The 55,869-nt window shown below is 60.8% G+C and carries 56 protein-coding genes and 1 riboswitch (1 of these 57 only partly in view); of the genes, 33 read left to right on the top strand and 23 right to left on the bottom strand.

Annotated features, from left to right (window positions below):
• From DQ393_RS13605 to DQ393_RS13590, 5 genes are all read left to right on the top strand, one after another.
• On the top strand, positions 1–130 hold the 3' portion of the coding sequence (locus DQ393_RS13605; protein ID WP_112342302.1) for an NADP-dependent oxidoreductase. The gene continues 773 nt to the left of window position 1, outside the view; 130 of the gene's 903 nt are visible here — the last part of the coding sequence; its start codon lies beyond the left edge, outside the window; its stop codon occupies positions 128–130.
• Between the two features lie 418 nt (positions 131–548).
• Positions 549–1,109: an FMN reductase gene (gene msuE / locus DQ393_RS13600; protein WP_112342301.1), complete on the top strand. Its 561-nt coding sequence runs from the start codon at positions 549–551 to the stop codon at positions 1,107–1,109.
• A gap of 51 nt (positions 1,110–1,160) precedes the next feature.
• The gene (locus tag DQ393_RS33410; RefSeq protein ID WP_162736953.1) at positions 1,161–1,337 is read left to right on the top strand and encodes a hypothetical protein; all 177 of its coding nucleotides are present in this window, start codon (positions 1,161–1,163) and stop codon (positions 1,335–1,337) included.
• A 65-nt stretch (positions 1,338–1,402) separates the two neighbouring features.
• Entirely contained in the window at positions 1,403–1,987 is a 585-nt protein-coding gene (locus tag DQ393_RS13595; protein WP_112342300.1) for an RBBP9/YdeN family alpha/beta hydrolase, read from the top strand.
• Positions 1,988–2,101: 114 nt separating this feature from the next.
• Positions 2,102–2,761, top strand: coding sequence for a peroxiredoxin (locus DQ393_RS13590; protein WP_112342299.1), 660 nt, complete (start codon positions 2,102–2,104; stop codon positions 2,759–2,761).
• A gap of 63 nt (positions 2,762–2,824) precedes the next feature.
• Here DQ393_RS13590 and DQ393_RS13585 read toward each other — a convergent pair whose 3' ends face one another.
• Positions 2,825–3,727 carry a LysR family transcriptional regulator gene (locus tag DQ393_RS13585; protein ID WP_112342298.1) on the bottom strand — a complete coding sequence of 301 codons (903 nt, stop codon included), beginning with the start codon at positions 3,725–3,727 and terminating at the stop codon, positions 2,825–2,827.
• Positions 3,728–3,821: 94 nt separating this feature from the next.
• Between DQ393_RS13585 and DQ393_RS13580 the strand changes: the two genes are divergently transcribed.
• The gene (locus DQ393_RS13580) at positions 3,822–4,856 is read left to right on the top strand and encodes an aldo/keto reductase (protein ID WP_112342297.1); all 1,035 of its coding nucleotides are present in this window, start codon (positions 3,822–3,824) and stop codon (positions 4,854–4,856) included.
• Between the two features lie 73 nt (positions 4,857–4,929).
• Here the strand turns inward: DQ393_RS13580 and DQ393_RS13575 are convergent, their stop codons facing one another.
• Positions 4,930–5,961: an aldo/keto reductase gene (locus DQ393_RS13575; protein WP_112342493.1), complete on the bottom strand. Its 1,032-nt coding sequence runs from the start codon at positions 5,959–5,961 to the stop codon at positions 4,930–4,932.
• Positions 5,962–6,221: 260 nt separating this feature from the next.
• Between DQ393_RS13575 and recX the strand changes: the two genes are divergently transcribed.
• Together recX and DQ393_RS13565 are read left to right on the top strand one after the other, a co-directional pair.
• On the top strand, positions 6,222–6,758 hold the full coding sequence (recX, locus tag DQ393_RS13570) for a recombination regulator RecX (RefSeq protein ID WP_112342296.1): 537 nt from the start codon (positions 6,222–6,224) through the stop codon (positions 6,756–6,758).
• Positions 6,759–6,857: 99 nt separating this feature from the next.
• On the top strand, positions 6,858–7,436 hold the full coding sequence (locus DQ393_RS13565) for a DUF922 domain-containing Zn-dependent protease (protein ID WP_112342295.1): 579 nt from the start codon (positions 6,858–6,860) through the stop codon (positions 7,434–7,436).
• A gap of 51 nt (positions 7,437–7,487) precedes the next feature.
• Here DQ393_RS13565 and DQ393_RS13560 read toward each other — a convergent pair whose 3' ends face one another.
• Together DQ393_RS13560 and araD are read right to left on the bottom strand one after the other, a co-directional pair.
• Positions 7,488–8,213, bottom strand: a complete 726-nt coding sequence (locus DQ393_RS13560) for a ribonuclease activity regulator RraA (protein ID WP_112342294.1) — start codon at positions 8,211–8,213, stop codon at positions 7,488–7,490.
• Positions 8,214–8,231: 18 nt separating this feature from the next.
• The gene (araD, locus tag DQ393_RS13555) at positions 8,232–9,968 is read right to left on the bottom strand and encodes an L-arabinonate dehydratase (RefSeq protein WP_112342293.1); all 1,737 of its coding nucleotides are present in this window, start codon (positions 9,966–9,968) and stop codon (positions 8,232–8,234) included.
• Between the two features lie 220 nt (positions 9,969–10,188).
• On the opposite strand from araD, the gene DQ393_RS13550 reads away from it, so the two are divergent.
• The 5 genes from DQ393_RS13550 (at position 10,189) to nadC (ending at position 15,332) form a co-directional block, all read left to right on the top strand.
• A complete protein-coding gene (locus tag DQ393_RS13550) occupies positions 10,189–10,881 on the top strand; it encodes a GntR family transcriptional regulator (protein ID WP_112342292.1) in 693 nt (230 codons plus the stop codon).
• Between the two features lie 110 nt (positions 10,882–10,991).
• Positions 10,992–11,894, top strand: coding sequence for an NUDIX hydrolase (locus DQ393_RS13545; protein ID WP_112342291.1), 903 nt, complete (start codon positions 10,992–10,994; stop codon positions 11,892–11,894).
• A 69-nt stretch (positions 11,895–11,963) separates the two neighbouring features.
• Positions 11,964–12,935 carry a quinolinate synthase NadA gene (gene nadA, locus DQ393_RS13540; RefSeq protein ID WP_112342290.1) on the top strand — a complete coding sequence of 324 codons (972 nt, stop codon included), beginning with the start codon at positions 11,964–11,966 and terminating at the stop codon, positions 12,933–12,935.
• A complete protein-coding gene (locus tag DQ393_RS13535) occupies positions 12,932–14,473 on the top strand; it encodes an L-aspartate oxidase (RefSeq protein WP_112342289.1) in 1,542 nt (513 codons plus the stop codon). Before nadA ends, DQ393_RS13535 begins: the two co-directional genes overlap by 4 nt.
• Before the next feature lies 1 nt (position 14,474).
• A complete protein-coding gene (gene nadC, locus DQ393_RS13530; RefSeq protein WP_112342288.1) occupies positions 14,475–15,332 on the top strand; it encodes a carboxylating nicotinate-nucleotide diphosphorylase in 858 nt (285 codons plus the stop codon).
• A 73-nt stretch (positions 15,333–15,405) separates the two neighbouring features.
• Here the strand turns inward: nadC and DQ393_RS13525 are convergent, their stop codons facing one another.
• The 4 genes from DQ393_RS13525 to DQ393_RS13510 form a co-directional block, all read right to left on the bottom strand.
• Positions 15,406–15,819 (bottom strand): type II toxin-antitoxin system VapC family toxin, encoded by a 414-nt coding sequence (locus tag DQ393_RS13525; protein WP_112342287.1) that lies wholly within the window; start codon positions 15,817–15,819, stop codon positions 15,406–15,408.
• Positions 15,816–16,088 (bottom strand): type II toxin-antitoxin system VapB family antitoxin, encoded by a 273-nt coding sequence (locus tag DQ393_RS13520; RefSeq protein WP_112342286.1) that lies wholly within the window; start codon positions 16,086–16,088, stop codon positions 15,816–15,818. Before DQ393_RS13520 ends, DQ393_RS13525 begins: the two co-directional genes overlap by 4 nt.
• A 146-nt stretch (positions 16,089–16,234) precedes the next feature.
• On the bottom strand, positions 16,235–17,011 hold the full coding sequence (locus DQ393_RS13515) for an SDR family oxidoreductase (protein WP_112342285.1): 777 nt from the start codon (positions 17,009–17,011) through the stop codon (positions 16,235–16,237).
• A gap of 101 nt (positions 17,012–17,112) precedes the next feature.
• Positions 17,113–17,973 carry a MurR/RpiR family transcriptional regulator gene (locus tag DQ393_RS13510; RefSeq protein WP_112342284.1) on the bottom strand — a complete coding sequence of 287 codons (861 nt, stop codon included), beginning with the start codon at positions 17,971–17,973 and terminating at the stop codon, positions 17,113–17,115.
• A 227-nt stretch (positions 17,974–18,200) separates the two neighbouring features.
• Between DQ393_RS13510 and murA the strand changes: the two genes are divergently transcribed.
• The 13 genes from murA (at position 18,201) to DQ393_RS13445 (ending at position 33,368) form a co-directional block, all read left to right on the top strand.
• Positions 18,201–19,457, top strand: a complete 1,257-nt coding sequence (gene murA, locus DQ393_RS13505) for a UDP-N-acetylglucosamine 1-carboxyvinyltransferase (protein ID WP_112342283.1) — start codon at positions 18,201–18,203, stop codon at positions 19,455–19,457.
• Positions 19,454–20,353, top strand: a complete 900-nt coding sequence (locus DQ393_RS13500) for an N-acetylglucosamine kinase (RefSeq protein WP_112342282.1) — start codon at positions 19,454–19,456, stop codon at positions 20,351–20,353. Before murA ends, DQ393_RS13500 begins: the two co-directional genes overlap by 4 nt.
• 96 nt (positions 20,354–20,449) lie before the next feature.
• On the top strand, positions 20,450–20,701 hold the full coding sequence (locus DQ393_RS13495) for a type II toxin-antitoxin system Phd/YefM family antitoxin (RefSeq protein WP_112342281.1): 252 nt from the start codon (positions 20,450–20,452) through the stop codon (positions 20,699–20,701).
• On the top strand, positions 20,698–21,147 hold the full coding sequence (locus DQ393_RS13490; protein ID WP_112342280.1) for a type II toxin-antitoxin system VapC family toxin: 450 nt from the start codon (positions 20,698–20,700) through the stop codon (positions 21,145–21,147). Before DQ393_RS13495 ends, DQ393_RS13490 begins: the two co-directional genes overlap by 4 nt.
• A 395-nt stretch (positions 21,148–21,542) precedes the next feature.
• On the top strand, positions 21,543–22,466 hold the full coding sequence (gene murQ, locus DQ393_RS13485; protein WP_112342279.1) for an N-acetylmuramic acid 6-phosphate etherase: 924 nt from the start codon (positions 21,543–21,545) through the stop codon (positions 22,464–22,466).
• A gap of 129 nt (positions 22,467–22,595) precedes the next feature.
• Positions 22,596–24,068: an ABC transporter substrate-binding protein gene (locus tag DQ393_RS13480; RefSeq protein ID WP_112342492.1), complete on the top strand. Its 1,473-nt coding sequence runs from the start codon at positions 22,596–22,598 to the stop codon at positions 24,066–24,068.
• Positions 24,069–24,197: 129 nt separating this feature from the next.
• The gene (locus DQ393_RS13475) at positions 24,198–25,157 is read left to right on the top strand and encodes an ABC transporter permease (RefSeq protein WP_069614565.1); all 960 of its coding nucleotides are present in this window, start codon (positions 24,198–24,200) and stop codon (positions 25,155–25,157) included.
• Positions 25,157–25,996 (top strand): ABC transporter permease, encoded by an 840-nt coding sequence (locus tag DQ393_RS13470; protein ID WP_112342278.1) that lies wholly within the window; start codon positions 25,157–25,159, stop codon positions 25,994–25,996. The genes DQ393_RS13475 and DQ393_RS13470 overlap by 1 nt, the downstream gene beginning before the upstream one ends.
• The gene (locus DQ393_RS13465) at positions 25,993–27,732 is read left to right on the top strand and encodes an ABC transporter ATP-binding protein (protein WP_112342277.1); all 1,740 of its coding nucleotides are present in this window, start codon (positions 25,993–25,995) and stop codon (positions 27,730–27,732) included. Before DQ393_RS13470 ends, DQ393_RS13465 begins: the two co-directional genes overlap by 4 nt.
• Positions 27,733–27,752: 20 nt before the next feature.
• Positions 27,753–28,772, top strand: coding sequence for a serine hydrolase domain-containing protein (locus DQ393_RS13460; RefSeq protein WP_112342276.1), 1,020 nt, complete (start codon positions 27,753–27,755; stop codon positions 28,770–28,772).
• 10 nt (positions 28,773–28,782) lie between these two features.
• Complete coding sequence (locus tag DQ393_RS13455) at positions 28,783–29,898, top strand: anhydro-N-acetylmuramic acid kinase (RefSeq protein ID WP_112342275.1); 1,116 nt, start codon at positions 28,783–28,785, stop codon at positions 29,896–29,898.
• A gap of 107 nt (positions 29,899–30,005) precedes the next feature.
• Positions 30,006–30,956 carry a lytic transglycosylase domain-containing protein gene (locus DQ393_RS13450; protein WP_112342274.1) on the top strand — a complete coding sequence of 317 codons (951 nt, stop codon included), beginning with the start codon at positions 30,006–30,008 and terminating at the stop codon, positions 30,954–30,956.
• Positions 30,957–31,097: 141 nt separating this feature from the next.
• On the top strand, positions 31,098–33,368 hold the full coding sequence (locus DQ393_RS13445; RefSeq protein ID WP_112342273.1) for an FdhF/YdeP family oxidoreductase: 2,271 nt from the start codon (positions 31,098–31,100) through the stop codon (positions 33,366–33,368).
• Positions 33,369–33,445: 77 nt separating this feature from the next.
• Here DQ393_RS13445 and DQ393_RS13440 read toward each other — a convergent pair whose 3' ends face one another.
• The 7 genes from DQ393_RS13440 to putA all read right to left on the bottom strand — a co-directional run bounded on the left by DQ393_RS13440 (position 33,446) and on the right by putA (position 44,568).
• Positions 33,446–34,519 (bottom strand): ABC transporter ATP-binding protein, encoded by a 1,074-nt coding sequence (locus tag DQ393_RS13440; protein WP_112342272.1) that lies wholly within the window; start codon positions 34,517–34,519, stop codon positions 33,446–33,448.
• A gap of 1 nt (position 34,520) precedes the next feature.
• Entirely contained in the window at positions 34,521–36,452 is a 1,932-nt protein-coding gene (locus DQ393_RS13435; RefSeq protein ID WP_112342271.1) for a glycoside hydrolase family 127 protein, read from the bottom strand.
• Between the two features lie 24 nt (positions 36,453–36,476).
• Positions 36,477–37,352, bottom strand: a complete 876-nt coding sequence (locus DQ393_RS13430; protein ID WP_210260455.1) for a carbohydrate ABC transporter permease — start codon at positions 37,350–37,352, stop codon at positions 36,477–36,479.
• Positions 37,349–38,266 carry a carbohydrate ABC transporter permease gene (locus DQ393_RS13425; RefSeq protein WP_112342270.1) on the bottom strand — a complete coding sequence of 306 codons (918 nt, stop codon included), beginning with the start codon at positions 38,264–38,266 and terminating at the stop codon, positions 37,349–37,351. Before DQ393_RS13425 ends, DQ393_RS13430 begins: the two co-directional genes overlap by 4 nt.
• A 67-nt stretch (positions 38,267–38,333) precedes the next feature.
• Positions 38,334–39,572, bottom strand: a complete 1,239-nt coding sequence (locus DQ393_RS13420; RefSeq protein ID WP_112342269.1) for an ABC transporter substrate-binding protein — start codon at positions 39,570–39,572, stop codon at positions 38,334–38,336.
• 45 nt (positions 39,573–39,617) lie between these two features.
• On the bottom strand, positions 39,618–40,574 hold the full coding sequence (locus DQ393_RS13415; protein WP_245430348.1) for a LacI family DNA-binding transcriptional regulator: 957 nt from the start codon (positions 40,572–40,574) through the stop codon (positions 39,618–39,620).
• Between the two features lie 289 nt (positions 40,575–40,863).
• Entirely contained in the window at positions 40,864–44,568 is a 3,705-nt protein-coding gene (gene putA, locus DQ393_RS13410; protein WP_112342490.1) for a trifunctional transcriptional regulator/proline dehydrogenase/L-glutamate gamma-semialdehyde dehydrogenase, read from the bottom strand.
• Between the two features lie 182 nt (positions 44,569–44,750).
• Here putA and DQ393_RS13405 point away from each other — a divergent pair, with 182 nt between their 5' ends.
• Complete coding sequence (locus DQ393_RS13405; protein ID WP_112342267.1) at positions 44,751–45,212, top strand: Lrp/AsnC family transcriptional regulator; 462 nt, start codon at positions 44,751–44,753, stop codon at positions 45,210–45,212.
• A gap of 158 nt (positions 45,213–45,370) precedes the next feature.
• The gene (locus DQ393_RS13400) at positions 45,371–45,637 is read left to right on the top strand and encodes a hypothetical protein (protein ID WP_112342266.1); all 267 of its coding nucleotides are present in this window, start codon (positions 45,371–45,373) and stop codon (positions 45,635–45,637) included.
• A 40-nt stretch (positions 45,638–45,677) separates the two neighbouring features.
• Here the strand turns inward: DQ393_RS13400 and DQ393_RS13395 are convergent, their stop codons facing one another.
• The gene (locus DQ393_RS13395) at positions 45,678–45,863 is read right to left on the bottom strand and encodes a 4-oxalocrotonate tautomerase (protein WP_112342265.1); all 186 of its coding nucleotides are present in this window, start codon (positions 45,861–45,863) and stop codon (positions 45,678–45,680) included.
• Positions 45,864–45,992: 129 nt separating this feature from the next.
• Between DQ393_RS13395 and DQ393_RS13390 the strand changes: the two genes are divergently transcribed.
• The 3 genes from DQ393_RS13390 to vapC all read left to right on the top strand — a co-directional run bounded on the left by DQ393_RS13390 (position 45,993) and on the right by vapC (position 47,628).
• A complete protein-coding gene (locus DQ393_RS13390; protein ID WP_112342264.1) occupies positions 45,993–46,877 on the top strand; it encodes a LysR family transcriptional regulator in 885 nt (294 codons plus the stop codon).
• A gap of 119 nt (positions 46,878–46,996) precedes the next feature.
• Complete coding sequence (gene vapB / locus DQ393_RS13385; protein WP_112342263.1) at positions 46,997–47,230, top strand: type II toxin-antitoxin system VapB family antitoxin; 234 nt, start codon at positions 46,997–46,999, stop codon at positions 47,228–47,230.
• A complete protein-coding gene (gene vapC, locus DQ393_RS13380; RefSeq protein WP_112342262.1) occupies positions 47,230–47,628 on the top strand; it encodes a type II toxin-antitoxin system tRNA(fMet)-specific endonuclease VapC in 399 nt (132 codons plus the stop codon). Before vapB ends, vapC begins: the two co-directional genes overlap by 1 nt.
• Before the next feature lie 75 nt (positions 47,629–47,703).
• Here vapC and DQ393_RS13375 read toward each other — a convergent pair whose 3' ends face one another.
• Positions 47,704–48,588: a LysR substrate-binding domain-containing protein gene (locus DQ393_RS13375; protein ID WP_112342261.1), complete on the bottom strand. Its 885-nt coding sequence runs from the start codon at positions 48,586–48,588 to the stop codon at positions 47,704–47,706.
• 126 nt (positions 48,589–48,714) lie between these two features.
• On the opposite strand from DQ393_RS13375, the gene DQ393_RS13370 reads away from it, so the two are divergent.
• Positions 48,715–49,575, top strand: coding sequence for an urea carboxylase-associated family protein (locus DQ393_RS13370; protein ID WP_112342260.1), 861 nt, complete (start codon positions 48,715–48,717; stop codon positions 49,573–49,575).
• 114 nt (positions 49,576–49,689) lie between these two features.
• Here DQ393_RS13370 and DQ393_RS13365 read toward each other — a convergent pair whose 3' ends face one another.
• The 6 genes from DQ393_RS13365 to thiC form a co-directional block, all read right to left on the bottom strand.
• Positions 49,690–50,037, bottom strand: a complete 348-nt coding sequence (locus DQ393_RS13365) for a hypothetical protein (RefSeq protein WP_112342259.1) — start codon at positions 50,035–50,037, stop codon at positions 49,690–49,692.
• Between the two features lie 156 nt (positions 50,038–50,193).
• The gene (locus DQ393_RS13360) at positions 50,194–50,805 is read right to left on the bottom strand and encodes a thiamine phosphate synthase (protein ID WP_112342258.1); all 612 of its coding nucleotides are present in this window, start codon (positions 50,803–50,805) and stop codon (positions 50,194–50,196) included.
• Positions 50,802–51,575, bottom strand: coding sequence for a thiazole synthase (locus DQ393_RS13355; protein WP_112342257.1), 774 nt, complete (start codon positions 51,573–51,575; stop codon positions 50,802–50,804). Before DQ393_RS13355 ends, DQ393_RS13360 begins: the two co-directional genes overlap by 4 nt.
• Before the next feature lie 2 nt (positions 51,576–51,577).
• On the bottom strand, positions 51,578–51,775 hold the full coding sequence (gene thiS, locus DQ393_RS13350) for a sulfur carrier protein ThiS (RefSeq protein ID WP_112342256.1): 198 nt from the start codon (positions 51,773–51,775) through the stop codon (positions 51,578–51,580).
• Complete coding sequence (thiO, locus tag DQ393_RS13345) at positions 51,766–52,746, bottom strand: glycine oxidase ThiO (RefSeq protein WP_112342255.1); 981 nt, start codon at positions 52,744–52,746, stop codon at positions 51,766–51,768. The genes thiS and thiO overlap by 10 nt, the downstream gene beginning before the upstream one ends.
• A 1-nt stretch (position 52,747) precedes the next feature.
• Positions 52,748–54,574 (bottom strand): phosphomethylpyrimidine synthase ThiC, encoded by a 1,827-nt coding sequence (thiC, locus tag DQ393_RS13340; RefSeq protein ID WP_112342489.1) that lies wholly within the window; start codon positions 54,572–54,574, stop codon positions 52,748–52,750.
• A gap of 92 nt (positions 54,575–54,666) precedes the next feature.
• Positions 54,667–54,799: riboswitch (TPP riboswitch) on the bottom strand.
• An 845-nt stretch (positions 54,800–55,644) separates the two neighbouring features.
• Here thiC and DQ393_RS13335 point away from each other — a divergent pair.
• Positions 55,645–55,869: porin (locus DQ393_RS13335; RefSeq protein WP_181592346.1), on the top strand; the 225-nt coding region annotated here is incomplete at its 3' end.

Below are 55,869 nucleotides of genomic sequence, written 5' to 3'. Positions count from 1 at the left end.
GGTTCTCGACGCTGCAGCGCGAGGATTGCTGCTGATACCGATTTCGCAGGTTTTTGCCCTGGAGGAATTGGGCTTGGCCCAAGATGCGGTCGCCAGGGGAGCACAGGGTAAAGTCGTGCTCAAGCATTGAGCATTACAGCATCGGTGGTAGCGCAATCTTCGCCATTGCAGCCGCCAGCAGGCGCTGAAACGACGTTTTCAGTCCCGCTTGCTGGTTCGATAGCCTTTGCCAAAAAGCCGATCAATTGATGACAGCGTCAGTACTGGGAGCACGTGTCGCGATCCGTGGCACGTGTTTCATCATATGCACTTCGCTTGGCAAAGATGGCGCCCGCCGCTGCTCGATGAGTAGGTGCTGAGGCCCCGCGAGCCGGGTTGACCAGCCGGCAGCCTAAGCAGTGACGCCGGAGGGCATGAGGCGGGAAGAGATTTTCCGTTTCCAGTGGCCCAGGAGATCACCGTTCCTTTTAATCTACCATTTTTGTGGACAATATTCGCATTATCGAAAACGCATGTGATTTCCGAAAGGGATGAGCGAAAGGATGAGAATGAGTGCGCCCAAACTCGTCGGCTTTGCCGGCAGCTTCAACAGGCCGTCGAAGACCTACGCGCTGGTGCAGACCGTTGCCGACCTGGCAAGCGAGCAATATGGCTTCACCAACAGGGTTTACGATCTGCACGATGTCGGCGCCTCGCTCGGACTGGCGAAATGGCGCAAAGATCTGGACGATCAGGCGAGAAGCGTCATCGATGAGATCGTGTCGGCCGATGCTCTCGTCATCGGTTCGCCGACCTTCAAGGGATCCTATCCCGGACTGTTCAAGCATCTGATCGACCTCATCGATCCGCATGAGCTGCGGGCCAAGCCGATCATCATCACGGCGACCGGCGGTGGAGACCGGCATGCGCTGATGGTCGAACATCAGCTGCGGCCGCTCTTCGGCTTCTTCATGGCCCATACCTTGCCGACGGCGGTCTATGCATCGGATCGCGATTTCGCCGACTACAAGGTGTCGTCAGAGCCGCTGGCCAACCGCATCAACGAGGTTGTCGGCGAGCTCGGGGCCTTTTTCCCGCATCCGGTGACGAGGCTTGCCGCTGCGGAATGATGGGCGGTGACGCCCGAACGTCTTGGATTTGTCACCGGAATGGAGGCTTACATGAGATGGAATGTCATCAGCCGCCTGAAGACGATTTTTGCCGGTCCCGCGCTGCAGAGGGTGGATGTTCGCACGCGGTCCGTTGATTGGGTTGAATCTGTGGAGCGGGAACGAGAACTCTCCGCCCGTGACTACGAGATCTATTACTGGTGCTCCACGCCGGCGCCCTGGTATTGAAAGGAGGTGCCTTTGATGTCGTGTCGCGAATTGAGTTTCCTATCGTTATTCGTCGCGAGGCTTCCATGACCAGAGTACTGATCGTGCCGGGTCTCTTTGGCTCGGGTGAGGGGCATTGGCAGCGTCACTGGCTGCAGGATCATCAGGATGTCCAACTAGTCGAGCAGGACGATTGGGATTTTCCCCATCTCGGCAGCTGGATGGAAAGGCTGGAGGAAGCGCTGGAAGAGGCCGGCGATGCCTATATCGTGGCGCACAGCCTGGGCTGCGTATTGACGGCAAGATTGGCCGGCCGTCCGGCCGCGCGAAGGGTCAAGGGAGCGCTGCTCGTCGCACCCTGCGACATTCCGGTGACGGAAGCCCTGCATGCCGGGCATCTTTCCTTCGGCACGATGCCGACGGAAGCCTTGCCTTTTCCCAGCATCACGATCGGAAGCCTGAACGATATCTATATGAGGCTCGACCGGCTGACCTTGTTCGGGCGGCTCTGGAATTCCGATGTCCGCAATATCGGCCTTGCGGGGCACATCAATATTGCCAGCGGCTTCGGGCGCTGGCCAAGCGGTTATGGCTTCCTGGAAATACTGAAGAGCCGCAGCAGACATCGCCAGCCGCAGGGGTTTTCGAGGGCTGTCGCCGTTTCCATTTAAAAGAAGGCTTTTCATATCGAACGTTCGACGCCATTGTGCTGCGGATGTTCTGATCGTACCCCACATCGGCGCATTCAAGGCGAGCAACGGGGGCAGAACTTTGGAGGTAAGACAATGAGTTTGCGCATCAACGATATCGCCCCGGATTTTACGGCCGAGACGACACAGGGCGAGATTAAGTTCCATGACTGGATCGGTAATGGCTGGGCCGTGCTCTTTTCGCATCCGAAGAACTTCACGCCGGTCTGCACGACAGAGCTCGGCGCGATGGCCGGCTTGGAAGGCGAATTCCGCAAGCGCGGCGTCAAGATCATTGGCATCTCTGTCGATCCCGTCGAAAGTCACGGTCGCTGGAAGAACGACATCAAGACGGCGACCGGTTTCGATGTCGACTATCCGCTGATCGGCGACAAGGACCTCAACGTCGCCAAGCTCTATGACATGCTGCCGGCCGGTGCGGGCGAGAGTTCGGAAGGCCGCACGCCGGCCGACAACGCCACCGTGCGCTCCGTCTTCGTCATCGGGCCCGACAAGAAGATCAAGCTGATCCTCACCTATCCGATGACGACGGGCCGCAATTTCGGAGAAATCCTGCGTGCGATCGACTCGATCCAGCTGACATCGAAGCATCAGGTTGCCACACCGGCAAACTGGCAGCAGGGCGAAGACGTCATCATCACGGCAGCCGTCTCCAACGAAGACGCTATTGCCCGTTTCGGCTCGTTCGACACGGTGTTGCCCTATCTGCGCAAGACCCGCCAGCCATCAGCCTGATGGGGATCAGCGGTTGAAATTTGCAAAAAAGGTGATGCGGCTCCAAAAGCCGCATCACTCTTTTCAAAGGCTGACGTTTTCACGCAGAAACTCCAGCAGCGCGCGCACGCGGGCCGGCAGCGGGCCGCCCTGGCCGATATAGACGGCATGGAACTCCTCGATATCGCCGGGGTTTAGCTCTTCAAGGACCGGCAGCAGGCGACCAGCCGCGATATCCGATCCGACGGTGAAGGCGGCAAGCCGTGCCAGACCGGCACCACCGAGCGCAAGGTGGCGCATGGCCTCTCCGTCGCTCACCTGCAGACTGCGAGGGGGCGGTACCGTCGCGATCTCGCCGTCTACCAGCAACGGCCAGCCTTCGATTGCGCGGGAATAGGCAAAACCGATGCGGCAATGTTTCTCCAGTTCTCTTAAGGAGCGGGGCGTGCCGTGCCGCTGCAGATAAGCTGGCGAGGCGACGATGACCTTACGCGCTGCTCCAAGCTTGCGGGCCGTCAGACTGGAGCTCTTCAGCGGTCCGGCGCGGATTGCGACATCGGCCCGCTCTTCCATCAGGTCGACGATCCGGTCTGTGTGAAAAATCTCCAATGAGATATTCGGGTGCAGCGCCATGAAGGCGGGCACAAGCGGGGCCAGCACATGATTGCCGAAGGAGCCGCTGGTGTTGATGCGGATATGGCCGGCAGCCTGCTCTCCCGCCGAGGCGTGGCGTTCGGCCTCGGCGATATCGGCGAGGATGGCAACGCTCCGTTCGAAGAATGCGCAGCCCTCGGGGGTTAGCTGCAGCCGCCGTGTCGAGCGGTTGATGAGACGGGCGCCGAGACGCCTTTCCAGCCTCGTGATGAGTTTGCTGACCGCCGAGGGCGTCATGCGGCAGGCCATGGCGGCGGCAGTGAAGCCACCAAGCTCCACGGCGCGCACGAAGACTTCCATTTCGCCGGAACGATTGATTTCTTGGCGGCTCATGATGAATTAAAATCACAAATCAATTTCTGATCGGCAATCTATATCATGCCTTTTTAGCAGTCTATCTATCTGAAGAACCAACAGGAGATAGACGATGGACTACAGAAATCTCGGCGCCTCCGGCCTGCGCGTCCCCGTGCTCAGTTTCGGCGCCGGCACGTTTGCCGGTAGCGGGCTCCTCTTCAGCGCCTGGGGTTCGACGGATGCGACGGAAGCGCGCCGTCTGGTCGACATCTGCCTGGAGGCGGGCGTCAATCTCTTCGATACGGCGGATGTCTATTCGGCAGGCGCATCGGAGGAGGTGCTCGGCCAAGCGATCCGGGGCAGGCGGGATGCCGTGCTGATCTCGACGAAGACAGCACTGCCGATGGGCGACGGGCCGGCCGACTGGGGGAGTTCGCGTTCGCGATTGATCACATCGGTCGACGCCGCCTTGCGGCGTCTCGGGACCGATTACATCGACCTTTTACAATTGCATGCTTTCGATGCCTCGACGCCCATTGAGGAAACGCTTTCCACACTCGATGGCTTGGTGAAGGCGGGAAAGATCCGCTACATCGGCGCTTCCAACTTCGCCGGCTGGGAGCTGATGAAATCGCTCGCGATCTCCGAGAAGTACGGCTACGCACGCCATGTCGCCCATCAGGTCTATTATTCGCTCGCTGGCCGCGATTACGAATGGGAATTGATGCCGCTGGGTCATGATCAGAACGTCGGCGCCCTGGTCTGGAGTCCGCTGGCATGGGGCAGGCTCACTGGCAAGATCCGCCGCGGCCAGCCATTGCCCGAAAAGAGCCGCTTGCATGAGACGGCGTCATTCGGCCCGCCCGTCGATGACGAGAAGCTGTTCGATATTGTCGATGTGCTGGATGAGATTGCTGTCGAGACCGGAAAGAGCGTGCCGCAGATCGCGATCAACTGGCTGCTGTCCCGGCCGACGGTTGCAAGCGTCATCATCGGCGCGCGCAATGAGGAGCAGTTGCGCCAGAATCTCGGCGCGGTCGGCTGGACGCTTTCGAAAGAGCAGATCGAGAAGTTGGACAAGGTGAGCGAGCTGACGGCTCCCTATCCCTATTTTCCGTATCGGCGTCAGGAAGGCTTTGCGAGACTCAATCCGCCGCTGGTCTGACGCGGCAGGTATTCCTGTGGACCATGGCAACGAAGGCGGCGGAGCAAATTGGCTGTCCCGCCGCCAACAGCATTTAGCGGCCGCCCTCCATCTTGCGATGGCGCTGGTTCCTGCCGCTCTCGCCATAAGGATAGGCGGCGGGCTGAGGAGCGCTGATCTCGTTCAGCCTGTCCATTTCCGCCTCCGTGAGCTTCAGTTCGGCCGCACCCAGATTGTCGGCAAGCTGCTCACGCGTGCGGGCGCCGAGGATAACGGAGGTGACCGCGGGCCGGGCTGCTGTCCAGGCAAGCGCCACCTGCGCCATGGTAACGCCACGCGCCTTGGCGATCTCCTCCACGGCGGCGATGATCGCCCAGGTGCGCTCCTGTGCGTTGCGTGGAGCAAAGGATTCGCTGCCGCGGTTGGGGTTCTCGCCAAGCCGCGTGGCGCCGGTCGGCATTTCGTCGCGCTTGTATTTGCCTGTTAGCCATCCGCCGCCAAGTGGCGACCAGGGAAGCAGGCCCAAGCCGGCATCAAGGCAGGCATCGACGATCTCGAGTTCGATGTCGCGAACGAGCAGATTATATTGCGGCTGCAGCGTCACCGGCCGCGTGTAGCCCTGTGCCTTGGCGATCTCGACGGCCTTGGCGATATGCCAGCCGACGTAATTGGAGAAGCCGTAATAGCCGATCTTGCCGGCGCGCACGGCATCGTCGAGAAACCGCAACGTCTCCTCGATCGGCGTCAGGGCATCCCAGGCATGCATCTGATAAAGATCGATATGTTCGATGCCGAGACGGCGCAGGGAATCGTCCAGCGCCTGGCCGAGATGACGACGCGACAGACCGAGATCGTTCGGACCGTTGCCCATTGGGAAACGGCCCTTGGTTGCGATGATGGCCTGGCGGGCCTCGGCGGGGCGAGCTTTCAGCCAGCGGCCGATGATCTCCTCAGACTTGCCGGCGCTGTAGACATCGGCGGTGTCGATGAAATTGCCGCCCCATGCGAAATAATCGTCAAGAAGTTTATGCGATGCGGCCTCGTCTGCTTCCGCGCCGAAAGTCATGGTGCCAAGGCAATAGGCCGTGACAACGGCCCCGCTTGGGCCGAGCTTGCGATAATCCATTTCTGCCTCCTCTGAACGGAGCGCTGGTGCCCGATCGGCAAAGCGGTCGGGAAAGCCGCAGGCTCCGTGATCCATAGCAATGTGATGCTTGAGACGGCCTCCACCGTCGATGGGGGTTCGACGCTCGGCGTTTCAATGCCGTGGCCGCAGAGACACCATAGCCAATCATCCCATGATTACCAAGTGCATTCATTGCCTGGTTGGCCTTGCTCGCGTAAAATTCTCCGTGATGATTCCTCTCTTCTCGAATGTCCCCCTTCATGGATGAAGCGCCGACAAGCCGCATGCTCTCCTGGGCACGCAACTCCACCATCTATCGCCTCGAACGCCGGATGATGACTGAAAAGCAGCTGTTCGATGCGATCGCTAAAAAGGCGCGGCAGAAGTTCGAGGATATCAACGATACACAGGTCAGGGCGCTTGCCGATTTTGCCGTCAAATTCGCTTATGAGCTGAAGGTGCTCGATGACGTCGCCTATGCCGAGATCAGCACGCGTTCGGCAGTTCGATCAGGCAAGTCGAGGAAAGCCATCGCCTTCAAGCTCGCATCCAAGGGAATTGCCGGTGAAACGGTCGTTGCGGCCGTGGAGGAGGTCGATGATCTCCATTCCGCCGTCATCTTTGCCCGGAAGCGTGGCTTCGGCCCCTTCCGGCGCGGTGACCTCGACGAGAAGCGCAAGGCAAAGGAATTATCCGCCTTCGCCCGCAACGGTTTCAGCTTTGCGATTGGCAAACGGGTTTTCGATATGGAGCGTGAAGATGCCGAAGACCTGTTGCAATCGACCTCGGCCGTTTGACACGGGCCGCATTGTCATGGTTGATCGCGCCAGCTAATTTGCCGCGCTTGCGTGCGGCGATGCATGGGGATCTTGGTGAAATCAGATATTGCGTTGGGTATGGTGGCGATGGGCATCGCTTTTTATCCTTTTGCAGCACAGGCGGATTGGCAGCCGATCGAGACCGTCAAGACCTACGCGATTGCCGGAAGATCGGGGCGTGAACTCTACGATTCGATCGGCGAGCGCGGTCCCTTGCTCGGACCCAAGGTGAGGGCGATTGCCCATACCGATTTCAAGCTGACCTGGACCCGGAAATACGAACCGCAGCCGGATGGCGCCTGCATGATCACGGTCAACATACCGAAGCTGATCATCACTTACACATTGCCGAAACCTTCGGCGCAATTGCCCGCTTCGACCCGCAAAAGCTGGCAAAAATTCATCGCCGGGGTCGAAGCGCATGAGCGTGTGCATGGCGGCTTCATCAAGGACATGGTCAAGGAGATCGAAGCCGTGAGCGTCGGCTTCTCCGTGCCGGATGACCCGAAATGCAGCAAGATCCGCGTCGAGCTCACAAAACGGCTCGGGGAGATTTCCAGCAAAGAGCGGCAGAAAAACAGCGACTTCGACAAGGTCGAATTCAGCGACGGCGGCAATCTCCAGCAGCTGGTCTTGAAGCTGGTCAAGGAAGAGTAATTGAGGGACCGCAGCCGGGCAAATCCGCCGGCTGCGTGACCTAATGTGGTTTTATCGGCCCTTCCTCTTTCGCCATTCGGCGAATTTCTGTCTCGGGGCGTCGCTGGTCGCAGGATAAAGACCGATGATGGTCGCGCCGTTCATGACTTCCTCGGTGACGAAATCCTCATAGGCCGTCATTTCCACGGTCTCAGTGGCGATTTCATCGGCAAGGTGCGCCGGAATGACGATGACGCCCTCATTGTCGCCGACGAGAACGTCGCCTGGGAAAACCGCCACATCGCCGCAGCCGATCGGGCCATTGATTTCGATGGCCTGATGCAGCGTCAGGTTCGTCGGCGCGGACGGGCGGTGATGATAGGAGGGAATGTCGAGGGCGGCGATTTCCGGGCTGTCGCGCAAGCCGCCATCGGTGACGACGCCGGCCACGCCACGTACCTGTAGGCGCGAGATGAGAATGGAGCCGGCCGAGGCGGCGCGTGCATCCTTGCGGCTATCCATGACCAGTACGAAGCCGGGCGGGCATTGTTCGACGGCGGCCCGTTGCGGATGCTCGGGGTTGCGGAAGACTTCGAGCGTGTTCAGGTCCTCTCGCGCCGGAATATAGCGCAGCGTGAAGGCCTGGCCGACCATGTTCGCCTTCTTCGGTGAGAGCGGCCGCACATCCTGAATGAATTGGTTGCGCAGGCCACGCCGGAAAAGTGCGGTGGCGATCGTCGGTGTTGCGACGCCCATCAGCTTGTCGCGCGTCTCATTGCTCAGCACAAAATTGCTCATGCGATAAATCCCTCGTGATCAATAGATGTCGGGTTCGCCCGGCGTCGGGCCGAAGCTGCGTTCCAGGAAGTCGAAATCGCAGCCGGTATCGGCCTGCGCCACATGGCGCGAGAACATCCAGCCATAGCCGCGGCCGAATTTTTCCGCCGGCTTGACCCAGGCATCGCGCCGCCGCTTCAGCTCGTCCTCGTCGACAAGCATGTCGATGCGCCGCGCCTCGAGATCAAGACGAACGATATCGCCGTTGCGCAGCAGCGCCAGCGGGCCGCCGACATAAGATTCCGGCGAGACGTGCAGGATGCAGGCGCCATAGCTCGTGCCGCTCATGCGGGCATCGGAGAGGCGGAGCATGTCCCTGTAGCCCTTCTTCAGCAGTGCTTTCGGGATCGGCAGCATTCCCCATTCCGGCATGCCGGGGCCGCCTTGCGGGCCGGCGCCGCGCAGTACCATGACGTGGTCGGGTGTGATGTCGAGATTCTCGTTGTCGACGGCCGCCTTCATCTCCGGATAGCTGTCGAAGACCAGTGCCGGTCCCTGATGCTTGTGGAAGCGTGGGTCGCAGGCGGCCGGTTTGATGACGGCGCCGGTCGGCGCAAGATTGCCCTTCAGCACCGCAAGCGACCCCTCATGATAGACCGGATTGTCGAGCGAGCGGATGACGTCGTCATTGTAGCATTTCGCCCCCTCCAGCGTCTCGCCGAGGGTGACGCCGGAGACGGTCAGCGCCGAGAGATCGAGCTTGGAAGAGAGCTTCGCCATCAGCGCGCGCAGGCCGCCGGCATAGTAGAAATCCTCCATCAGATAGGTCTTGCCGGTCGGTCTGATATTGGCGAGCACCGGCGTCGTGCGCCCTGCCTTGTCGAGATCGTCGAGCGAGAGATTGATGCCGGCGCGCCTGGCCATCGCGATCAGATGCACGACGGCATTGGTGGAACAGCCCGTCGCCATCGCCACCGCAACCGCATTGTTGACGGCGGCCTGCGTGACGATCTTCGAGGGGACCAGATCTTCCCAAACCATCTCGACGATACGCCGGCCGACAGCTGATGACATGCGGATGTGATTGGCATCCGGCGCGGGGATCGAGCTTGCACCAGGCAGGTTGAGGCCCAGCGCCTCGGCGATCGCCGTCATCGTGCTTGCCGTGCCCATGGTCATGCAGTGACCATAGGAGCGGGCGATGCCGGCCTCGACATCGACCCATTCCTTCTCCGAAATGGTGCCGGCGCGGCGCTCATCCCAGAATTTCCAGGCATCGGACCCCGAGCCCAGATATTCGCCGCGATAGTTGCCGCGCAGCATCGGGCCGGCCGGGAGGTAGATCATCGGCAGCCCCATGGAAAGCGCGCCCATGACGAGGCCGGGCGTGGTCTTGTCGCAGCCGCCCATCAGCACGGCGCCGTCGACAGGGTGCGAGCGCAAGAGTTCTTCTGCTTCCATCGCCAGCATGTTGCGATAGAGCATGGTCGTCGGCTTCACATAGCTTTCCGACAGCGAAAGGGCGGGCAGTTCCAGAGGGAAGCCTCCGGCCTGCAGAATGCCGCGTTTGACGTCCTCGACGCGATGTTTGAAATGCGCATGGCAGGGATTGGCGTCGGACCATGTGTTCAGGATGGCGATGACGGGCTTATCGGTCCATTCTTCGGGCGCATAGCCCATCTGCATCGTGCGTGAGCGGTGTCCCGAGCTTCTGAGATCATCAGGCGCAAACCATCTGGCACTGCGCAAGTCCTGGGGCTTCTTCCTGCTGTTCATCGTATTTGCGCCTTGTCTTTAACGAGGGCCGAAGAGTGGGGCGATGTCAGCGTCGCATCAATTCCGATTGCTGGCTGCGACATCTGCACGCTCAATCCTGTTGATTGCGCCAACTGCCAGAAATGAGCTTGGCGTCGGCTCACTAAAGCACTAATGTATCAGTGCATCAACCCATGAATTGTGCTTAATGAATAGACGCTCTTGACCAGAAAGGCCGCCGGTGAAGCTCAATCCGAAGGAATTTGCCCTTGATCGCTCCCGCCAAGTCGCGCCTCAGATTCTGGAGATCCTGCGATCACGCATTCTTTCGATGAGCCTGCCGCCAACGACAGTCTTGTCGCGCATCTCGCTGCAAAGCGAATTCAATGTCAGCCAGACCCCCGTGCGCGATGCCCTGATCCGGCTTGAGGAGGAGGGGCTGGTGGAGGTCTATCCGCAATATGCGACTGTCGTTGCGAGGATCGATATTCGCAACGCGACCGAGGCGCATTTCCTGCGATTGTCGATCGAACTCGAGGCGGTCCGCAGGCTGGCTGCGGATTCGCCTGCGGAAACCGCAGCAATCCTCGAAGGCATCCTGGCGCGCCAGAAGCATATGGCGTCACAGGAAACCTATGATCTCTTCGACATGCTCGACAAGGATTTCCATCGCGTTCTCTATGAGCGGGCCGGCATTCTCGGTCTCTGGTCTACGGTCCGGCGCCAAAGCGTGCATCTCGACCGGCTGCGCATGCTCAACCTGCCAATGCCAGGCAAGCTCGAGCAGATCATTGTCGATCATCAAGCCGTGGTCGATACTGTCCGCTCGGCCGATGCGGAAGCCGCCGTCGCTGCTCTGCGCCGGCATTTGTCAGGCACCTTGTCGATCGTCGATCTCATTTGCGAGCAATATCCGGATTATGTGAGCCGTTAGCCTGTCGGCTTTTCGGACCGATGTGAGGTGTGGAGCGTACCAGAACCCGCATTGGCTTGTGTCTTACTTCATGCGACAAGGTTTACAGGCAAACAAATCATGGAGTTCGCTTGACCATCGGGCTTGCGCATGCCGAGTTGATCGCAGTTTTGACGGCCGTTACGGGCGGCGATCCAAGGGTGATGACGGTTCGGTCGGGCGATGCCTTGCCATCCGGCCCGTTTGAACTCGGACATCGCACGCTGCAGAGCGGATTGCGCGAATGGATTCAGGAACAGACGGCCCACCCTGTCGGCTATCTGGAGCAGCTCTACACGTTTGCTGATCGCGATCGAAACAACGAAATTCTCGGCGGGCGCACGATTTCCATCAGCTATCTGGGGCTCGTGCGCGAGCAGGCGGCCCCCGGGGGCGGAACGCCGGGCTGGCATGGCTGGTATGAATATCTCCCTTGGGAGGATCATCGGGGCGGGCGACCGGCGATGCTGGACGATATCGCCGCTCGGCTCACATCCTGGATCGAGGAGGACGCGATGCGCAGGGGCCAGCGCCGCCGGCGGGCCGACTTCGATTTCGGGCTGAATGGTGCGGCATGGAACGAGGATCTCGTTCTGCAGCGCTATGAACTGCTCTACGAAGCAGGGCTCGTTGCCGAGGCGGGCTGCGATCTCAAGCATAATTTCGGCCGGTCGATGTTTGCCGATCATCGCCGCATCCTTGCGACCGGCATGGCCCGGCTGCGGGCCAAGATCAAGTACCGTCCCGTCGTCTTCGAGCTCATGCCCGAGAATTTTACGCTGCTGCAATTGCAGAAGACGGTCGAGGCGCTCGCCGGCCTGACGCTGCACAAGCAGAATTTCCGCCGGCTTATCGAGCAGCAGGAGCTGGTCGAGGAAACCGGCGGCACTGAAAGCGAAACCGGCGGCCGTCCCGCCAAGCTCTTCCGCTTCCGCCGCGCCGTGCTTGAAGAGCGTGAATTCGCCGGAACGAAATTACCCCTCTCCCGCAATTGACATATGCTCACACTGAGAATATCTATTTGCTCATAATATACTCAAAATGAGTATAATAAGGAGCCGGTCATGAATCTTCCCGTATCCGCATCCCCACTCTACGATCGTGTCAGCCGCGTCATCCCGAAAGCCGAATGGCTGTCATTCCAGGACGACGTCGAGGCGATCCTTGGTTTGAAGCGGCGGCACAATGCCGTCATTCTCGCCCACAACTATCAGACACCGGAAATCTTCCATGGTGTTGCCGATATCGTCGGCGACAGTCTCGCGCTTGCGCGGAAGGCCGTGGAGGTCGATGCCGACATCATCGTCCTGGCCGGCGTGCACTTCATGGCAGAGACTGCCAAGCTACTGAACCCGGAAAAGACCGTTTTGATCCCTGATCTGGAGGCCGGTTGCTCCCTCGCGGAATCGATCACGCCGGAGGATATCGCCTTGCTGCGTCAGGCTCATCCCGGCGTTCCCGTCGTCACCTACGTCAATACGTCGGCAGCCGTGAAGGCGGCTTCCGATATCTGCTGTACTTCGGGCAATGCCCGGCAGGTGGTGGAATCGCTCGGCGTGCCGAAGGTGCTGATGCTGCCGGATGAATATCTTGCGCGCAACGTCGCGCGCGAAACCAATGTCGAGCTCATCGCCTGGCATGGGCATTGCGAGGTTCACGAACTCTTCACAGCGGACGATATACGCCAGCTCCGTGAGAATTATCCCGGCGTAACCGTGCTGGCTCATCCGGAATGCCCGCCCGATGTCGTCGAGGCGGCGGACTTCGCCGGCTCGACTGCCGTCATGTCCGACTATGTCGGCAAGAAACGTCCGTCGCGCGTCGTCTTGCTCACCGAATGTTCGATGAGCGACAATGTCGCTGTGCATCATCCGGACGTCGAGTTCATCCGGCCCTGCAATCTCTGCCCGCATATGAAGCGCATCACCCTCGGCAACATCCGCAAGGCCCTGGAAGAAGGGCGGCATGAGGTGACGGTCGACCCGGCAATTGCCGCCGACGCCCGTCGGGCGGTAGAAAGGATGCTGGCGATATGAGCGAGATCCTCGAAGAACTTGGCGGCCGCGTCGTCATCGTCGGCAGCGGCCTTGCCGGATTGATGACGGCGCTGACGCTGGCGCCCGAGCCGGCCGTTATCGTCACCCGTGCCCTGATCGGAGCGGAAACGTCGAGCGCCTGGGCACAGGGCGGCATCGCCGCCAGTATCGGCAAGGGCGATAGTGCAGCCCTGCATCTCGCCGATACGCTTGTCGCCGGCGACGGGCTTTGCGACGCGAAAGTGGCGGCAAGGATCGTCGCCGAAGCGCCTGCGGCCATTGCGGCGCTGGAGCGTTTGGGCGTCGAGTTCGACCGCAACGATGCCGGCGAATTGTCCCTCGGCCTCGAAGCTGCCCATTCGCTTCGACGTATCGTGCATTCCAGGGGCGATGGTTCGGGGGCTGCCATCGTCCGCGCGCTCGCCGAGGCGGTCGCCCGCGCGCCATCCATCACGGTGCTCGAGGGCTGTCAGGCGCAACGCCTGTTGCTGGATGGGGATCGCGTCGCCGGCCTTCTGTGCCTGACCGGCAAGGGCAATATCGTCTTGCCGTCCTCCCGTATCGTCCTTGCTACCGGCGGCATCGGCGGTCTCTTCGATGCCACGACCAATCCGGTTGGCAATTTCGGGCAGGGGATTGCGCTTGCGGCACGGGCCGGGGCACGGCTTGCCGATATGGAGTTCGTGCAATTTCATCCGACGGCGCTCGACAGCCGCCGTCGCCCCCTGGCGCTTGTCAGCGAGGCGGTTCGCGGCGAGGGCGCGCTGCTCGTCAATGAAAGCGGCGAGCGCTTCATGGCCGGTGTCGAAGGTGCCGAGCTTGCACCGCGCGATGTGGTTGCCCGTGCCATCAGCGCGGAAATCGCCCGCGGCGGTCGGGTCTTCCTCGATGCGCGAGGCGCGCTCGGCAATCGTTTCGCCGCGCGCTTTCCAGTCATCGAGGCCCTTTGCCACGAGGCGGGCGTTGATCCGTCGAGCGATCTCATCCCGGTGCGTCCGGCCGTTCACTATCACATGGGCGGCGTTGCGACCGACGAGAGCGGCCGCAGTTCGGTTCCCGGCCTATGGGTTGTCGGCGAGGCGGCTTCCACCGGCTTGCACGGCGCCAACCGCCTTGCCAGCAACTCCCTGCTCGAGGCCGCGGTCATGGGCATGCGGGCGGCGCGCGATATCGCTGGCACGGATGCAAGCCTCGCAAGATTGCCGAAGCAACATCCCGAGACATTCGCGCCAGACCCGACGACCGTCCGGCCGATTGTGTCGCGGCATCTCGGCGTGTTGCGCAATGCCGGTGCCATCCATGGCGCGATCGCGGCCCTTCTGCCGCTTTGTGAGAACGAAAGCACGGCAACTAACCCTGCGCTGGTGGCCTTGCTGATCGCCGTCTTCGCAAGTCTCCGGATGGAATCACGCGGCGCCCATGCGCGCACGGATTTTCCGCTGAAACTGCAATACGCGCAGCGCCGCATGATGTATCTCACCGACGCCCTCGATATCGCCCGGTCCGTCGTTCCCTATTCGATGGCAAGGAGTGCCTGACATGACGCTTGCTCCCCTCCCGCGCGTGATCGTTGAGCCGCTTGTGCGCAATGCGCTTGTCGAAGATCTCGGCCTTGCCGGCGACGTAACGTCCACCGCCGTCATTCCGGCGGAACATCGGTCCCGCGTTGCTATGGTAACCCGCGAGCCGGGCGTGGTCGCGGGCCTCGATGCCTCCGAGCTGGCCTTCCAGCTGGTCGATCCCGCCATCGCCATGACCCGTCATGTGCCCGACGGTACGAAGGTTGATGTCGGTGAGGTCATCGCGACGATCGAAGGACCATCCCGCGGCCTGCTGACAGCGGAACGCACCGCGCTCAATTTCCTCGGCCATCTCTCCGGTATTGCCTCCGTGACCGGCAGCATCGTCGAGGCGATCGCCGGCACGAAGGCATCGATCGTCTGCACGCGCAAGACGACGCCGGGCCTCAGGGCCCTGGAAAAATACGCCGTGCGCGCCGGCGGCGGCATGAACCATCGCTTCGCGCTCTATGACGCCGTGTTGATCAAGGATAATCATGTCGCCATTGCCGGGGGTATCGCCGAAGCCATCCGCCGCGCCAAGGCGGGCGTCGGTCATATGGTCAAGATCGAAGTCGAAGTGGATACGCTCGCGCAGCTTCGCGAAGCGATGCAGGAGGGTGTCGACGCCGTGCTGCTCGACAACATGACACCGGATCAACTGCGCGAGGCAGTTGATATTGTCGGCGGCCGGGCCATCACGGAAGCCTCCGGCCGCATTACGCCGGCAACGGCTTCCGCAATCGCCGCTACCGGCGTCGATCTCATCTCCGTCGGCTGGCTGACGCATAGTGCGCCGACGCTCGATATCGGGCTGGACTGGAAGGCTGCGGCCTGAGGCAGAGCGAGCTTCTACATTTTGGGCTGTCGGCAACGCAAGGTTGCTGGCAGCCCAGCTTCCAGTTGGTCATTTATTTCGTCAATGCGGATTGCACGTCGGTCAACGCAAAATCATCTCCGACATAGAGCAAAGGGGCTGAATGTCGTTTGGCAAGGGCATAGGCGAAGCAATCGCCGAAATTCAGGCCGCCTCGCGTGCCGAAACCCTTACCGTATTTCACACGGGCCTTCATCGCGGCTCGCGCGAGATTTTCGTCTATCGAGGCAATCCCGATGCGGAATTCGGTCAAAAACTCGTCTAGATCGGCAATCGCCTCATACCGGTCTCCTTCTTTGATCCTGCCCGCCATGACCGTGCCGGCTTCGACGTAATTCACAGCCGATATGAGACGCTGAGCGTCCGTCTGGAGGGCCATCACGCAGTCTGAAGCTTCCGCCTCCTCGAACATGATCGCTATGATGGCAGACGCATCAACGATCATCATCGGGGGAAATCGAGTTCTTCAGCTGTGTCGCCGACCGCTTCATCCCATTCCTGTTTCGTGACGGGTCGCCGATCGTAGCGGCCGGCGCGCCGGCGGACGAAAGCTTTCATACGGGCAGCATAGTCGCCCTGTGTCTCCTGCTCGGCACGCAGCCGTTCAAGCCGCTCGCGCATGGCCTGGGTAATGGCGTCGGTCATGGTTTCGCCGGTCAGGCGGGATAATTCCCGCGCCAGCCGATCCGCCTCTTCAGTCTTGATGCTCAACGCCATGATCGCTGCCTTTCTAGATGAACGATCTAGATAGCACGTGTATATCGCTTCTTCAATGCAAAAGGGTCTCGATCAAGTTGATCCCGGTGAACACGTAAGCCAAATTTACTCCTTGATTCTGATGCGACCAAGTCGCTGCTCAGCTTTCACACCACGACCGGCACCTGCGCGCCGTCCATGCTGATCACGACGCCGGTGACATAGCCGGCCTTGGCCGAACTCAGGAAAGCAACGACATTGGCGATGTCGCCTGGATCGGCCATGCGGCCGATCGGGATGCGCTTAAGGGCATCCGCTAGCGCTTCCTTCTCGGTCAAGCCGGAAGCCTTCACGGCCGCCTTCAGGCCCTCGGCGACACGGTCCGTCTCGGTGAGGCCAGGATTGAGGCCGACGACACGCACACCTTTGCCGGCATAGGCGTTGGCAAGGCCGACGCTTGCGAGCATCAGGGCGGCATTGGCCGATCCACCGGCCAGGTGGACGGGCGAGGCGATCTTGCCGCCATTACCGATGATATTGATGACGGCACCTGAGCCGCGCGCGCCCATGCGTTTGATGACGGGATCGATCACGTTGATGTAGGAAAAATACTTCGCATCCATCGCAGCCCGCCAGATGGCAGGCGTCAGCTCATCCGCCGGCGTGCGTGCCGCGGCACCTGCGCTGTTGACGAGGATATCGATCGGGCCGACATCGGACTCGACCTTGTTCACCACGGCAAGTGCCTGCTCGTCGGAGACCAGGTCGGCGGCGTAGCCGCGTGTGCCGGGAAGCCTGGAGAGGGCGGCATCGATATTGGACTGCGAGCGCGAGCAGATCGCAACCCGTGCGCCTTCCTGCAGGAAGAGCTCGGCGCAGGCAAAACCGATGCCCTTCGAGCCGCCCGTGATCAGAACGATTTTATCCTTGAGGCCAAGGTCCATGGAATGTCTCCGGTATGATTTGCTTGGATCGCCAAGCTACGTCCCGAAATCACCATCGTACAGGGTTGCGGTCGTCACAGCTTGGTTACCGGAGCGCGATCTTACGAAAGACGCTTGGCCTTCAGCACGGAAACGGCCGTCTCGCTGTTATGGACATAGTCGTTGGCGTCAGGCTGACGCTGCACCAGGAGAATGAACAGCAGGTCGGTCAGCATCAACTGTGCGTCGCGGGCGGTGATCGCCGACGACCGCACGCGATCCTCGTCGCCGACGGTATGGAGGCAGATATCGGCGACGCGGGCAAGCGGGTTGTCCTGCAACCCGGTGACGGCAATGACGGTCGCCTGGCGCTGGCTTGCCAGCTCTGCAATCCGCAGCGTCTCGATGCTGGCGCCGGAATAGGACAGCGCAAAGAGCAGGTCGTCAGGCCCAAGCGTCGATGCGTTGGCCATCTGCACATGGCTGTCGCTATCATGCAGCACGTTACGGCCGAGCTTCATCAGCTTGTAGGAAAAATCGCGCGCCACCAGCGACGAGGCGCCGACGCCGGCCAGATGGATGCGCCGGGCATCATGCAGCGCTTCGAGCGCCTTTTCGATATCGGCTTCGTTGTTGACGGAAATGGTCTGCTGCATGGCCTGCATCTTGCTGCCGAGCAGCTTCTGCAGGATTGTGAGATAGCCGTCGCCCACCTCGATCGTGCCATGGATCATGCCGGCCGGCGCCTGCCATTCCTGCGCTTTCGCCTCGCTGACGGCAAGCTTCATTTCCTGATAACCGGCATAGCCGAGCTTCTGGCTGAATTTCACGACACTCGACTGGCTGCGGCCGGTTTCCGCCGCGAGAGCGGCGGAGGAGAGGCGCAGCATCTGATCGGGATTGTCGATGATGAACTGTCCGATCTGACGATCGGCGGGGGCCATGCTTTCCAGCTGCGCGCTGATTTTCTTTAAGATCGACATTTGTCCCTTCAAGCCATCAAGGCCGCTTTACCCACTGACACGAGCGCATCGAAAATAGCATCCGGTTCAAGCTCGGCAATCTCGCTTCGTGCGATCGGACATTATCACAGCAGGTTGGAATAAAAAATTCCAAATCCGGTTGACACTCTGGAATGGCCGATTAGTCTTTGGAGGAGACGCGTGAAGGACTCGTGGCGTCCTCACCTTTTCCTCGACGGATTTTCATCATGGACAGACTTCGCATCTCCGGCGGCAAAAGGTTGCAGGGCGCGGTGACCATCGCCGGCGCCAAGAACGCCGCCTTGCCGCAGATCGCCGCAGCGCTCTTGAGCCCACATCCGCTGGAGCTCACGAACCTGCCCGCCGTCAGCGACGTCGAGAACATGCTCGGCGTTATTGCGCTGCACGGCGCCAAGATCGCACGCGGGCCGCATGGCACGACGGTCGATGCGAGCGAGATCGTCTCGAAGGAGACCTCCTATGATACGGTCCGGCGCATGCGGGCGACTGTGCTGGTGCTGGCGCCGCTGCTTGCCCGCTTCGGCCATGCGCGTGTTTCGCTTCCGGGCGGCTGTGCCATTGGCGCCCGGCCCGTCGATATGCATATCAAGGCCCTGGCGACTTTGGGCGCCGATATCGCGATCGAAAGCGGCCTGATCGTCGCCTCGGCGCCGAGCGGGCTGAAGGGCGCACGGATCGTGCTGAGCTCGCCATCCGTCGGCGCGACGGAGACGGCCATGATGGCCGCCTGCGCGGCCAAGGGCGAAACCGAGATCCTGAATGCCGCCCGTGAGCCGGAGGTGGCTGATCTCGCGGCTTGTCTTTGCGCCATGGGTGCACGGATCGAAGGAGCGGGAACCCATCGCATCTTCATCGATGGTGACACCGATTGGCGGTTCGCCAAGCATCACGGTATCCCTGACCGCATCGAAGCCGGCACCTATGCCATAGCAGCCGCGATCACCGGCGGTCAGCTCGAACTTATCCATGCACGGCTGGAAAATCTGGCTTCGGTCGTCCAGGCGCTTGAGGCTATGGGAGTGAGTGTCTGGCCGAGCGATCGGGGTCTCGTTGTCTCGCGAGACGGTCCGCTCAAGGGAGCCGATATCACCACCGAACCCTATCCCGGCTTCCCGACGGATCTGCAGGCACAGTTCATGGCTCTGGCCTGCTGTGCGGAAGGCGCGTCGCTGATCCGCGAAACGGTATTCGAAAACCGCTTCATGCATGTACCGGAGCTGACGCGGCTGGGCGCCAACATCACCCTGCAGGGCACGACGGCACTGGTGCGCGGCGGTGCGCCGCTCAAGGGCGCGCAGGTGATGGCGACGGACCTCAGGGCATCCGTGTCGCTGGTTCTCGCCGCCCTCGTGTCCAAGGGCGAAACCATCGTCAACCGTGTCTATCATCTCGACCGCGGTTACGAGCAGCTCGATCGCAAGCTGCGCCTCTGCGGCGCCGATATCGAACGGCTGACATCATGACGGCCGCATCGGAAAACGCTCCCTATTTCCTCGGCATTGACGGCGGTGGCACCGGCTGCCGGGCTCGCATCGAGGATGCTGAAGGCACGGTCTTGGGGCAGGGATTGTCCGGGCCGGCAACGACCCGGTTCGGGATCACTGAAGCATGGGCATCGATTTCGCGTGCCTTCGATGCCGCTATCGAGGAGGCGGGGCTGAATGCCTCCGATCTTGGGCGCGTCCATGTCGGTGTCGGTTTGGCCGGGATCGGCCGCAAGGGCGCCCTTGCCGCACTGAAGGCGATCGAACATCCCTTTGCCAGTATCCATTTTATCAGCGACGGCGAGGGCGCCTGCCTCGGCGCGCATTCCGGTCGCGATGGTGCCATTGTCATTGCTGGGACGGGCTCGATCGGCCTCGGCCTTGTCGAAGGACGGCAATTGCGGGTCGGCGGCTATGGTTTTCCCATTTCGGATGAAGGCAGCGGCGCCTATCTCGGGCTGAAGGCCGTGCAGCTTGTATTGCGTGCCCATGACGGCCGTGAACAGAAGACCGCATTGCTGGCCGAAATCATGCAACGCTTTCAGAACGATCCGATGGAGGCGGTCGCTTGGATGGACCGGGCATCGGCGACGGATTATGCCGCTCTTGCGCCCATGGTCCTTAGGCATGCCGATCAGGGCGATGCTGCCGCGCGGCGGATCGTGCAAAGCGCGGCCGGCCATATCGATACTCTGGTTCGCACCCTGTTCGAAAAAGGTGCGCCGCGCGTCTGCCTGCTCGGCGGTCTCGCAAGCCCGCTCGAGCCCTGGCTCTCGCCCGATGTACGCCGTCGATTGAAACCCAGCGATGGTGACGCGGTATCCGGTGCGATCATTTTGGCAAGACAGGCAATTTGCGGCTCTCGAACCGAATGACCTGGGATGCAATAGACGTCTTTCTCTTTCCCCTTGATTCCAACGACGGTAGGCCCTATTTTGACTATATATGGTCATTTTAGATTGAGGGCCGTGATGTCAACAATTAGCGTAGCAGAGGCAAAGGCAGGCTTTGCCAATCTGGTCGATGAGGCCGCCAACGGTGATTTTGTCACCATTACGCGCCACGGGAAGCCCGCTGCCGTACTTGTGTCGGTCGAAGCGGCAGAGGCCGCGAAGAAGGCTCTGAAGAAGCCAAGGCCGAATTTCGGGGATTTCCTGCTCACCTTCCCCGGTGGTGTCGATCTGGATCGAAACTCCTCAAAAATGAGGGACGTTGATCTGTGACGGAGTACCTGCTCGATACGAATATTATCAGCAGGTTTGCGCCGGATAAGGTGCCGCCCTCCGATGCCATCCGGATCTGGTTCCACAATCAGGGCGAAGCCGATGCGCTCTTTCTGTCGGCCATGTCCGTGTCGGAGATCGAAAAGGGAATACGCTCCCTTCATCGTCGTGGCGGAACTGAGCGAGCCAAGCGTCTCTCTGACTGGCTCGATTTCATCACGGACAGTTTCAGCGATCGTATCCTACCCATGGATACGGTGGTTGCGCGGATCGCCGGTGCTCTGGAAGACGACGCCCTGAGCAAGGGCCACAATCCTGGCCTCGGCGACATTATCATTGCAGCGACGGCGCGGGCTTATGACCTGACCGTCATCACAGAGAACTTGCGGCATTTTCAGCCGCTCGACGTATCGGCTGATCTTCCGGCGGTTTTCAGATCGGAATGATCGCTATCTTCACAATGAATGGCAACCAGCGCGATGATGGCGACGTCTACGATCAAGCTGACTGATCTGGAGCCGAAGCGTTAGCTGGCGCCGGTCGGTAAATCACACTTACCGCTGTGTGCTGTCGCCGCATAATCGCAGTGGTGATTTGCGCGGCAGAATTGGAATATTTTATTCCTTTATAGATTGACGAAAGGAATAATCAGACATAGTGTTAACCAAGGTAAACAGGGAGTGGGCAGGAAGCGAAGCCGAAAAGGCCGTCCGAGCCCTGGCTGATTTTGATCGGCCGTCTGACTGAAAGCCGATCCTTGCTGTGGCGTGTTCGATATTGAAGTGATCGAACTTGCCACTGCGAGTTATTGATATCGAAGCGTTATTTCGCGAGCAGGCCCATGACAGAAAAGACGTTGATATCCGAACTGGAACAATTGGTTTCCGAAGGGCGCAATCCGAATACGATGCATATCGATCTGTTGCCGACCTTCGATATCCTGCGTGAAATCAACTATGAAGATCAGACGGTGCCCCTCGCCGTCGAGAAGGTGATCCCGGCGATTGCCGCCGCCGTCAATCAGATCGTCGCCGCCTTCCAGAAGGGCGGACGGCTGATCTATATGGGGGCCGGCACCAGCGGCCGTCTCGGCGTTCTCGATGCCTCCGAATGCCCGCCCACCTTCAGCGTGCCGCCGGATATGGTCATCGGCCTGATCGCTGGCGGCCCGGATGCGCTGCGGCGCTCGATCGAGGGTGCGGAGGATGATCCGGCCCAAGGGCGCCAGGCATTGGAAGAGATCAAGCTGAGCAAGGATGATGTCGTCGTCGGCATCGCCGTCAGTGGCCGCACGCCCTATGTGATCGGTGGCCTGAACTACGCCAAGAGTATCGGTGCCTTTACCGTCGCGCTCTCCTGCAATCCCAATTCCATCATCGCCGGCATTGCCGATCTGGCGATCTCGCCCGTTGTCGGCCCGGAAATCCTGACCGGTTCGACCCGGCTGAAATCCGGCACGGCGCAGAAACTCATTCTCAACATGCTGACGACAGCAAGCATGATCCGCATCGGCAAGAGCTATCAGAACCTGATGGTCGACGTCAGCGCCAGCAACAAGAAGCTGGTGGCGCGCGCCTCGCGCATCGTCATGCAAGCGACCGGTTGCACCCAGCAGGAGGCCCGCCGGGTGCTTGATCTCACCGGCAATGACGTCAAGCTAGCCATTCTCATGGAAATTACCGGGATGGGCATTGAAGAAGCCCGCACGGCATTGCAAAACGCTGATGGATTCCTGCGCAAGGCCATCAACGCCAGGACTGCTTGAGACAACCATCGCGGCATGCCGCGACGGCAATCAATGGGCCAAAATCGGTCGGGGACATTTAAAAAATTTGGAGGACTGAAAGTGGAAGGGAATTTTGGAAAGAAGCTGATTTCGGGCGTGGCGCTGGCCATGGGGATCGGTCTGGCGACGGTTGCGATGCCTGTGGAGGCAGCGACGTTGCGCATGGCATGGTCGCAGGACGCAACCGGCCTTGATCCGCATAAGCAGACCGCCTTCTCCTCCATCCGCTTGCTGGAACTGATCTATGAGCCGCTCGTTCGCCTCGATGGCAATCTGCAGATCGTGCCCGGTGTCGCCGAGAGCTGGCAGTTCTCGCCCGACGGCAAGCAGTTGACCTTCAAGCTAAACGCAAAAGCCAAATTCCAGAACGGCGCAGCTGTCACGTCGGCTGACGTCAAGGCCTCCTTCCAGCGCATTCTCGATCAGGCGACCGGCGCTGTCGCCCGCGCGAACTTCCTGTCGATCGCGAGCATCGATACGCCCGATGCCAATACCGTCGTTTTCAACCTGTCACAGCCCGACGTTCCGCTTCTGACTGCCATGACGAGCCTCAATGCTGCCGTCGTGCCGGCAAGCGAAATCACAGCCGGCACCATCGGCACGAAGGCGATTGGCTCCGGCCCCTTCAAGCTCGACAGTTGGGTTCCGAACTCCAAGGAAGTCCTGAGCGCCAACAAGGATTGGGCGGGCGGCGCGACCGGCGTCGATGGCATCAACATCAGCGTGCTGCCGGATGAAACCGCGATCCTTGCCTCGCTGCGCACCGGCCAGATCGATTTCGCGCTGCTGAACGATCCGCTCGTGGCAACGCTGGTGCCGAAGGAGCCGAAGCTCCAGCTCACCCGCACGCCGGTGCTCTCCTACAACGTTCTGCAGCTCAATCCGTCGCGTAAACCCATGGATCAACTGGCCGTGCGCCAGGCGATCTCCTGCGCCATCGACCGCAAGGACGTGATGGATACGGCAGCACTCGGCGAGGGCAAGGTGACCGGCCCGCTGACGATGCCGCTCTATGCCACCGATCCCAGCAAACTCTTCTGCTACACACGCGATGTTGCCAAGGCGAAGAAGCTGATGGCCGATGCCGGCTTTGCTAATGGCTTCTCGGCGACCGTGATTGCCGCAACCGGCGAGCCGCCGACCGCCACGGCCGAGGCACAGGTCATTCAGTCGCAGCTCGCCGAAATCGGCATCAAGCTCGACATCAAGGTGATGGAACTCAACGTCTATGTCGACACCTGGCTGAAGGGCAATTTCGACATGGCCGTGGCGCTCAATGGCGGCAGTGCCGACCCCTATTCGATGTATAACCGTTACTGGACCAAGACCGGCAACCTGCAGAAGGTCGCCAACTATATTGACGATACGCTCGACAGCCTGATGCAGAAGGGCCGCGCCGAAACCGATCCGGCCAAGCGCAAGGAGATCTTCGCCGAGTTCGAAAAGCATCTTGCCGAAGTCTCGCCCTGGATCTGGCTCTACACGGCCTACGGCTACACCGCCGAGCAGAAGAACGTCGAGGGCTTCGTGCCGACGCCGACCGGCTCGTTGTTCGGCCTGAGCAAAGTCACGATCAAGTAACGACGCTCGGGAGCTAGAGCATTTCCTTTTCAAATGACGTTATGGAAGTGCTCTATCTCTTTGTTTTTACGCAATTTCGGCCGTAAGTTCACGTCTTGGCTTAGCTGAAATTGTTCTAGAGGAATTATAATGTCGTATCTGACGCGCCGGCTGATGACATTCCCGCTGATCATGCTGGGCGTGTCCATCTTCGTCTTCGTCGCCATCCGGCTGGTGCCGGGCGATGCGATTACGGCAATGCTCGGAACCAATGCGGGCCTGCTGACGCCGGAGCAGCGAGAGGCTCTAGCCGCCTATTTCGGCATCGACCAGTCCTGGCCGATCCAGTACTGGCACTGGCTGCTCGGTGTATTTCAGGGCAATCTCGGCATATCGGTTACCTATGGCAAGCCGGTGCTCGACATCATCCTGGAACGCTTTCCGCTGACGCTCGAGCTTGCCTTGCTTTCCATGGTGATTGCGCTTGCCATCGGCCTGCCGGCGGGAGTCTTTGCCGCTACGCGGAACGAGAAACTGTCCGACCTTGCCGTGCGCATCGTCGCCATGATCGGGCAGTCCACGCCGAATTTCGTTCTCGGACTGCTGCTGATCTATGCCTTGTCGGCGGGATTTGGCGTGTTGCCGACCATGGGCGCCTTCACGCCCCTTTGGGAGAACCCTCTTGAAAATCTCGGCCAGATGATCCTGCCGGCGCTGACACTCGGTTTTGCCTTTGCCGCATCGGTGACGCGTGTCGTGCGCTCCGCCATGCTCGATGTCCTGAGCGATGACTATGTCCGCACCGCCCGCAGCCGTGGCGTGCCGGCGCGCGGCGTCATCTGGCGGCATGCTTTGCCGAATGCATTGATCCCGGTAGTGACCCTGAGCGGCGTCGAATTTGGCTATCTGCTTGGCGGTGCTGTCCTGGTCGAGCAGATCTACGCCCTGCCGGGGCTCGGCCGCATGGTGCTCGATGCTATCCTGCAGCGCGATTACGCGCTGGTGCAGGGCAGCGTGCTGTTCATTGCCTTCAATTTCATGATCGTCAATCTGCTCGTCGATCTCGCCTATGTCGCACTCGATCCGCGCGTTCGGCTGGGGGAAGGCTGATGCGGATCGTCAGAGCCATCTTCGGACATGTGAGCGGCCGGATCGGCGGCGTCATCGTCCTTATCTATATCCTGCTTGCCATTCTCGGCACGCTCGGTGTGACCCCGCGTGATCCGCTGATGCAGAACCGCATCGACCGCTTGCATGCGCCGAGCCTCACCTATTGGATGGGCACGGACCTCTTCGGCCGCGATGTCGCGAGCCGCCTGATGCACGGCATCGGCGAATCCTTCACCGTCGCCTTCTTCTCCGTTGCCGTCGCAACCCTGATCGGCACCCTGCTTGGCCTGACGGCGGCATGGTCGGGCAAACGCTGGGATGGCGTTATCATGCGCGCGATGGATGTGCTTTTAGCCTTTCCGGCGATCCTGCTGGCGCTGCTGATCATCGCCATTGTCGGCCCTGGTACCTGGACCAGCGTCGCCGCGATCGCGATCGTCTATACGCCGATCTTCACCCGCGTCGTGCGCGGCCCGACCCTTTCTCTGAAGGCACGCGATTTTGTCGATGCCGCCCGTACCTTCGGCAGCAGCAGGTCCTATATTCTGACGCGGCATCTCCTACTCAATCTCGTCGCACCCTTGACGGTGCAGGTGACACTGGCGCTCGCCTGGTCGCTGCTGACGGAGGCGGGTCTCAGCTTCCTCGGCCTGGGAACGCAGCCGCCGGCCTCGTCGCTAGGTCTGATGCTGAGCGACAGTCGCAATCTTATGGAAACGGCGCCTTGGCTGCTGATCTTCCCCGGCGTGACCATCATGATTTCCATTCTCGGCTTCAACCTGCTCGGCGATGCCCTGCGCGATATCCTTGATCCGAAGATGCGGAGGGCGACGGTATGACACCGCTTCTTTCCGTCTCCGATCTCAGCGTCGGCTTCGGGCGCAATGCCGAGGCCAATCCCATTGTCCGCGGTGTCAGCTTCGATCTCGAAGCGGGCGAGACGCTCGCGATCGTCGGCGAGAGCGGCTCGGGCAAGTCGGTAACGGCACTGTCAATCAATCGCCTCGTCGATTTCGGCGGTGGCCGCATTATCGGCGGCTCGATCCGGCTCAAGCGTGGCGACAACAGCATCCTCGATCTCACCAAGGCGGGCGAAGCGGAACTGACGAAGATCCGTGGTGCCGAGATCGGCATGATCTTCCAGGAGCCGATGACCTCTCTCAATCCGGTTCTGACCATCGGCACGCAGATCGAGGAATCCTTCCGGCTGCATCGCGGCCTGACCGGCAAGCAGGCGAAAGCAGCAGCCAGGGACGCCTTGGATCGCGTGCGCATTCCGGACGCGGCGCGGCGGTTGACCTATTGCCCGAACCAGCTTTCCGGCGGCATGCTCCAGCGCGTGATGATCGCAACGGCCCTTGCCTGCAATCCGCGTCTATTGATTGCCGATGAGCCGACGACGGCGCTCGATGTCACCGTGCAGGCGCAGATCATGGCGCTCCTTGCCGAGTTGAAGCGCGAGACCGGCATGTCGATGATCTTCATCACGCACGATGTCGGCCTCGTCGCCGGCATTGCCGACAAGGTGATGGTGATGCAGGCAGGCCAGGCGGTTGAGCAGGGCGAGCTTAATCAGATCCTCGATCATCCAAGCCATCCCTATACCCAGCATCTATTGCATTCCGTTCCGCATTTTGCCTCGGGACAGGCTGCACGCACCGATTTTCAACGGGACGAGGTGTCGTCCCAGCCGGCATTGAAGGTCGATGGCTTGACCGTCCGTTTTCCGGTCAAGGGCGGCCTCCTTCGGCGGTCGAGCGGCGCCGTTCATGCCGTCGAAGGCGTCGGTTTCGACCTGATGCCGGGCGAGACGCTGGCAATCGTCGGCGAGAGCGGATCGGGTAAATCCACCACGGCCCGCGCGATCCTCGGATTGGTGAAATCGACCCGCGGCACCTTTACGACGAATAGCGGCAAGGCGGCGGATCGCACCAGCGCGGTGCAGATGGTCTTCCAGAACCCATACGCTTCGCTCAATCCGAGACTGCGCATCGATAGCATCCTTGCCGAACCCGTGATCGCCGCGGGCGGCCGCATCTCAGTCGAGACGCGAGACCGCATGGTCATGCTTTTGAAGCGCGTGGGGTTGCCAGAAAACGCTCTCGAACGCTATCCGCACGAATTTTCCGGCGGCCAGCGGCAAAGGCTGTGCATCGCTCGTGCCCTGATGCTGAATCCCTCAGTGCTGGTGCTTGATGAGGCGGTTTCCGCGCTTGACGTCTCGGTCCAGGCCCAGGTTTTAAGCTTGTTGATCGAGCTGCAGCGCGAATATGGTCTTGCCTATCTCTTCATCTCGCATGACATGGCTGTTGTGGAACGCATCGCCCATCGCATCGCGGTGATCTATGCCGGGCAGATCGTCGAGATTGGCGATGCCGCCTCGGTCTTGTCGGAACCCAAGCATTCCTATACCAGGCGGTTGATCGCGGCGGTTCCGACGGTTGCTCGGCGCAAGGAAAACTTCACGCTCGACACCCGCCAGATTCCGTCGCTGGTGCGCCCCTTGGGCTTCGAGCCGGCCGTTCCCGAGTGGCGTCGCTTTGCGCCGGATCACATCGCGTTGGCAGAAGCCTGAGCGGGCCGAAGAGAGGCGAGATGGCAGCAGGGGGGACCATGCAGTTTCAGGAGCGTTTCGATCGGGCCTTCGCGCCGATCGAGCAATCGGTTGCGGCGGCGCGCATCCCCGGCGGTGTGCTTGGCATGATCGATCTCGACGGTATCAGGCAGGTCCGCGCCGTCGGTTCGGCACAGAAGATACCTGACCTCAGGCCGATGCTGGTCGACACCTGGTTCGACCTTGCATCGCTCACCAAGGTCATTTTCACCACGCCGCGCATCCTGGCCCTGGCCGAGGCTGGCACGATCGATCTCGACGCGCCGCTTACAGAACTTCTGCCCGATCTGCGCCAGTATAGTGCCGAAGCCTGGGAGCGGAAGGTGACATTCCGCCAATGCCTCGGACACCAGACACCTTTTCCGGCAGTCGAGCCGATCTACACCTATGGCCGGGATCCAGAGCTTCTGCGCGCCTTCATCCTGCAGCGCGAATGGCGCGCCGGGCCGCCCGTCTATTCCGATATCAATTTCATTTTGCTTGGCCTTGCGCTGGAGCGGCTGGATGGGAAGACGATCCGCGCCATGGATGCAGGCCCGGGATTTGCTTTTTCCGCGCCGCCAGAATCATCGGCGGCTACGGAGGACTGCACCTGGCGCCATCGCGTTCTTTCGGGCGAGGTCCATGACGACAACTGCTCCGCGCTGCAGGGTGCCGGTCATGCCGGCCTGTTCGGAACGGCGGACGCGATCCTCGATTTTGCCAGGGGGTTGCTTGACGGTAGCGGCGCACCGGCCGGCTCGATCGCCCTGATGCGGACACCGCTATCGGCAACGCGGACCCATGGCTGGGAACGGCCGCATGACGGTTGGCATGGCGGGGCTCTCTGCTCGCCCGGCACGATCGGCCATACGGGATTTACCGGCGTGGCCCTCTGGGTCGATTTCGACCAAGGCCGAGCCTGGACCCTCCTTACCAATCGCATCCATCCGACGCGCCACTTCGACAGCGGCATTCTGGCACTCCGTCAGACCGTCAGCGATCTCGTCAACGCAGCATAGGAGCCTCGCTATGGAACCAATCTGGGCAGTCGGTCTGATGACCGGAACCGTCCTTGACGGCAATATCGATGTCGCCATGCTGAAGACCGATGGCGAGCGCATCGAGGAGTTCGGCCCCTATGTTCTGGCTCCTTATCCCAGCTGGATTCGGGAACTGCTGGAAGAGACGTTGCGGCAGGCGCGCGCATGGAATTTCGAGGGACCTGAACCGGCGATCTTCAAGGCGGCCGAGGAAGCCTTGACGCGAGCGCAGTCGGAGGCGGTGAGGGAGCTCGTCGAAAGCAACGGTATGGCGATGGCAGACATCGGCGTCGTCGGCTTTCATGGCCAGACCGTGCTGCATCGCGCGCCGCAGAAGGACCGGCTTGGGCAGACGCGCCAGCTTGGGGACGGCGAGCTGATGCGTTCCATTCTCGGCACCAAGGTCGCCTATGATTTCCGCTCGGCCGACATGCGTGCCGGCGGGCAGGGCGCGCCGCTTGCTGCTGCCTATCATACCGCGCTGCTGCGCGGGGCGGGTGCAGCCGGAGAGGCGGCCATTCTCAATCTCGGCGGCGTTGCCAATGTCACCTGGTGGGATGGCGAGGGCAATTTCGTTGCCTTTGATACCGGTCCCGCCAATGCGCCGCTTAATGATTTCATTAAGTCCCGCGGACTCGGCGAAATGGACCGTGACGGTGCGCTTGGAGCTGCCGGCAAGGTCGATGAGGCGCGGCTCGAGCGGCTGCTGCAGCATCCCTATCTGACTGCACCCTATCCGAAATCGCTGGATCGTTTCGATTTCGGCGCCGCCATGGCGGACGGCCTCAGCCCGGAAGATGGCGCCGCCACGCTTTCGGCCTTCACGGCAAGCGCTGTCGGCAAGGCGCTGGACCTGCTGCCGCGCAGGCCCACCAAGGTCGTCGTCAGCGGCGGCGGCCGGCATAATCCGACGATCATGTCGATGCTGAAAAGCCGGGCCGGAGTCGAGCCGATCTTTGCCGAAGATCTCGGCTGGCGCGGCGATGCTGTCGAGGCGGAGTGCTTTGCGTTTCTCGCGGTGCGCGTTCTGCGTGGCCTGCCGATCAGCTTTCCCGGCACGACGGGCGTGCCGGCGCCGATGCGCGGCGGCCGCCTCGCGGAGTAACAGGCCTTAGCGCTGGCTGTCGCGTGAGAGGTTTTCGCTTCCGTCGATCGATGATATGAAGAGGCCGCGAAGTTGCGATCGGTTGGTCTCGGACGGATATCGCTTATATGGCAGGCAGGCAGTATCGGGCAGGCTTCGTCGGCATCATCGTGGCTTTTGCGGTCGCATTTGCCATTAGTGCCCTTGCTTACAGCCCCGCAATCGCTCAGCCGGAATGGCGAGTTGCGCCTCCCGTCTGCATTTCCGGACCGATGACGACGAAGACGGGCGAAACGCTGTGCCTGCGCAAGGACAGCTACAATCGCGATCTGTGCACGGCCATCGAATATTTCGCTCATACCAACCATCTGCCGCCGGATTATCTCGCACGGCTCGTCTGGCGCGAAAGCCTGTTTCGCTCCGATGCCATCAGCCCCAAGGGGGCGCGAGGCATCGCGCAATTCATGCCGGGAACGGCGAAGCTGCGCGGCGTTCGCGACAGCTATGATGCGCTTGAAGCGCTCGGCAAGGCAGCGACCTATCTTGATGAGTTGCGCGACCGTTTCGGCAATCTCGGTCTTGCTGCTGCTGCGTATAATGCCGGTGAGGGCGGTCTTGCCAATTTCCTCAATGCCGGCGGGCTTCCCTATGAGACGCGTAACTATGTGAGCGCGATCACTGCTCACAGTGTCGAAGAATGGCGCGACGATCCGCCCGATATCGCAGCCCCGGTGCTGGATAAGAGCAAGCCGTTCGTCGATTCCTGCGTCGCGCTTGCTCAGAGCCGGCGCCTGAAACCGACGCCTTTTGAGCAGGAGCGGCCCTGGGCGCCATGGGGCGCGCAATTGGCCGAGCATTTTCAGCTGGATGCCGCGCGGCGCCTATTTACCGCGAATATCCGCAAGTTGCCGTCTCCGCTGAATGCCGAAAAGCCCTTGATCGTACGTCAGCGCAATGCCGATTTCGGCCGCCGAGTCCGCTATGCGGCGCGCATAGGGCGGCAAACACGGGAAGAAGCGGATGCCGTATGCACTCAGATCCGGCAGCAAGGCGGCTCCTGCCTGGTCTTCAGGAACTAGCGCTTTGCATGGGTTCATCGCCGGTGGCGATTGTTCGATCCATCACCGCTTGATTGTGCTTTACTCCCTGATGTCGCAAGCTTATTTCTTGTAGGCCCGACCTTTGGGAGGAAGCCGTTTGGGTAGCCGAAGGAGCGTATGATGGCGCAGAAGCGTGAAGTCCCGGGTATTCGTCCCTACAACAGCCCTGCCGGCGGTTGGGGTGCATTGAAGGCCACGGCCAAGGCGGTGCGCCAGCAGATGGACATCACCGAGGCGCCGGGCCTTCTCCTGCGCACCAACAAGCCCACAGGCTTCGATTGCCCGGGGTGCGCATGGCCCGACAAAGAGCACACCTCCACCTTCCAATTCTGTGAAAACGGTGCCAAGGCCGTTACCTGGGAAACGACGAACAAGCGTGTAACGCCGGAATTCTTCGCCGAACACACGGTCAGCGAACTTCTGACCTGGAGCGACTACGAGCTCGAGAATGCCGGCCGATTGACCCATCCGATGGTCTATGATCGGGCATCCGACACCTACCGGCCGATTGCCTGGGAAGATGCTTTTGCCCGCATCGGCGAAGTCATGCGCAGCCAGCCCGATCCGGACATGGTCGAATTCTATACATCCGGCCGCGCTTCCAACGAGGCGGCCTTCCTCTTCCAGATCTTCGCGCGCGAATACGGCACCAACAATTTCCCCGATTGCTCGAACATGTGCCACGAGGCGACCAGCGTCGGCCTGCCGCAATCGATCGGCATCGGCAAGGGCACCGTATCGCTCGATGACTTCGACGAATGCGATCTGATCATCTCCATGGGGCACAATCCCGGCACCAACCATCCGCGCATGATGGGCACGCTGCACGAATGCTCGCGGCGAGGCGTGCCGATCATCGTCTTCAACCCTTTGAAGGAGCGGGCGCTGGAGCGTTTTGCCGATCCGCAGGATCCGATCGAGATGGGAACCTTCAGCTCGACCCGGATCGCCTCGTCCTATTATCAGGTGAAGATCGGCGGCGATGCCGCCGCGCTCAAGGGCATCATGAAAGCGGTCCTGGCGCTGGCCGAAACCTCTCCTGACGTTCTCGATCACGCCTTCATTGCCGAACACACCGCGGGCTTCGACGCCCTTGTTGCCGATATCAGCCAGACAGAGTGGGCCGATATCGAGCGGGTTTCGGGCCTTGCCCGCGCCGATCTGGAACGGGTAGCAGAGATCTATGCCAAGTCGAAGGCAACGATCGTTGCTTATGGCATGGGCATCACGCAACATGCCAAGGGAACGGCGAATGTCCAGCAGATCGCCAATCTCTTGCTGCTGCGCGGCAATTTCGGCAGGCCTGGTGCCGGCATCTGCCCGCTGCGCGGCCATTCCAACGTGCAGGGCAATCGTACCGTCGGGATTACGGAGAAGCCCATTCCTGCGCTGATCGAAGGCATCGAACGGGCATTCGGTTTCACCGCGCCGGCTCACCATGGTCACGATGCCGTTGCCGCCATGCAGGCAATGGCGGAGGGGCGCTCCAAGGTGCTCATCTGCCTCGGCGGCAATTTCTCGATTGCGCTTCCCGATCCGGACTTGTGTGCCGAGGCTATGCGCAAGCTCGATCTTGCCGTTCATATGAACACCAAGCTCAATCGTTCCAATCTGCTTATTGGCAAGGAGTCCTTCCTGTTCCCCGTGCTTGGCCGCACCGAGCAGGACGTTCAGGCGACCGGCGCTCAATCGGTGACGATCGAGGATTCGATGTCGATGGTGCATGCCTCGCGCGGCCGGCTGAAGCCGGCCTCCGACCAGCTGCGCTCGGAACCCGCGATCGTCGCCGGAATAGCGCAGGCGACCCTGCCGAACAGCAAGGTCGCCTGGATGGAGCTCATCGCCGACTACGATCTGATCCGCGACAAGATCGAAGTGGTCTATCCGGATTTCGCCGATTATAACGAGCGCATCCGCGTGCCGGGTGGCTTTCGCCTGCCGATCGGGCCGGCCGAGCGGGTCTGGAAGACGCCTTCCGGCAAGGCGGAATTCAAGCTGTTTTCCGGCCTCAACGAAGATATTTCGCTCTCGGACGGGACTATCCTCAAGCTGGCAACGATCCGCAGCCACGACCAGTACAATACGACGATCTATGGCCTCGACGACCGCTATCGCGGCGTCTTCGGCCGCCGCGACGTTCTGTTCATGAACGATAGGGATTTGAAGGCGAAAGGGCTGGAACACGGTGATCTCGTCGAGATCGAGACCGCGCTTCCCTCAGGCGGCAAGCGGCTCTTGAAGCTGACGGCGATTTCCTACGATATTTCCGAGGGCTCCGTCGCTGCCTATTACCCGGAGGCGAATTGCCTGATCCCGATCGACTACCAGGACAAGGAAAGCGGCACGCCGTCGTATAAGTCCGTTCCGGTGCGGGTCAGCAAGGCGGCTTGAACCTCTCACAGACATTCAACCATCAGCGGCTGTCTCAATGGCAGCCCGATGAGTTGGCGGATTAAACAGACGAGATTCTACCGCAGCCGTCCTCCCTGCTTGTCGAAATAGCGTCGACGTTCGGGCGGGCAATGCAGATGGAGCATATCGCCGCGCTCGATCTCCGGTCCGTCGCGATATTCGGCGATGATCGCCTGGCCGTCCTCTGTCTGACAGTAGAGATAGCGGGTGCCGCCCAGATATTCGGTGACGTCGACTGTTACCCGCAAGGCGTCGGCCGCATTTGGCGCGACGACGAAATGTTCGGGGCGCATGCCAAGCAGGATCTTTTCGCCCGCTGAGGGCTTAGTCTGTGAAAGGTCGACCTTCATGCTGCCGTTTCCGACCGTCGCTGTCCCGTCGCCGGACCACGTTGCTTCGATCATGTTCATCCTTGGCGAGCCGATGAAGCCGGCGACGAAACTGTTGACCGGATCTTCATAGACCTCGCGAGGACTGCCCACTTGCTCGATCCGGCCGTCCCTCAGCACGACGATCCTGTCGGCAAGCGTCATGGCCTCGGTCTGGTCATGGGTGACATAGATCATGGTGTTGCCGAGTTCGCGATGCAGCCGGGCAATTTCGATGCGCATGGAGACGCGCAGTTCCGCGTCGAGGTTGGAGAGCGGCTCGTCGAAGAGAAAGACATCCGGTTCGCGAACGATGGCGCGTCCGATGGCGACGCGCTGACGCTGGCCGCCGGAAAGCTGTCCCGGGCGGCGGTCCAATAGATGGTCGATCTTGAGGATCGCGGCGGCGGAGCGCACGCGTCTTTCGATTTCGGATGCATCGGTCCGGGCCATTTTCAGCCCGAAACCGAGATTGTCGCGAACGCTCATATGCGGGTAGAGCGCATAGGACTGGAAGACCATGGCGATGCCGCGCTCGGACGGATCGAGATCGGTGACATCTCGGCCCTTGATGGCGACCTCGCCGTCGGTCACTTCCTCCAGCCCGGCAATCATGCGCAGCAGCGTGGATTTGCCACAGCCGGAGGGGCCGACGAAGACGACGAAAGCGCCTTCCGGTATGTCGAGATCGATGCCATGAATGACCTCCAGCCCGCCGAAACTCTTGCGGACGCCGGTCAGGCGCATGCCGTTCTTCGTCATGTCAGGCTCCACGCTGCAGCTGATCGGCGCGGATCCAGACCAGCATCTCGCCCGGATCGCGATTATCCCAGAGATGATAGGGCACGAAACGCGCGGTGGAGGCAGCCCTTTTCGGGGGTGTCGTCCGATAGAGATCTGAGCCCCAGTCCGCCTCATCTCGCGTGACCGAAACATCGAGCGCCACTGCGCCCTCCAATGCGGCAATTTCCGTTGTCTTGGCGGAGGCGGGATCGCTAGAAAGCGAAATGCCGCTGAGGTCGTGACCATTGTCGGTGGTTTCGACGCAATAGACGAGCGGACCCCGCATCAGGGCCGCGCGTCCGGCATCCTGGCGAACTTTTGGATTGGCAAACAGCGTGCGCGGGATGAGCGGAAGGGTGAGGTCGACGCTGTCGCCCGCCTGCCATTCCCGCTCGATGCGGGCATAGCCGTCGACGGTGATCGCTGTCAGATCGACCGGCGCACCATTGATTGCGAGCGTCGCGCCCTCGGCCCATTCGGGGATACGCAGTGACAGCGCAAATTTGGCTGCGCTATCTGGATTGACCTCGAAGCGAATGGCGCCGTCCCATGGATAGCGCGTCGTCTGGGAAAGCTGCACGGTCACGCCGGCAGCGAGAGGGACGCGCGCTTTGCTCTCGCCGTAGAGATGGACAGCAATCTCATTGTCGGCCGCGGCATACATATAGGAGCCGACGGAGGCGAGCAGGCGTGCGATATTGGGCGGGCAGCACGGGCAATGGTGCCAGGTCCAGCGGTGATGCTTGCCGGCGCTCTCCAGCGGATTTTCGTAGAAGAAGGTCTTGCCGTCCTGCGATAGCCCGGCCATTGCACCGTTATAGAGCGCCACTTCCATGATGTCGGCATAACGGCGGTTCGGTCCGCGGCCGAGCATGCGGTTGGCCCAGAAGACCAGCCCGACGGAGGCGCAGGTCTCGGCATAGGCGCTCTCGTTCGGCAGATCGTAATAGTCGGTAAAGCCCTCGTTCGAGGCAGCCGGTCCGATGCCGCCGGTTACATACATCTGTTTCGTCGTCAGGTCGTCCCAGAGCGTCTCGAGCGCTGCTGTCAGCGTATCGTCGTTATATTCCGTGGCGATATCGGCCATACCCGAATAGAGATACATGGCGCGCACCGCATGGCCGACGACCTTGGTCTGCTCGCGCACCGGCAGATGCGACTGACTGTATTCATACGTCTTTTGTACGAAATTCTTCGGGTCGCGGCCGTCGCGAAGCGCTTCCTCGGTGAAGAAATGCGGTTCCTGGCCACGCTCGTCGATGAAATATTTGGCGAGATCGAGATATTTCGTCTCACCAGTGACGCGGCCGAGCTTGACGAGCGCGAGTTCCACCTCTTCATGGCCGCAATAGCCGCGCAGCTGACCTTCGCCTTGGCCGAAAACGGTAATCATGTAATCGGCAAAACGGCTCATGATATCGAGCAGCTTGCGCTTGCCCGTTGCCTGATAATAGGCGACGGCCGCCTCGATCAGATGGCCGGCGCAATAAAGTTCGTGATGATCGCGCAGGTTGGTCCAGCGACGGCCGGGCTGAACGCGCTGGAACCAGGCGTTCAGGTAGCCATCTTCCTGCTGCAGCTTTTCATACATGTCGATAATGGCATCGGCACGCGCCTCCAGTTCGGCATTGGGGCGGCGATAGAGCGAATAGGCGATGGTTTCGATCGATTTTCCGAGATCGCTGTCCCAGAACATCTGCGTCGAGCCCGACCACGTCTGCAAGGGAATGACGATACCGGGGCTTGGCTGACTGACGTCGATCGCCTGGATCATGCCAGCCTCGACGCAGCGGTCGAGCAGGGTTGCTGCGGTGGAATTGCAGATGGCATCCTGGCGAGCGCCGAAAAGGCCAGCAAGCTCGACATTCGGAACGGGCAGGGGGCGAAACTGGCGGCTTTGCTTGTCAGACATGGCTTTGATCCGTTGTTGAAAGGGTTATTTCACCGCGCCGGCCATCAGCCCGCGCATGTAGTAGCGTTGCAGAAGCAGAAAGACGATGACGCAGGGGATGGTCATGACGGCGATGCCGGCCTGGACCGCACCCCAGTTAACGGCACCGAGACGCCCGGTCCTGACGGCGATCATCAGCACCGGCAGGGTGAATTTCTCATTGCTCGACAAGAGCACCAACGCGGCCAGGAACTCGTTCCAGGCATTGAGGAAGGCGAAGATCGCAACGGTCGCGACACCCGGCAGCACCAAGGGGAAGAGGACGCGAAAGAGAAGTTTCAAATCGCGTGCGCCGTCGATGCGCGCCGCCTCCTCGATTTCCTTCGGCACCGCGTCGAAGGCGTTGCGCATCATGAAGACAGAGAAGGGAAGCTGCAGCGTCACATAGACGAGCGTCAGCCCGATCAGTGAATTGTTGAGGCCGAGCCTTGCCAGGATGATGAAGAGCGGCGTCAGGATCGACTGGAAGGGGATCATCAGCGTCGCGATGATCAGGATGAAGAGCGCGCCCTTGAAGGGGAAATGATAGCGCGAGAAGCCGTAGCCGGCGAGCAGGCTGACGATGACGGTCAGAAGCACGGTTGCGACCGAGACGAAGAGCGAATTCAACGTATGCTGGATGACGCCGGCGCCGAAGCCATCGAGCGAGCGATAGGCATCGAAACTGAAGCCGGTCGTCGGCCATGGCGGCAAGGGCGGAAGGCTGGCTTCAGTTCCATGCCGGAATGACGACAGTAGTGCGATGGCGAACGGCGCGAAGAAGAAGATGACGATGACGACGCCGATGCCGTGATAGCCGATGCCATCCAAGAGCTTGCGCCTTGCGCGGCGTTCCTTTGCGGTAGTTATGGTTTGGGTCATGGCTTATCCTCCCCGACGCGCAGCAGCCAGAGCTGGACGATGCTGATCAGCACCAGAATGACGAGAAGCGCGATCGAGAGCGCTGCGCCATAGCCGAGGTTGAAGGACACGAAGGACTGGTTGAAGATATAGTAGACGACCGAGATCATCCGGTTCTGCGGGCCGCCTGATGTCATGATGTAGAACTGGTCGAAGGCGAGCACCGAACCGGTGATGGAGATGATGAGGGCGAGCGCGATCGTGCGGCGCATCAGCGGCAGGGTCAGATGCCGGAAGCGCTGCCAGCGCTTGGCGCCATCGATGCGGGCGGCCTCGGTCAGTTCCGAGGGGATTGCCTGCAGGCCGGTCAGCAGAATGATCATGGTGAAGCCGGCGATCTTCCAGACCACCATGACGATGATGGTTGCGAAGGCCATATCGAAATCGGCAAGCAGGTTCGGCCGCTTGTCGACAAGACCAAGCGCCATTGCCACGGGTGCGAAGAAGCCGGCGTCGACATTGGCGAGCCAGACCCAGAGCAGCGAGGCAGTCGCAAGCCCGACGACGACGGGAAGGAAGATGATCGTTCGGTAGAAGCCGACGAACGGCCGGTGCTTTTCGACGAAGAAGGCGAGCGGAAAGGCGACGGCGAAGATCGCGATGGTGACGACGACGGTGTAATAGGCGGTAAAGCGCAGGGCCGCCATGAAGCGCATGTCGGAGATCATGCGGACATAGTTTCCGAAGCCGATCCATCGCGGATTGCCGAGCAACGGCCAGTTGTGGAAGCTCATCCAGAAAGTAAAGGCCACGGGCAGCACGAAGAAGACGATAACGAGCGCCATGGCCGGCGCTATGTACAGAACCCCGTGCCAGCCGGCACGCTTTCGCCGTTTTCGCGGACGTGCGGTTGCGATAGCTCCAGGGCCAGCCATGGAATGCTCCCGATATTGCGGTGGAGGGAACCGGGGAGCGTCGAAGCTCCCCGGTGTTCATGCTCGATTATTGTTGGGCGTTGTCGATGATCGACTGCATTTCCGATTGGGCATTGGAGAATGCACCATCGACATCGCTTCCGAAGATGGCTGCGTTGGTGAAGCCCGCCCAGGGACCGTTGGCGCTGTTGATCAGGTCATTGAATTGCAGCGTATAGGGCGTCTTGGCGACGGCGATCGCCTTCAGGCCGACCTGCATACGGGGATCGAGACCCTGCAGCACCTGGTCGGCGATATCGCCGCGTGTCGGAAGGCTACCGTATTTCGCCATGATCTTCTGTCCCTCGAGCGAATAGGTGTATTCGAGGAACTTCTTCACGGCATCGAGCTTCTTCGTGCCTTTGGAGATGACGAAATTGTCGCCGCCGGCAAAGGAGGACGGCTTGCCGTCGACGCCGGGGATCAGCGTCACGCCGAAATGGATATCGGGATATTGCGTGATCAGCGTGCCGATCGAGAAGGCGCCGATGCTCTGCTGACCGATCTTGCCGTTGCTGATGCTGAGGAAGTTGGCGCCGGTGTCGCTTGCGGCTCCCGCCGGCACCAGATCCTTCTTGACCATATTGCGGTAGATGTCGACCGCCTTGCGCATTTGCGGCGTGTCGAGCGTCGCCTTCTTGCCATCTTCCGAGAGAATGTCGGCGCCGGCACCCCAGACGAGCGGCGTAAAGGTGAAGATCATGCACCCGCCGCAGCCGCCGCCAGAGAAGTAGAAGCCGTAGGTATCGCTTCCGAGCGCGCGGATCTTTTCGGCATTGCTCGTGATCTCGTCCCAGCTGGTCGGCGCCTTTTCAGGGTCGAGGCCCGCCTTTTTATAGAGATCCTTGTTCCACGCAAAGACCGAGGTCTCGACGGAGAGCGGCAGGCCATAGATGTGGCCGTCATAGGTGCCGAGCTTCACATGCGAGGGCGAAAGCGAATTGAAATAGGGCAGGCTCTTGGCCCAGTCCGTCAGATCCTCCAGCTGGCCGGCCGCAGCGAAGGCCGGCGTATAGATGAGGTCCATCGACAGGGCGTCGGGCGCCTGGCCGCCGGCAATGGCCGTGGCATATTTCTGCACGAGTTCGGCAAAAGGCACTTCCGTCAGCGTGACCTTGTCGTCATGGCCGGCATTATAGGCCTCCACGACCTTTTTGAAGGAATCGCCAATGCCGCTTCGCACCCACATGGAGATGTTTTCGGCAGATGCGGCGGATGCAAGGCACAAGGATATGAGGCCGGTTGCGGCCAGAAATCGCTTCATCATGTTCTCCTCCCATAGGGGTACTCCCGTCAGCCCCTTTTTCCTCTATCAACGATCGGGGCTTCCCCCGCATGATTGCCGCACGACAAGCTCGCAGGGCAAAGTTCTGATGCCAGGTTCGACGCTGCGCCCTTCCGCAAGCGCGAGAACCGTCAGCCCGGCCTCGCGGCCAAGCGCCTTGAGATTCATGTCGACCGTCGTCAGCGGCGGCCGTGTCTGGGCGGCGACGATCTCCCAATTGTCGAAACCCACCACCGAGACGTCCTCCGGCACCCGCACGCCGCGCTCGCGCAGCGCATCGACGACGGCGCGGGCGATCTGGTCGTTGCCGCAGAAGATCGCGTCCGGCTTTGCTCCGGCCGCGCTCCAGAGCTGCGCGACGGCCTCGTGTCCCCAGGCCTCGGACCACATTCCGTACATGACCGGCAGCCGGTCTCCGGCGAGGTCGCGATAGGCCTTGGCGCGCTCACGCACCGAGACGAAGCTTTCAGGGCCGGTCACATGGGCGATCCGGCGTCGGCCGAGCCCCTGCAACCATTCAACAGCAAGCGCAGCCCCCTGATAGTCATCCGCACAGAAGGTGACGCTTCCCGGTGCGCCTTCGGTGAATGCGTAGATCACCGGAACCGGCAGGTTGGAGAGATCGACAGGCAGGCGGCGGTCGATCCGCTTTCCCGAGGCGATGATACCATCCACATGCTTATCCAACATGGCGTCCACATGAACCTTTCCAAGCGCCGGATCGTCCTCGATCGTGCAAAGAAAGACCGAGACGCCGTGATCGACAAGTGCTTCCGTGATGCCGGCCATGACCGGCAGCGTGAAGCGACCGTATGTATCATTTGTCAGAAGACCGATCGTAAAGGTGCGATTGCTGAGCAAGCCCCTGGCCAAGGCATTCGGACGGAAGCCTATGTCGGCGGCAGCGCGCTTGACCCTCTCGCGCGTCTCGTCGCCCATGCGGCCGGTATTGTTCAAAGCCTTGGATGCCGTTGAAATGCTCACACCTGCAGCCGCCGCAACGTCGTGAATCGTTGCGCGTCCGCTTTTCGCACGCTGATTTTCCAGATGTCTTCTCCCAGTCAGTTTTCATGAGAAAAGCTTTTCTCTAGGCGAGAGTCAATATGAGAAAAGCTTTTCTCAAAAATTTCTGTACAGAAGAGAAGGAGGTCCGGAAGCTGGATGTGGGCCGTAGCGAATTTGCAGGTCACTGCAGATGTGCGCCATGAAAACGAAGCGGCGGCTGAGACACTGTCGGTCCGGCCGCCGCGTAAGTTCTAGATCGCTGTCAGCTTTAGCCGATCGTCATCAGGCTGGCATTGCCGCCGGCAGCCGCGGTGTTGATCGATGTCGTCACCTCTTCGAGCAGCCAGTTGAGGCAATAGGCATCGGTGTTCTTGGCAATTTCCTCGCTCGACGCAGCCTGTGTGAGAACCAGCGGACCGGGGATAGCCGAGATCGTCTTGATCGCCTGCTGGACGCGTGCTGCATCACCTTCGATGAGAGCGCCGGCAAACGGTCCATCCGCTGTCCAGTCTTTCGTCCAGGAAATGCGGTTTGCGATCTGCGCCGGCAGGCCATCGAGCTCTTTATGCAAGCCGGATGCTGCATCGATGACGATCGAATTGCCTGTTGCAAGGCCTGCGGCGATTTGGACATGCAGGCCAAGTGCTGTCTGTGGAGCGAGCAGGATTCTCCCTCGCGGATGCAGCGCATAGAGGTTCATCTCGCCGACCGGGCCTTGCAGCTCGGTATTGAAGCCGAGCGACGACTGGGCGGTGACGGCGCGCGCCTGTTTGGCCGCATCCGCAGCGCCCTTGCTTTCGAGCCAGGCGATGAACTGCTGTGCAGCCGGATCAGCCTGCACGGAGGCATCGCGCAACGGTTCTGTCGGGGAAGCTACCAGACGGCGCAAATACATCGGGCCACCAGCCTTCGGGCCTGTGCCTGAGAGGCCGCGGCCGCCAAAAGGCTGGACGCCGACGACAGCGCCGATGATGTTGCGGTTGACGTAGAGATTGCCGGCGCGGACGCGCTCCGTGACATGGGCGATCGTATCGTCAAGCCGGGTGTGCAGGCCGAAGGTCAGGCCGTAGCCGGATGCATTGATGGCGGCGATGAGCTTATCCAGCCCCTTACGCTGATAGCGCATGATGTGAAGGACCGGGCCGAACACCTCGCGCTTCAGATCGCTCAGCTTCTTCAGCTCGATAATGGTCGGAGCAACGAACGTGCCCTTCTCAGCGCTTTCGGGAAGGTCGAGCTGTTCGACGTTGCAGCCAAGCTTGCGCATGCGTTCGATATGCTCGTCGATGCGACGCTTGGCGTTGTCGTCGATGACGGGGCCGATATCGACGGCGAGCTGGTCGGTCTTGCCGACGGAGAGCTCGCGAAGCGCGCCGCGCAGCATGGCCAACGTGCGGTCGGCGACTTCCTCCTGCAGGCAGAGGACGCGCAGGGCCGAGCAGCGCTGACCGGCGCTGTCGAAGGCCGAGGCGATGACGTCGCCGACCATCTGTTCGGCGAGGGCCGAGGAATCGACGATCATGCCGTTCTGCCCGCCGGTTTCGGCGATCAACGGGATCGGCTTGCCGAATTTGGAAAGCCGCTCGGCCAGCTGCGCCTGGATCAGGCAGGCAACTTCCGTGGAACCGGTGAACATGACGCCGGCGGTTTCGGGAGCGCCAACGAGGGCGGCCCCCATTTGTCCGCCGCCCGGGACAAATTGCAGAACATCGCGCGGAATACCGGCCTCATGTAGGATGCGGACGCCTTGGGCTGCGATCAGCGGTGTATTGCCGGCCGGCTTCGCAACGACTGGATTGCCCGCGACCAAAGCGGCCGCGATCTGGCCGGTAAAGATCGCCAATGGGAAGTTCCATGGGCTGATGCAGACGACGGGGCCAAGGGGCACGCTCTCCGGCTTCAGTATTTGGCGTGCCTGAGCGGCGTAATAGCGAAGGAAATCGATCGCCTCCCTAATTTCGCCGACCGCGTTTGCGGCCGATTTGCCGGCTTCGCGGATGGTCAGGCCGACGAGAACAGGCATCTCGCTCTGCATGAGATCGGCAGCACGCTCAAGGATCGCGGCGCGCTCATTAGGGTGCACGGCTGCCCAACGCTCGGTAGCCGCGGCCGCAAACCGCATGACGTCGGGTGCATCCTCCGGCTCCAGTTCTGTGACATGGCCAACAATATCGGCGTGGTCGGCAGGATTGAGGACGGCGCGGCCCACGCCGCGTTCGGAGCCATCGGCGAGAAGCGGCTTGGCGGTCCAGTCTCTGGCTGCCGAGGCTTGTAGCTGCGCGGATAGGTCGGTGAGCGCTGCTTCATTCGAGAGATCGACGCCGGCGGAATTCCGTCGCGCGCCGCCGAACAGATCGGCCGGGAGAGCGATCTTGTCGTGCTGCGCGCCGACTACGCTCATGGCGCGCACGATCTCGACGGGATCGGCAATCAGCTCGGAAACGGACACGGCTGGATCGGCGATCTTGTTGACGAAAGAGGAGTTGGCGCCGTTTTCGAGCAGGCGGCGGACAAGATAGGCGAGCAGCGTTTCATGGGTGCCGACCGGCGCGTAGATCCGGCAGGGGCGATTGAGATTTTCGGCGCCAACCACCTCTTCATAGAGTGGCTCGCCCATGCCGTGCAGGCACTGGAATTCGTATTTGCCGACCGCAAAATCGTCCCCAGCCATATGGTAGATTGTGGCCAGGCTCTGCGCATTATGGGTGGCGAACTGCGGGAAGACCACGTCGGTCGCGGCCAGCAGCTTTTTGGCGCAGGCAATATAGGAGACATCTGTGTAGATCTTGCGGGTATAGACAGGGAAGCCTTCGAGGCCATCCAGCTGCGCGCGCTTGATCTCGGCGTCCCAATAGGCGCCCTTGACGAGGCGGACCATGAGGCGATGCCCCGAGCGGCGGGCAAGATCGATGATGAAATCGAGGACGAACGGGCAGCGCTTGCCATAGGCCTGGACGACGAAGCCGATGCCGTCCCAGCCGGAAAGATCCGGATCGAGGCACAGCTCTTCCAGCAGATCGAGCGAGAGTTCCAGCCGATCCGCCTCCTCGGCATCGATGTTCAGGCCGATATTGTAGCGCTTGGCGAGCAGCGCCAGCGCCTTTACCTTCGGTAGAAGCTCGCCCATCACCCTGTCGGCCTGCGAACGCGAATAGCGCGGGTGCAGCGCGGAGAGCTTGATGGAGATGCCGGGGCCTTCATAGATGCCGCGGCCGGCCGAGGCCTTGCCGATCGCATGGATGGCGTTTTCATAGTCGCGATAATAGCGCTCGGCATCGGCGTGGGTCGTCGCGGCTTCGCCGAGCATGTCGTAGGAATAGCGGAAGCCCTTCGCTTCGAGCGCACGTGCTCGTTTCAATGCTTCATCGATGGTCTCGCCGGTGACGAACTGTTCGCCCATCATGCGCATGGCCATGTCGACGCCGCGGCGGATGACGGGCTCGCCGGCGCGGGCGATCAGCTTTGTCAGCGCGGCAGAAAGGCCGCCTTCGTTGACGGTGGAGGTCAGTTTGCCGGTGACGACGAGGCCCCAAGTCGCGGCATTGACGAACATCGAACGGCCGCCGCCCAGATGCGACCTCCAGTCACCGCCGGCGATCTTGTCTCGGATCAGCGCATCGCGCGTCGCCGTGTCGGGAATGCGCAGCAGCGCCTCGGCAAGGCACATCAGTGCGACGCCTTCCTGGCTGGAGAGGGAATATTCCTGCACCAATCCCTCGACGCCGTCGCCCTTGTGTTTGGCGCGCAGCACTTCGATCAGCTTCCTGGCTGTCTTCTTCGCCGCTTCGCGCGTCGCGTCCGGCAAGGTCGCCGCTTCGACGAGGAAGGGCAGGCACTCGGTCTCGGGGCGCCTGTAGGCGGCAGTGATCGCCTGGCGAAGCGGGCTCTGCTCACGAATGGGCGGTGCGAAATGCGAAAATGGGGCAGCGTCCGGAGCTGGTTCTTCAGTGGCGAGCTTGGCAGAGACAGTCATGATAACCTCAAGGTGCAAGGGTCCCGATGGCTTGTGGGCGTCGGCGATATCGCCCACGCAGCCCTCCCGTTGCTTCGACGCGAACATACTTCATTCCAGAAAAGCATTCCGCCTTGAAACCGCGGCTTTCCAGTCATATTGAACTTCAATAGCGCTTATTTCAAATAGGAATGCCTGCAAAAATGACCAAATCCAGTGAAATTGACCAGTTCGACCAAAAGATCCTCGATGCACTCGTCGAAGACGGCCGTATGTCGATCACGGAGCTTTCAGAGCGGGTCGGCCTTTCCAAGACTCCCTGCCAGGCGCGCCTGAAAAAACTGATCGATTCCGGCTATATCGATGGCTTCAAGGCCATACTCAATCCGATCAAGCTCGGCCTCGATCACGTCGCCTTTGCCGAGGTGAAGCTGACCGATACCCGCGAGGAAGCTTTGCTCAGCTTCAACAACGCCGTCAAGAAGATCAAGGAAATCGAGGAGTGCCACATGATCGCCGGCCGCTTCGACTATCTCCTCAAGGTGCGGACCTCGGATATCCGCCGCTACCGCATCGTTCTCGGCGAGAAAATTTCCAGCCTGCCTTTCGTGGCCAGCACATCCACCAATGTGGTGATGCAGTCGGTCAAGGAAAACTGGTCGTGAAGCCGCTTTGCCCGTCGTGCGCGTTCTCACGCGCTGGATGAGCCCCCCATCAGCCAACTCATCTTGCTGGCTAAACAATGGTCTAGATTTTGCCATCCGAATCGGATCATTGCGAGGTGCTAAAATAAGTAAGCCAGAATAGTTGAGATGGAGTGGGCATGGAGATCAATGCCGGCGATCGCGACCTTGTCGAAGTCATGAAGCGGTACTTTGCTGTCAAGGCCGAGGTCGAGGACGTGAAATCCCGCCTGGAGGCGGCAAGGCAAGAGAGTGGCGAAGAGATCGGCACATTCTACAATCCGCGCACCAATCCGAACCATGCAGCCGACATCATCCGTTCCCACGCTCTCAAGCAGGAGATGGTGCGCTTGATGGATTGGGCCGAAGCCTGGGGACGCCGGAATCTGATACCGGACGAGGCCTGACGGTCAGCTACGATCGCCAGGCCATCATCGTGAAATCGGATCAATTATCGGATTTCAGTTTGCCCGCCGTCGCCCAGGACTCCTTCGAAATCTCGGTGATGACGATTTCCACCGATTCCGGCGGGCAGACGAGCGTTTCGACGGCGACCCTGGTCGCTTCGCGAACAAAGGCGCGTTTCTGGTCCTGTGTGCGTCCGGGGTGCATTTCCAAGCGAAGGATGGGCATGGTGACTCCTGATGGATTGGGGCGATAGATTATGGCGCTTGACCTCAAGCACCACGGACTATCTTGCAAGACCGGTGAGTGATAAATACGCCCGCATTTGCTTCACTCCAAACTTATAGGTATGCAATCGTGGATAAATTGGCCGGCATGGCGATGTTCGTCAGGGTGGTCGAGCATGGCAGCTTCGCCGCCGCGGCCGACATCAGCCAGGTGTCGTCAGCCATGGTGGCCAAACATATCAAGACGATCGAGCAGCGGCTCGGCGCGCGCCTGCTACACCGCACGACGCGTCGTCATCAACTGACCGAGGTCGGCAAGCTCTATTATGAGCGCTGCAAGACGGTGCTGGCGGAAGTCGAGCTTGCCGAATCTTCGGCATCCGAACTGCAATCGGTGCCGCGCGGGCGCTTGCGGCTCGTCGCGCCTGTCAGTTTCGGAACGCAAAGCCTCGTGCCGGCGCTTGTCGACTATCTGCGTGAGAATCTCGAGGTCAGTGTCGACCTGGCGCTCGACAACAATCCGCATGATCTGATCGGCGAGGGATATGAACTCGGCTTCCATATCGGCGAGCTAACGGATACCAATCTGGTCGCTCGCCCGCTGAGGCCCTACCGGCGCATTCTCGCGGCGTCGCCGGATTATCTGGATCGTTGCGGCAGGCCGCAAACCCCCGAGGATCTCGCCAATCATATGTGCCTCGGCCATTCCTATTGGCGCCTGCAGGGCCGCTGGCATCTCGTCGGCCCGGAGGGAGAAGTCCGCGAAATCGCCATAAAGGGCCGGTTCACCACGAACCAGGGCGGGGCTCTGCGCGTTGCCGCCCTGCATGGAGCCGGTATCGTGCTGCAGCCGGAATTGCTGCTCGCAGCCGATCTCGATGCCGGCCGGCTTGAGCCGGTGCTGCCGCAATGGTCTTACAAGCCGACACCGATGCATCTGGTCTATGCGCCGGATCGGCGTCCGACGGCCATGCTGCGTAGCGTCATCGATTTTCTCGTGGCCCGCTTCGGTTGACGGCCGATCCTCTTTCGCCGGCTGCCGATAGCAATGGTCCGGATGGCGGCACCTTGATTTTTGAAGTTTGCGGAGTTAAGTATATCCCAGTTGCATATCCCAGCATCGGGAGGCGGAACATGGCGAGTTCGACTGTATTCATCAGCAATCGAAGCCAGGCGGTGCGCCTGCCCAAAGCTGTCGCATTCCCTGAAGACGTGCATCAGGTCGATATCCTGAAGATCGGCCGCAGCCGTATGATCGTCCCGCAGGGCAAGCGCTGGGATGATCTCTTCCTGCATGGTCCCCGTGCCAGCGACGATTTCCTGGGTGAGCGAGAACAGCCGGTGGCGGAAGAGCGCGAGTCCTTTTGATGCTGGCCTATATGCTCGATACCAATATTTGCATTTATGTGATGAAGACCTATCCGCCCGCCGTCCGGGAGAAGTTCAACGCGGTAGCAGAACAGCTTTGCATATCGAGCATAACACTTGGTGAGTTGCACTACGGCGCCGAGAAGTCAGCCCGGCGCACGGAAAACCTGACTGCCATCGAGCATTTCGTGGCGCGGCTGGAAGTTCTGCCTTTCGACGCTAGGGCAGCTGCGCATTATGGACAGGTCCGGGCCGAGCTGGAAGGCGCCGGAACTCCTTGTGGTCCGCATGATATGCAGATCGGCGCCCATGCCCGCAGCGAGGGACTGATCGTGGTGACGAACAACATCAAGGAGTTCGTCCGCATGCCCGGCCTCCGGGTGGAGAATTGGGTGTAACCATCGCCGCGAACGCAATGGCCTTCCTGCAAACAGCGAAAGGCCTGACCCCTGCAATTCGTCTAATCGGTCTATTTACAGATCCGTCGCCGCAACGGCTTCGCCGGTGGCGGCAATCAGCCATTCGCGAAAGATCCGCGCCTCATCGGAAAGTCGGCTGGCCTCGAGCAGCCAGTAGGATTTCTCCGTGTCCGACGGCGTATTGAACAGGGTGACCAATGTCCCATTGGCCAGTTCCTCGGCAATGAGTGCGGTCGGGCAAAGACCAACGCCCTGTCCCCCGACGACGGAACCGATCATCAGGCTGAAATCGGCAAAGATCGGGCCGGGTTTCGGAGGCCGGTGGATGCCCTCAAGGGCGAACCAGCGTGTCCAGGCTGCTGTCGTTTCATCGTGCAGCAGATCCAGATCGAGAAGATCGGCCGGCTTCCTGATCGGGCCACGACGACGCTCGTATTCTGCCGCGCAGGTCGGCCTCGTTTCCGCAGTCAGAAGCGAGATGGCGTTTGCACCGGGTTTCGGGCCATGGCGTATCAGCAGATCGACGCTTGCCGCTTCCGGCGTCACCGCATCAAGTGCATAGACGATATTGATATGGATCTCGGGATGTTTCTTCCTGAATTCAGGCAATCGCGGTATCAGCCAGCGGGTGGCGACGGAAGCAATACATGCGATGCTGACTGGCCTCTCATTGCCATTCAGCCGCAGCTGCCGAGCGGCGATCTCGATATGTCCGAGACCATTTGCGACTGCCGTCCCGAAATCGCGGCCCGCCATCGTCGCCGTCACGCCGCGGGCATGACGCGTAAAGAGCTTGACACCCAGCCATCCCTCCACTGTGCGCACATGCTGGCTCACTCCCGCAGCCGTGAGATTGAGTTCGCTCGCCGCCTTGGCGAAGCTCTCGTGACGGACGGCTGCCTCGAAGGCGCGAAGGGAGGCAAGCGGGACATGTTGCATCGTTCAAGGCTAAGTAAAACTTAGCCAAAGCACAAGCGCAATCAACGTTGCGCGGAAGCTTTATATCCTTACATTGCAGGCAAACCAGTGGTTCGGCTCTCAATCGGTAAGGAATGAAACGTCGCTATGGACGATCTTTTTGATACGCCTGTTCCCGCGGATGCCGAGGAGCGTCGCCGCAAGCCGCCCGTCGTCGTCTATCCGAACGGGACGCTGCCGCCGGCCGACATGGATGTGCTGCGTGCGGCCCGCCAAGACATGGCCAAGATAGAGGACATCATCGTGCCGCCGCGCGATGGCGGCAGCTTTCGTGTGCCGAAGGGGCATTTCTTTCGCATCGTCGGCATGGAGGGCTCGCAGGTCGGCGATCTCAATCTGTGGAATGCCGATGATCTTTCCGAACGGTTCTTCAGCGGCAAGACCCGTGCGCTGCACGGCACGCATGTCGGCGTCGGGGACAGGTTATGGAGCAATCTGCCCTACCTGCGGCCGATGGCGACGATCACGCACGATACGCTCGGCTGGTACGGTTTTGATGCGGATGGAGCCGGTATCCACGATGTCATCGGCACGCGTTGCGATCCCTATACGAACCGGCTGCTGAACGGCGGCGATTATCACCGTTGCTGCCATTCCAACCTGTCGCGTGCTCTCGCCAAGGAGCTGAATATTTCCGTCCAGGACGCCGAGTTTCACGTCCACGATGTGCTGAATGTCTTCATGTGCACCGGTTTCACGCGCGACACCTATCAATATTTCATGAAGGCAAGTCCGGTGCGGCCGGGCGATTTCATCGAGTTCTTCGCCGAGATCGATCTTCTCGGCGCGCTTTCGGCCTGCCCGGGCGGCGATTGCGGCAGCGAGCATTCGAGCGATACGGTGCCCTGCTATCCATTGCGGGTGGAGATCTGGCGTCCCGAGCCTGCACGCCTTGCCGGCAGGTTTTTTCCGGAGCGCAACGCCTATCCCCGGACACACGGCCTGTAATCCGATCGTCCGAAAGGCTTCAAAAAACATTTGCCGGCGGTTTCGTCCGCCGGCAATCCCAAAATCGTCCGTCAAGCCAAGCATCCGTCAGAAGGCAGATGCTCAGCGGATTGCTTAGTTGCACACGCGAACGCGTTCGTAGTGCCAACCGTCGTCATAGGCGTTGTCGACCTGACGATCCTCGTACCAGCACCTCGGCGGAGGCGCTTCGTACACCGGGCCTCTGTTGGCAAGGGCGCCACCGACGATCAGGCCGCCGAGGAGACCTGCGGCGACGCCGCCTGCGATCGCGCCACCATTGTGGTGATGATGGTGGCGGCGCCAGTCACCATCGCCACGCCAGTCGCCGCGATAGGGCGGGCGACCGTCGTAATACTGCGCCTGTGCGCTGCTGACCGGCGCCAACGCACCGCCGACGACCGTGGCAGCCAGCAAAACCGTGAGAATCTTCTTCTTTATCATGACTACCTCCAAAGCAGTCTTCTTGCTCAGCGAATGCGCGAGTCAATTAATCAACGTCCCGAGCATGATTATGTTCAGCTGAATATATCATGAATGTGCCATTCATCGGGCAAAGGATTGGGAAATCGAGGCCAGAACAGCGGTGCCGGTACGAGCTCAGTGCGGAGGCAGCCGTCGCGTCGCTCCTATCCACTCAAGGGCCCGCGATTCGGGGTCGCTATTGCGGGTGATATCCGTCACGACAGCCGCGCTGTCGGCGCCATGCCCGAAGACGCCGGCAAGGCGCTCGACGGTCAATCCGCCGATCGCGACAAGTGGGAGATTGCCGATGCAGCTTTTCCATTGGCCGATACGCGCAAGACCCTGCGGCGCCCAGGCCATGGCTTTGAGAATGGTCGGATAGATCGGTCCAAGCGCGATGTAATCGGGCCCGGCAGCCAGTGCCGTTGCCAGCTCCGCCTCGTCGTGAGTCGAGAGCCCCAGCTTCAATCCGGCGGCGCGAATGGCAGCGAGATCGGCGTCGGCAAGATCCTCCTGGCCGAGATGGATGAAATCGCAGCCTTCTTCGATCGCGAGCTGCCAATAGTCGTTAATGATCAACTGGCATCCATATGCGGCACAAATTGCCTTCGATTCGCGTATATCGGCGCGGATTTCCGCCGGCATACGATCCTTGATGCGTAGCTGCACCAGTTTGACGCCGAGCGGCACCAGCCTCTTTATCCAGGCGGCGCTGTCGACGATCAGATAGAAGGGATCGAGTATCATGAGAAAACCGCCTTTCCGATGACCGGTGTCGATGGCACCGCCATATCGCGCGGCTCGAGCATGCCAGCGGCGAACGCCTGTCTGCCGGCATCGATCGCCTTGGCAAAGGCTTCCGCCATCATGGCCGGATCGCCGGCGCCGGCGACGGCCGTATTGAGCAGCACGGCATCGAAGCCGAGTTCCATGACGGTGGCCGCGTGCGAGGGCCTGCCGATGCCGGCATCCACGATCAACGGTATTTCCGGAAAATGTGCTCGCATCGATCGCAGGGCGGAAAGATTGAGAGGACCGGCCGCCGTTCCGATCGGCGCACACCAGGGCATCAGCACCTTGCATCCGGCCTCCAGCAGTCGTTCGGCGACGACGAGGTCGTCCGTCGTATAGGGAAAGACCTCGAAACCCTCGTCGGCAAGGATTCTCGCCGCCTCCACCAGCGCGAAGACATCCGGCTGCAGCGTGTCGTGGTTGCCGATGACTTCGAGCTTGATCCAGTTGGTCCGGAAGACCTCACGTGCCATCTTCGCTGTCAGCACCGCCTCGGAGACGCCGTGGCAGCCGGCGGTATTGGGCAGAATGCGAACGCCAAGTCCACGAATCATCTCGAAGAACGCACCGCCATTGCGGCCGCCTGCCGTTTCCCGGCGCAGCGATACGGTGACGATTTCGGTTGCCGAGCGCTTGACGGCCTCCGCCAGCACGGCCGGAGAGGGATAGCGCGCCGTGCCGAGAAGAAGATGCGATGTGATACGGGTTCCGTAGAGTTCGATCATGGTCAGCCTCCCTGCATTGGCGTCAGGATCTCGATCCTGTCATTGTCGGCCAAGGCGTGGTCGTCGCGTTCTTCGCGATGGATGAGTTCGCCATTGACGGCGGTTGCCAGCCACTCGCCTTCGTATTCGAGCGCGGCGAGAAGCTGCGAAAGCGTGGCTGCCTCGACGATCTGTGTTTCGCCATTGATGATCAGGCGCATTGGCGGCTCCTGTCGTTGTTGTGTCCGGAAAAGAGGAGATCCGCGGCCTCTGCCGCCATCGCCGGCGCGAGAAGGAAGCCGTGGCGATAAAGGCCGTTGATAAGAATGGTCTTGCCCTCCCGCGTCACGCGCGGAAGATTGTCTGGAAAGGCGGGACGAATGCCGGCCCCCGTTTCGACGATGGCGGCGTCGGCAAAGGCGGGATGCAGCGCATAGGCGGCGTTCAAAAGTTCCATCAGCGAGCGGGCGGTGATCGGTCCCTCGAAATCCGTCTCGATCATCGTCGCGCCGATCATGAACAGACCTTCGCCGCGCGGCACGATATAAACGGGAAATCGCGGATGCAGCAGCCGGACGGGCCGCGCAAGGGCGACCTCCTGCGTCTGTAGATAGAGCATTTCGCCGCGCACACCCCGCAATTCCCTGCTCTCGCCGACATTTGCAGCGCCCGTGCAGTCCATGACGCCGGAAAATCCGGCATCATTCGCGATGCGATCGACAAAGGTCACACCCTTCGCCGAAAGAGTGCCCTTCAACGACTGCAAGACGTCGCGAGGATCGAGATGTGCTTCCTGGGGGAAGAACAGGCCATGCCTGAAGCGACCGGCAAGGAAGGGTTCGAGGGCGGCAATTTCGCGCTCATCGATCCAGCGATAGCCTGTCGTGCGGCTGGCGAATCGCTTCAGCTCGTTTTGATCTCGGTTCGGCGCGACGACGAGCGTCCCGTTGCGGACGACCTTGCCGGGCAGAATCGCGTCCCAACGATCGGCGGAATCGCGTCCGCGCTCCAGCACGGGCTCATCGGCACTTTCCCGTTCGCACCATGGCGCCAGCATTCCGCCGGCAAGCCATGAGGCTGCTCGGCGGAAATTCGCATGGGGGTCGGCAACCGTCACCTCGGCACCGCGGGCATGCAGTTCGTGGGCGACGGTGAGGCCGGCAACGCCGGCCCCTTTGACGAGGATGCGCATGTCACTCGGCCGGCTGGGTGGAGGTTTCCACCGGCATATAGAGATCGCCGCCCTCGCGATATTTCGCCGCCATCGCTTCCAGTCCTTCCTTCTGCGCCTCGGCGCGGATGTCGTGTGAAATCCGCATGGAGCAGAATTTCGGCCCGCACATCGAGCAGAAATGCGCAACCTTGTGAGCTTCCTTCGGCAGGGTCTCGTCATGGAAGCTGCGGGCGGTATCTGGATCGAGCGAGAGGTTGAACTGGTCCTCCCAGCGGAATTCGAAGCGGGCGCGCGACAATGCGTCGTCGCGGACTTGCGCTGCTGGGTGTCCCTTGGCGAGGTCGGCCGCATGGGCGGCGATCTTATAGGTGATGACGCCTGTCTTGACGTCGTTGCGGTCGGGCAGGCCGAGATGCTCCTTCGGCGTGACATAGCAGAGCATCGCCGTCCCGAACCATCCGATCATGGCAGCGCCGATGCCCGAGGTGATGTGATCGTAGCCCGGCGCGATATCCGTCGTCAGCGGTCCGAGCGTGTAGAAGGGCGCCTCGCCGCAGACGGCGAGCTGCTTGTCCATGTTCTCCTTGATCTTGTGCATCGGAACATGGCCGGGGCCTTCGATCATCACCTGGCAGTCTTTTGCCCAGGCGATCTTCGTCAGTTCGCCGAGCGTTTCGAGCTCGGCAAACTGCGCGGCATCATTGGCATCGGCGATCGAGCCGGGGCGCAGGCCGTCGCCGAGCGAGAAGGAGACGTCATAGGCCCGGCAGATATCGCAGATTTCCTCGAAATGCTCGTAAAGGAAGCTCTCGCGGTGATGATGGAGACACCACTTGGCCATGATCGAGCCGCCGCGTGAAACGATGCCGGTAACGCGATTGACTGTCAGCGGGATGTAATGCAGCCGCACGCCGGCATGGATGGTGAAATAGTCGACGCCCTGTTCGGCCTGCTCGATCAGCGTGTCGCGATAGATCTCCCAGGTGAGCTCTTCGGCAATGCCGCCGACCTTTTCCAGCGCCTGATAGAGCGGGACGGTGCCGATCGGCAGCGGCGAATTGCGGATGATCCACTCGCGGATATTGTGGATGTTGCGGCCTGTCGAAAGGTCCATGACGGTATCGGTACCCCAGCGGGCGGCCCAGACCATCTTCTCGACTTCTTCCGCCATGGAGGAGGTGACGGCGGAATTGCCGATATTGGCGTTGATCTTCACCAGGAAGTTCCGGCCGATGATCATCGGTTCGCTTTCCGGGTGATTGATGTTGGCCGGGATGATGGCCCGGCCGGCCGCGACTTCCTGGCGGACGAATTCGGGTGTCACATGATCCGGAATATGGGCGCCGAAGCTCTCGCCGTCACGAATCAGGGTCTCGGCTTTCGCCTTGCGGCCGAGATTCTCGCGGATGGCGATGAATTCCATCTCGGGCGTGATGATGCCGGCGCGCGCATAGGCAAGCTGGGTGACGGCCTTGCCATCCTTGGCGCGCAGCGGCTGGCGCTTGGCCGGAAATTCCGGTGTCAGCCGTTCGCCGGTGACGAAGCCATTGTCTTCGGGACGCACATGCCGGCCTTCATAGGCCTCGACATCGCCGCGTGCGAGCACCCAGCTGCGGCGGAGCTGCGACAGGCCCTGTTCGATGCTGATATCGGCACCCTCGATGGTATAGGGGCCGGAGGAATCGTAGACGATAACAGGCGGCTCACCCGATGTCGGATGGACGCTGATCTCACGCATCGGTACGCGGATGTCGGTATGGATATCCCCGGGGACGTAGATCTTTCGAGAGGCCGGCAGCGGACCGGTCGTGACCGTCGGGGTGAGGTTCTTTGCGGCAATGGTCATGGTTTGAGGCTCCAAGTTGCGGTTGGAGACCCAGTCAATCAGCCGGAATGATGATAAGACGCCGACACGGAATCCACGCGGGAATCCGAAGTCTTCGAGCGCTCGCACCGTCCCTACGCCAGTATGAACTGGATCAGGTTCAACGGGTCACTGCGCCCACAATCGGCAAAGCCGTATTGTTCAGCAGTATCTCAGCCCCTTGCCGGGACCCCCCTGGTGAATGCTGGAAGGCTATGCTCTTGCTTTGGCTTCTGTCAACCCTGCAATGATGACTGCATTTTTCCGCGAGCCAGCGCTTGGCGCATTGGAGAATCCACAATTTAAGCGTGTTTACACGTGAGGCGCGGCATGGCGCTCCCTCAATAATGAGGCGCCGTGTTGCCGATAAAGCGGTAGGGGACGACACCAGCGTACTGCGTTGCGGGTAATCAGCGCGTCATTGCCGAGAAGGGCGAGCGTCAGTTGCACGCCGGCCTACGCGCCGGTCTGCATCAGGGAAAAGATGGATTGCATATAATCCCTGGTGACGAGGCCGCCGAACGGGGGGGCGCTATGAAGATCAGCCGATTCTCATTCATGCGCGATTCTTCCCTTCCTATGGCCCGAATAGCTGGAATATGGGAAAATTCGACGTTTCTGTGTGTGGCGATTTGTTGAGTTTTGTTTCTCAGCCTTGTCGTGCATTCGCGCCTTTGGCGGTCTTCCCGCGTTCTTCGGGTGAAACGAACCTCGCCCTGCCGTCCCCAGTTGCATTTAAGCAACAGCCGGCAAGACTAACGCTGGACCGGCGCTCGCCACGGTTTCACATAATTGACAAACATACGGGCTGTTTGTAAGTCAGAAGCAGGACAGAAATTGTCTTACGGTCGAGCGATCGGCCGGATCGGTAGGGGCATTTCAAGACCTTTGCCGCGGGGACAATCATGGAGGTTCGAGGGGACTCAAGCCAACATTACGTGCGTACTTGCCGGGCTGCGCGGTCGCGTTTTCGACCGGGTCGATCTTCAAGGTGGTTTCCAGCTCAGCACTCGTGGCAAATTAGAAATGCATATTACAACCAGGAGTTTAATATGAATATCAAGAGCCTTCTTCTCGGCTCCGCTGCTGCGCTCGCAGCAGTTTCCGGTGCCCAAGCAGCTGACGCTATCGTTGCTGCAGAGCCGGAGCCGCTGGAATATGTCCGCATCTGCGACGCTTACGGTGCTGGTTACTTCTTCATTCCGGGCACTGAAACCTGCCTCAAGATCGGCGGCCGTGTCCGTACCGAAGGCGAGTGGTACGATGCCTACAACCCG

The sequence above is a fragment of the Martinezella tropici genome (assembly GCF_003287875.1).
Taxonomy (GTDB): domain Bacteria; phylum Pseudomonadota; class Alphaproteobacteria; order Rhizobiales; family Rhizobiaceae; genus Rhizobium; species Rhizobium tropici_C.
This window is presented reverse-complemented; position numbering and strand designations above follow the sequence as displayed.

What these genes read in the sequence shown, in the direction of transcription:
- msuE (WP_112342301.1), top strand. Translation starts at nt 549, where the DNA reads ATGAGTGCGCCCAAACTCGTCGGCTTTGCCGGCAGCTTCAACAGGCCG.
- DQ393_RS33410 (WP_162736953.1), top strand. Translation starts at nt 1,161, where the DNA reads ATGAGATGGAATGTCATCAGCCGCCTGAAGACGATTTTTGCCGGTCCC.
- DQ393_RS13595 (WP_112342300.1), top strand. Translation starts at nt 1,403, where the DNA reads ATGACCAGAGTACTGATCGTGCCGGGTCTCTTTGGCTCGGGTGAGGGG.
- DQ393_RS13590 (WP_112342299.1), top strand. Translation starts at nt 2,102, where the DNA reads ATGAGTTTGCGCATCAACGATATCGCCCCGGATTTTACGGCCGAGACG.
- DQ393_RS13585 (WP_112342298.1), bottom strand. Translation starts at nt 3,727, where the DNA reads ATGAGCCGCCAAGAAATCAATCGTTCCGGCGAAATGGAAGTCTTCGTG.
- DQ393_RS13580 (WP_112342297.1), top strand. Translation starts at nt 3,822, where the DNA reads ATGGACTACAGAAATCTCGGCGCCTCCGGCCTGCGCGTCCCCGTGCTC.
- DQ393_RS13575 (WP_112342493.1), bottom strand. Translation starts at nt 5,961, where the DNA reads ATGGATTATCGCAAGCTCGGCCCAAGCGGGGCCGTTGTCACGGCCTAT.
- recX (WP_112342296.1), top strand. Translation starts at nt 6,222, where the DNA reads ATGGATGAAGCGCCGACAAGCCGCATGCTCTCCTGGGCACGCAACTCC.
- DQ393_RS13565 (WP_112342295.1), top strand. Translation starts at nt 6,858, where the DNA reads ATGGTGGCGATGGGCATCGCTTTTTATCCTTTTGCAGCACAGGCGGAT.
- DQ393_RS13560 (WP_112342294.1), bottom strand. Translation starts at nt 8,213, where the DNA reads ATGAGCAATTTTGTGCTGAGCAATGAGACGCGCGACAAGCTGATGGGC.
- araD (WP_112342293.1), bottom strand. Translation starts at nt 9,968, where the DNA reads ATGAACAGCAGGAAGAAGCCCCAGGACTTGCGCAGTGCCAGATGGTTT.
- nadA (WP_112342290.1), top strand. Translation starts at nt 11,964, where the DNA reads ATGAATCTTCCCGTATCCGCATCCCCACTCTACGATCGTGTCAGCCGC.
- DQ393_RS13535 (WP_112342289.1), top strand. Translation starts at nt 12,932, where the DNA reads ATGAGCGAGATCCTCGAAGAACTTGGCGGCCGCGTCGTCATCGTCGGC.
- nadC (WP_112342288.1), top strand. Translation starts at nt 14,475, where the DNA reads ATGACGCTTGCTCCCCTCCCGCGCGTGATCGTTGAGCCGCTTGTGCGC.
- DQ393_RS13525 (WP_112342287.1), bottom strand. Translation starts at nt 15,819, where the DNA reads ATGATGATCGTTGATGCGTCTGCCATCATAGCGATCATGTTCGAGGAG.
- DQ393_RS13520 (WP_112342286.1), bottom strand. Translation starts at nt 16,088, where the DNA reads ATGGCGTTGAGCATCAAGACTGAAGAGGCGGATCGGCTGGCGCGGGAA.
- DQ393_RS13515 (WP_112342285.1), bottom strand. Translation starts at nt 17,011, where the DNA reads ATGGACCTTGGCCTCAAGGATAAAATCGTTCTGATCACGGGCGGCTCG.
- DQ393_RS13510 (WP_112342284.1), bottom strand. Translation starts at nt 17,973, where the DNA reads ATGTCGATCTTAAAGAAAATCAGCGCGCAGCTGGAAAGCATGGCCCCC.
- murA (WP_112342283.1), top strand. Translation starts at nt 18,201, where the DNA reads ATGGACAGACTTCGCATCTCCGGCGGCAAAAGGTTGCAGGGCGCGGTG.
- DQ393_RS13500 (WP_112342282.1), top strand. Translation starts at nt 19,454, where the DNA reads ATGACGGCCGCATCGGAAAACGCTCCCTATTTCCTCGGCATTGACGGC.
- DQ393_RS13495 (WP_112342281.1), top strand. Translation starts at nt 20,450, where the DNA reads ATGTCAACAATTAGCGTAGCAGAGGCAAAGGCAGGCTTTGCCAATCTG.
- murQ (WP_112342279.1), top strand. Translation starts at nt 21,543, where the DNA reads ATGACAGAAAAGACGTTGATATCCGAACTGGAACAATTGGTTTCCGAA.
- DQ393_RS13480 (WP_112342492.1), top strand. Translation starts at nt 22,596, where the DNA reads ATGGGGATCGGTCTGGCGACGGTTGCGATGCCTGTGGAGGCAGCGACG.
- DQ393_RS13475 (WP_069614565.1), top strand. Translation starts at nt 24,198, where the DNA reads ATGTCGTATCTGACGCGCCGGCTGATGACATTCCCGCTGATCATGCTG.
- DQ393_RS13470 (WP_112342278.1), top strand. Translation starts at nt 25,157, where the DNA reads ATGCGGATCGTCAGAGCCATCTTCGGACATGTGAGCGGCCGGATCGGC.
- DQ393_RS13465 (WP_112342277.1), top strand. Translation starts at nt 25,993, where the DNA reads ATGACACCGCTTCTTTCCGTCTCCGATCTCAGCGTCGGCTTCGGGCGC.
- DQ393_RS13460 (WP_112342276.1), top strand. Translation starts at nt 27,753, where the DNA reads ATGGCAGCAGGGGGGACCATGCAGTTTCAGGAGCGTTTCGATCGGGCC.
- DQ393_RS13455 (WP_112342275.1), top strand. Translation starts at nt 28,783, where the DNA reads ATGGAACCAATCTGGGCAGTCGGTCTGATGACCGGAACCGTCCTTGAC.
- DQ393_RS13450 (WP_112342274.1), top strand. Translation starts at nt 30,006, where the DNA reads ATGGCAGGCAGGCAGTATCGGGCAGGCTTCGTCGGCATCATCGTGGCT.
- DQ393_RS13445 (WP_112342273.1), top strand. Translation starts at nt 31,098, where the DNA reads ATGGCGCAGAAGCGTGAAGTCCCGGGTATTCGTCCCTACAACAGCCCT.
- DQ393_RS13440 (WP_112342272.1), bottom strand. Translation starts at nt 34,519, where the DNA reads ATGACGAAGAACGGCATGCGCCTGACCGGCGTCCGCAAGAGTTTCGGC.
- DQ393_RS13435 (WP_112342271.1), bottom strand. Translation starts at nt 36,452, where the DNA reads ATGTCTGACAAGCAAAGCCGCCAGTTTCGCCCCCTGCCCGTTCCGAAT.
- DQ393_RS13430 (WP_210260455.1), bottom strand. Translation starts at nt 37,352, where the DNA reads ATGACCCAAACCATAACTACCGCAAAGGAACGCCGCGCAAGGCGCAAG.
- DQ393_RS13425 (WP_112342270.1), bottom strand. Translation starts at nt 38,266, where the DNA reads ATGGCTGGCCCTGGAGCTATCGCAACCGCACGTCCGCGAAAACGGCGA.
- DQ393_RS13420 (WP_112342269.1), bottom strand. Translation starts at nt 39,572, where the DNA reads ATGATGAAGCGATTTCTGGCCGCAACCGGCCTCATATCCTTGTGCCTT.
- putA (WP_112342490.1), bottom strand. Translation starts at nt 44,568, where the DNA reads ATGACTGTCTCTGCCAAGCTCGCCACTGAAGAACCAGCTCCGGACGCT.
- DQ393_RS13405 (WP_112342267.1), top strand. Translation starts at nt 44,751, where the DNA reads ATGACCAAATCCAGTGAAATTGACCAGTTCGACCAAAAGATCCTCGAT.
- DQ393_RS13400 (WP_112342266.1), top strand. Translation starts at nt 45,371, where the DNA reads ATGGAGATCAATGCCGGCGATCGCGACCTTGTCGAAGTCATGAAGCGG.
- DQ393_RS13395 (WP_112342265.1), bottom strand. Translation starts at nt 45,863, where the DNA reads ATGCCCATCCTTCGCTTGGAAATGCACCCCGGACGCACACAGGACCAG.
- vapB (WP_112342263.1), top strand. Translation starts at nt 46,997, where the DNA reads ATGGCGAGTTCGACTGTATTCATCAGCAATCGAAGCCAGGCGGTGCGC.
- vapC (WP_112342262.1), top strand. Translation starts at nt 47,230, where the DNA reads ATGCTGGCCTATATGCTCGATACCAATATTTGCATTTATGTGATGAAG.
- DQ393_RS13375 (WP_112342261.1), bottom strand. Translation starts at nt 48,588, where the DNA reads ATGCAACATGTCCCGCTTGCCTCCCTTCGCGCCTTCGAGGCAGCCGTC.
- DQ393_RS13370 (WP_112342260.1), top strand. Translation starts at nt 48,715, where the DNA reads ATGGACGATCTTTTTGATACGCCTGTTCCCGCGGATGCCGAGGAGCGT.
- DQ393_RS13365 (WP_112342259.1), bottom strand. Translation starts at nt 50,037, where the DNA reads ATGATAAAGAAGAAGATTCTCACGGTTTTGCTGGCTGCCACGGTCGTC.
- DQ393_RS13360 (WP_112342258.1), bottom strand. Translation starts at nt 50,805, where the DNA reads ATGATACTCGATCCCTTCTATCTGATCGTCGACAGCGCCGCCTGGATA.
- DQ393_RS13355 (WP_112342257.1), bottom strand. Translation starts at nt 51,575, where the DNA reads ATGATCGAACTCTACGGAACCCGTATCACATCGCATCTTCTTCTCGGC.
- thiS (WP_112342256.1), bottom strand. Translation starts at nt 51,775, where the DNA reads ATGCGCCTGATCATCAATGGCGAAACACAGATCGTCGAGGCAGCCACG.
- thiO (WP_112342255.1), bottom strand. Translation starts at nt 52,746, where the DNA reads ATGCGCATCCTCGTCAAAGGGGCCGGCGTTGCCGGCCTCACCGTCGCC.
- thiC (WP_112342489.1), bottom strand. Translation starts at nt 54,574, where the DNA reads ATGACCATTGCCGCAAAGAACCTCACCCCGACGGTCACGACCGGTCCG.